Source organism: Bacteroidales bacterium (assembly GCA_014860585.1).
GTDB lineage: Bacteria > Bacteroidota > Bacteroidia > Bacteroidales > 4484-276 > RZYY01.
In genome coordinates, this window is the sequence record JACZJL010000104.1 from 1 (window position 1) to 57,671 (window position 57,671).

General features: G+C 44.4%; 37 protein-coding genes (1 of these 37 running past the window's edge). 20 read left to right on the forward strand and 17 right to left on the reverse strand.

Going from position 1 to position 57,671, the window contains the following annotated elements:
- Both IH598_10800 and IH598_10805 read left to right on the forward strand, forming a co-directional pair.
- Nucleotides 1-3,008 (forward strand): carboxypeptidase regulatory-like domain-containing protein (locus IH598_10800; GenBank protein ID MBE0638997.1); only part of this gene is annotated, 3,008 nt, incomplete at its 5' end.
- Nucleotides 3,009-3,267: 259 nt separating this feature from the next.
- Nucleotides 3,268-3,792, forward strand: a complete 525-nt coding sequence (locus IH598_10805) for a GNAT family N-acetyltransferase (GenBank protein MBE0638998.1) — start codon at nt 3,268-3,270, stop codon at nt 3,790-3,792.
- Between the two features lie 64 nt (nt 3,793-3,856).
- Here the strand turns inward: IH598_10805 and IH598_10810 are convergent, their stop codons facing one another.
- Complete coding sequence (locus tag IH598_10810; protein MBE0638999.1) at nt 3,857-4,873, reverse strand: RNA ligase (ATP); 1,017 nt, start codon at nt 4,871-4,873, stop codon at nt 3,857-3,859.
- A 65-nt stretch (nt 4,874-4,938) separates the two neighbouring features.
- Nucleotides 4,939-6,060 carry a mechanosensitive ion channel family protein gene (locus IH598_10815; GenBank protein ID MBE0639000.1) on the reverse strand — a complete coding sequence of 374 codons (1,122 nt, stop codon included), beginning with the start codon at nt 6,058-6,060 and terminating at the stop codon, nt 4,939-4,941.
- Nucleotides 6,061-6,337: 277 nt separating this feature from the next.
- Between IH598_10815 and IH598_10820 the strand changes: the two genes are divergently transcribed.
- Nucleotides 6,338-7,219, forward strand: a complete 882-nt coding sequence (locus IH598_10820; GenBank protein MBE0639001.1) for a Fic family protein — start codon at nt 6,338-6,340, stop codon at nt 7,217-7,219.
- Nucleotides 7,220-7,399: 180 nt separating this feature from the next.
- Here IH598_10820 and IH598_10825 read toward each other — a convergent pair whose 3' ends face one another.
- Nucleotides 7,400-7,855 (reverse strand): GNAT family N-acetyltransferase, encoded by a 456-nt coding sequence (locus tag IH598_10825; protein ID MBE0639002.1) that lies wholly within the window; start codon nt 7,853-7,855, stop codon nt 7,400-7,402.
- Between the two features lie 289 nt (nt 7,856-8,144).
- Nucleotides 8,145-11,105, reverse strand: coding sequence for an FAD-binding protein (locus IH598_10830; protein MBE0639003.1), 2,961 nt, complete (start codon nt 11,103-11,105; stop codon nt 8,145-8,147).
- 115 nt (nt 11,106-11,220) lie between these two features.
- Between IH598_10830 and IH598_10835 the strand changes: the two genes are divergently transcribed.
- Entirely contained in the window at nt 11,221-13,404 is a 2,184-nt protein-coding gene (locus tag IH598_10835) for an FUSC family protein (GenBank protein MBE0639004.1), read from the forward strand.
- 239 nt (nt 13,405-13,643) lie between these two features.
- Here the strand turns inward: IH598_10835 and IH598_10840 are convergent, their stop codons facing one another.
- The 4 genes from IH598_10840 to IH598_10855 all read right to left on the reverse strand — a co-directional run bounded on the left by IH598_10840 (nt 13,644) and on the right by IH598_10855 (nt 18,981).
- Nucleotides 13,644-15,842: a S9 family peptidase gene (locus IH598_10840; protein ID MBE0639005.1), complete on the reverse strand. Its 2,199-nt coding sequence runs from the start codon at nt 15,840-15,842 to the stop codon at nt 13,644-13,646.
- A 157-nt stretch (nt 15,843-15,999) separates the two neighbouring features.
- Nucleotides 16,000-16,884, reverse strand: coding sequence for an ORF6N domain-containing protein (locus IH598_10845; protein MBE0639006.1), 885 nt, complete (start codon nt 16,882-16,884; stop codon nt 16,000-16,002).
- Nucleotides 16,881-17,486: an ORF6N domain-containing protein gene (locus tag IH598_10850; protein MBE0639007.1), complete on the reverse strand. Its 606-nt coding sequence runs from the start codon at nt 17,484-17,486 to the stop codon at nt 16,881-16,883. The genes IH598_10845 and IH598_10850 overlap by 4 nt, the downstream gene beginning before the upstream one ends.
- Nucleotides 17,487-17,583: 97 nt before the next feature.
- Nucleotides 17,584-18,981 carry a Gfo/Idh/MocA family oxidoreductase gene (locus IH598_10855; protein MBE0639008.1) on the reverse strand — a complete coding sequence of 466 codons (1,398 nt, stop codon included), beginning with the start codon at nt 18,979-18,981 and terminating at the stop codon, nt 17,584-17,586.
- A 173-nt stretch (nt 18,982-19,154) separates the two neighbouring features.
- On the opposite strand from IH598_10855, the gene thiS reads away from it, so the two are divergent.
- Entirely contained in the window at nt 19,155-19,358 is a 204-nt protein-coding gene (gene thiS / locus IH598_10860) for a sulfur carrier protein ThiS (protein MBE0639009.1), read from the forward strand.
- Nucleotide 19,359: 1 nt separating this feature from the next.
- On the opposite strand, the gene IH598_10865 is transcribed toward thiS, so the two are convergent.
- From IH598_10865 to IH598_10895, 7 genes are all read right to left on the reverse strand, one after another.
- On the reverse strand, nt 19,360-20,640 hold the full coding sequence (locus tag IH598_10865) for a bifunctional folylpolyglutamate synthase/dihydrofolate synthase (protein MBE0639010.1): 1,281 nt from the start codon (nt 20,638-20,640) through the stop codon (nt 19,360-19,362).
- Between the two features lie 35 nt (nt 20,641-20,675).
- Complete coding sequence (locus IH598_10870; GenBank protein MBE0639011.1) at nt 20,676-21,140, reverse strand: hypothetical protein; 465 nt, start codon at nt 21,138-21,140, stop codon at nt 20,676-20,678.
- Nucleotides 21,137-21,622: a DUF4199 domain-containing protein gene (locus IH598_10875; GenBank protein MBE0639012.1), complete on the reverse strand. Its 486-nt coding sequence runs from the start codon at nt 21,620-21,622 to the stop codon at nt 21,137-21,139. Before IH598_10875 ends, IH598_10870 begins: the two co-directional genes overlap by 4 nt.
- A 3-nt stretch (nt 21,623-21,625) precedes the next feature.
- Nucleotides 21,626-22,171 carry an SRPBCC family protein gene (locus tag IH598_10880; GenBank protein MBE0639013.1) on the reverse strand — a complete coding sequence of 182 codons (546 nt, stop codon included), beginning with the start codon at nt 22,169-22,171 and terminating at the stop codon, nt 21,626-21,628.
- A 12-nt stretch (nt 22,172-22,183) separates the two neighbouring features.
- On the reverse strand, nt 22,184-22,615 hold the full coding sequence (locus IH598_10885; protein ID MBE0639014.1) for a VOC family protein: 432 nt from the start codon (nt 22,613-22,615) through the stop codon (nt 22,184-22,186).
- Between the two features lie 188 nt (nt 22,616-22,803).
- Entirely contained in the window at nt 22,804-23,076 is a 273-nt protein-coding gene (locus IH598_10890; protein ID MBE0639015.1) for a Txe/YoeB family addiction module toxin, read from the reverse strand.
- Nucleotides 23,052-23,258, reverse strand: a complete 207-nt coding sequence (locus IH598_10895) for a hypothetical protein (GenBank protein ID MBE0639016.1) — start codon at nt 23,256-23,258, stop codon at nt 23,052-23,054. Before IH598_10895 ends, IH598_10890 begins: the two co-directional genes overlap by 25 nt.
- Nucleotides 23,259-23,745: 487 nt before the next feature.
- On the opposite strand from IH598_10895, the gene IH598_10900 reads away from it, so the two are divergent.
- The 13 genes from IH598_10900 to IH598_10960 all read left to right on the forward strand — a co-directional run bounded on the left by IH598_10900 (nt 23,746) and on the right by IH598_10960 (nt 52,117).
- Entirely contained in the window at nt 23,746-26,592 is a 2,847-nt protein-coding gene (locus IH598_10900) for a hypothetical protein (GenBank protein ID MBE0639017.1), read from the forward strand.
- A gap of 417 nt (nt 26,593-27,009) precedes the next feature.
- Nucleotides 27,010-30,051, forward strand: a complete 3,042-nt coding sequence (locus tag IH598_10905) for a TonB-dependent receptor (GenBank protein ID MBE0639018.1) — start codon at nt 27,010-27,012, stop codon at nt 30,049-30,051.
- An 11-nt stretch (nt 30,052-30,062) separates the two neighbouring features.
- Nucleotides 30,063-31,553, forward strand: coding sequence for a RagB/SusD family nutrient uptake outer membrane protein (locus IH598_10910; protein MBE0639019.1), 1,491 nt, complete (start codon nt 30,063-30,065; stop codon nt 31,551-31,553).
- Between the two features lie 37 nt (nt 31,554-31,590).
- On the forward strand, nt 31,591-32,844 hold the full coding sequence (locus tag IH598_10915) for an Ig-like domain-containing protein (GenBank protein MBE0639020.1): 1,254 nt from the start codon (nt 31,591-31,593) through the stop codon (nt 32,842-32,844).
- A 67-nt stretch (nt 32,845-32,911) separates the two neighbouring features.
- The gene (locus tag IH598_10920; GenBank protein MBE0639021.1) at nt 32,912-34,894 is read left to right on the forward strand and encodes an Ig-like domain-containing protein; all 1,983 of its coding nucleotides are present in this window, start codon (nt 32,912-32,914) and stop codon (nt 34,892-34,894) included.
- Nucleotides 34,895-35,003: 109 nt separating this feature from the next.
- Nucleotides 35,004-36,395, forward strand: a complete 1,392-nt coding sequence (locus tag IH598_10925; protein ID MBE0639022.1) for a Tat pathway signal protein — start codon at nt 35,004-35,006, stop codon at nt 36,393-36,395.
- A 42-nt stretch (nt 36,396-36,437) separates the two neighbouring features.
- Nucleotides 36,438-39,623 carry a discoidin domain-containing protein gene (locus IH598_10930; protein ID MBE0639023.1) on the forward strand — a complete coding sequence of 1,062 codons (3,186 nt, stop codon included), beginning with the start codon at nt 36,438-36,440 and terminating at the stop codon, nt 39,621-39,623.
- A gap of 19 nt (nt 39,624-39,642) precedes the next feature.
- A complete protein-coding gene (locus IH598_10935) occupies nt 39,643-41,448 on the forward strand; it encodes an MFS transporter (GenBank protein ID MBE0639024.1) in 1,806 nt (601 codons plus the stop codon).
- Between the two features lie 18 nt (nt 41,449-41,466).
- Nucleotides 41,467-43,896, forward strand: coding sequence for a beta-galactosidase (locus IH598_10940; protein ID MBE0639025.1), 2,430 nt, complete (start codon nt 41,467-41,469; stop codon nt 43,894-43,896).
- 55 nt (nt 43,897-43,951) lie between these two features.
- Nucleotides 43,952-47,281, forward strand: a complete 3,330-nt coding sequence (locus IH598_10945) for a hypothetical protein (protein ID MBE0639026.1) — start codon at nt 43,952-43,954, stop codon at nt 47,279-47,281.
- A gap of 14 nt (nt 47,282-47,295) precedes the next feature.
- Nucleotides 47,296-49,524, forward strand: a complete 2,229-nt coding sequence (bglX, locus tag IH598_10950; GenBank protein ID MBE0639027.1) for a beta-glucosidase BglX — start codon at nt 47,296-47,298, stop codon at nt 49,522-49,524.
- Between the two features lie 55 nt (nt 49,525-49,579).
- Nucleotides 49,580-51,178, forward strand: a complete 1,599-nt coding sequence (locus tag IH598_10955) for a sodium/sugar symporter (GenBank protein MBE0639028.1) — start codon at nt 49,580-49,582, stop codon at nt 51,176-51,178.
- A gap of 138 nt (nt 51,179-51,316) precedes the next feature.
- Nucleotides 51,317-52,117 carry a dienelactone hydrolase family protein gene (locus IH598_10960; GenBank protein MBE0639029.1) on the forward strand — a complete coding sequence of 267 codons (801 nt, stop codon included), beginning with the start codon at nt 51,317-51,319 and terminating at the stop codon, nt 52,115-52,117.
- A 58-nt stretch (nt 52,118-52,175) separates the two neighbouring features.
- Here IH598_10960 and IH598_10965 read toward each other — a convergent pair whose 3' ends face one another.
- Nucleotides 52,176-54,950 carry a T9SS type A sorting domain-containing protein gene (locus IH598_10965; protein MBE0639030.1) on the reverse strand — a complete coding sequence of 925 codons (2,775 nt, stop codon included), beginning with the start codon at nt 54,948-54,950 and terminating at the stop codon, nt 52,176-52,178.
- Between the two features lie 100 nt (nt 54,951-55,050).
- On the reverse strand, nt 55,051-55,767 hold the full coding sequence (locus IH598_10970) for a hypothetical protein (protein ID MBE0639031.1): 717 nt from the start codon (nt 55,765-55,767) through the stop codon (nt 55,051-55,053).
- A gap of 157 nt (nt 55,768-55,924) precedes the next feature.
- Here IH598_10970 and IH598_10975 point away from each other — a divergent pair, with 157 nt between their 5' ends.
- Together IH598_10975 and IH598_10980 are read left to right on the forward strand one after the other, a co-directional pair.
- The gene (locus IH598_10975; protein ID MBE0639032.1) at nt 55,925-57,598 is read left to right on the forward strand and encodes a hypothetical protein; all 1,674 of its coding nucleotides are present in this window, start codon (nt 55,925-55,927) and stop codon (nt 57,596-57,598) included.
- 18 nt (nt 57,599-57,616) lie between these two features.
- A protein-coding gene (locus IH598_10980) for a hypothetical protein (protein MBE0639033.1) crosses the window boundary here: on the forward strand, nt 57,617-57,671 show its start. The gene runs 1,337 nt beyond the window's last position; the window shows 55 of its 1,392 coding nt (coding positions 1-55); it begins with the start codon at nt 57,617-57,619; the stop codon falls past the right edge of the window.

Genomic DNA, 57,671 nt, shown 5'->3' on the forward strand with positions numbered 1-57,671 from the left:
CTTTTGAGGCCAATTATCTTGGAAATGTTGATTTTCAAGGTGAATCGGGTAACGAAGTTATCATCACCAGTGCTACAAAAAGCAATTACATTTTCAATATTTCTCCCGGTGGTTTTATTGCAGCCACCCACACTATGTTCAGCAGCATGGGAATAGATGGAATTCATTTATTCAGCGGCGCTTACATTGATCCTGACAAAGCGTTCACCGGTTGTACTTTTACAAATGGAATAACCGGCGGAGTGCTGATCACCTGGGATAATGGCGCCGAGGTGATCGTTCACGATGCCATCTTCCCCGAGAACACAACTGGTTGTAGCTTCAACGTAAGGAAAACAACCAATAGCGGTCAGGTCTTTTTTGATGAAGCCACAGGCCCATTTTCGGGGGCTGCTTTTGAGGATGATCCTTACTCGCGCATTGACTGGGAATACATTCCGCCATTCCTTATTCCATTCACCGAAGACTGGTCTTCGGCATCATTGGCTACCCATTATTGGGTACCGGAAAGCACCAACTGGCAAATTTCAGGTACCATAGGAAATCCGTCACCAACAGCGTTTTTCAGATACACCCCCAGAATTTACAATTATTCAGTACCCATGAGAAGCCACCTGATTGATGGAAGTGAATTTACCGGAATCTCGGTAAAATTCGACATCAGGTATGTAAATTATAGCTCTGCCACCCTCGAACAATTGAAGGTTCAGATTGTGCATAAAAATGGGGATTTCATTACATTGGACACCTACAACAACAGCGGCGGCACATTTGGTTTTGTTACCAAAGAATTCGATGTATCCGCTTTTGCCGACGGCGAAATATTCTATCTGCGGTTTACTGCATTTGGAGAAGATTCCTGGAATATTGACGGATGGTATATTGACAATATCCAGGTTTCGGGCATTCTACCAGCTCCGGGATTGCTTAAAGGGGTGATTACCAGCTTAACAACCGGATTGCCAATAGAAAATGCTGAAGTCACGATTGATGGGACAGCCTTTTCAGCGCTGAGTGGCACAACCGGATACTACTCCATATCTAACATTCCGAAAGGAGTTTATAGTGCTACTATCACTGCTTCTGGTTACGAACCAATGACTGTCGCAGGGATTGAGATTCTTTCGGGTGTATCAACAGTGAGAGACTTTACGCTTGAGCCCATCCCACCGTCTTATTGCACCGAAAATCTTTATTCATTTGGTTGCACTGAAGGTGATGGATTTGACTATTTTGAGCTCCGTGATATTGTCAACGCCTCCTCAGGGTGCAGTGAAAACGGGTACGGCGATTTTACCCTGATAATCACCGATTTACCTCGGGGTTATGCCTACCCGGTATTTTTCTCTTCTGAATACACCGATCAGTATATCTCGCTTTGGATTGATTTTAACGACGACTTTGCGTTTAGTGCAAGCGAGAGGCTACTTACAGATTTTGTACTTGCTAATGCTTTTGAAATGTACCAGACGAACATCTTTATCCCCGGAGATGCCCCAACCGGCCAGCACCGGCTTAGGATTCGTTCGAACTGGGACGAAACCTCCACCGATCCCTGCTCCCAATATCAATACGGTGAGACAGAGGATTATACGATCTCAGTTACTACCGGTGTGCTGACAAGTTCACTTTTAGCAACCGTGACCTCAATTGCAAGTGGTGCACCGGTTGAAAGCGCAATGATAGAACTAACAGGGACCGAATGGATCGGTTTTACCGAGGAGGAAGGGATTTGCATCTTGCAGTGGATTATCCCCGGAAGCTATGATATCCAGGTATCTGCTTCTGGCTTTGAAACGATTACACTGTATGATCAATATCTTTTTGGTGGCGAAACAACAGCATTGGAATTTGAGCTGGAACCATTACCAGCGCTAACACATACCATCAGTATTCCCGCCGGCTGGAGCGGCTTGTCAAGTTACATTTACCCCGAAGTGACCAATCTCGAAACCTTATTTGCTCCTGTGGTTGAAGACCTTATCATCCTGAAATCGCTCACCGGGATGTATTGGCCTTCGCAAAATATCAATACACTGTTAAACTGGGAGCACCACGGCGCTTACATGATCAAAGTGGCTGAGGATATTGAATTCACTTTGACCGGTGATGCCGAAACCAACCACACCTGCTCCCTTATCGAGGGTTGGACAATGTTGCCTGTAGTGTGCAACCACAATCCGAACACCGAGAATCTTTTCTTTCCCGCGCTGGATAATCTTTTGCTTGTGAAAGAGATTGCCGGAACTGGCATCTACTGGCCGGCAATGGGCATCAACACCCTGCCGCAGCTCCAGATGGGCAAAGCTTATATGGTGAGGACAATGGCTGCCTGCAGCGTTACCTTCCCTGTAAATATCGAAAAAACAGAAATCGCAGTTAACCCAAAAAATCCCGTCAGTTGTGAGCTGTGGGAAAATCCTGTTCCAGGCGCCAGTTCTCACATCATCGCCATCCCGGAATCAGTTTGGACATCCAACGGTATTTCGGATGGCGATTTTATTGGCGCGTTTACTGCGGGTGGGGATTGTGCAGGATTGGCTGCACTAAACGGAACAACTGCACTGACAGTTTTTGGCGACGATCCAAAAACATTAGCCACAGAAGGATTTGCTGATGGTGAAACGATGAATTTCAAAATTTACCGACCGTCCAACATGAGTGTGTTTGATGTGGAAGTTGAATTCGAAACAGCTTACCATAACGGTCAGTTCAACCCACTGGGAATCTCAGTGGTCAATGGGATGAAAGCTATTTCAACCATAGCAGACAATGGAAAACTGACGCCACTTGTTTACCCAAATCCAACTTCAGGAAAAATTCAAATCACCGGAATTGCTTCCCCTTCAACAATACGAATTCACAATAACCGGGGGGAGGAAATTATGCAACAGATTGCTGTACAGCCTGAAACAGAATTTGACCTTGGTCACCTTCCACCAGGTATTTACCTGCTGCAAATCACAAACACATTGGGCATTTTCAAACAGAAGATAGTCGTTCATTAGCTTTGTTAGGTTTAAAGCTAAAGCCCCGCAATTTAGCAAGAGCGGGGCTTTTTGTCTTTTTATTGAATTTAATGAGCCAAATGGCATCATCTTCTAACTCGCTATCCTGAGTTTTGATGACAGTGGTTTTTAAGTACATGAACAAAAAGCAACCTGAAAACAATAAAGTTGAGATTGAGGAAACCAAAATCAGAGCGGCTGTTTTTTTAATATACTATTTTTGCTTTCAGTTAGCCAGACTACAATGAACATAGAAACCATGATCGAAACCGAACGATTGATAATACGGCCGCTCACCGGCAACCAGTTGGACAGCTATATGCGATGCGACAACTCATTGGAAATTGAGCTCAACCTCAACCTTAACCTCAATCCTTCACAACGCACCATCCCGGCTGAGTTACAGGAAGCCCTCGAACAGGTCATTCTCCCCGCTGTGGCAGATAAAGAGAAAAATTACCTATTCTCGACACTTTGGACAATGATCCTAAAAACCGAGAACCGGATGACTGGCGACTTGTGCTTTTACGGCGAACCCAATCCCGAAGGAGAAATTGAAATTGGTTACGGAACCTACGATGAATTTCAAAACCTAGGCCTGATGACCGAAGCGCTGTCCGGCATGATCCGCTGGGTGCAGACCTGTCCCAATGTCCTTGCCATAACGGCCTCCACCGAAAAAACCAACCCAGCCTCCTTTAGAGTGCTGGAAAAGAATAATTTTATCAAAGTTGGCGAAACCGAAACAATGTGGAAGTGGAGGAGGGTGGTGAGGAACTCATAAAACAAATAGTATCATAGGGAACATAAAAAAACACATCGCAATTCGTGAATGTGCATTTCTAATCTTACTCCCCGTACTTCAGAAGAAACTCGGGGTTGATGGCTTTGAAGCTGACGCGGTTGTTGTGGAGGTTGTTGTCGGTCAGGCCAACGTCGGTGATCTCCCGCAGCGGCCTGATGACGATACCTTCGGCCCACACGTCGGGACAGAGGAGGCTTTTGATGGTGGCGCGCCGGATGATGGCTTCGATGTCGTTTTCGAGGATGTAATCGGTAGCGACCACGGGAACCATCGGCAATTGCAGCGTTTCGATAAGTTGTTTCAGTTCGTAATAGTTCAGGTACTTTGCTGTGTCAATCTCGAAAGCATTGAAAACGACGATTGTTTGTCCTCTCAGCCTCAGTTTGTTGCTTTGTATCCCTTCGCCGATCAGTTCCCCCTGCAAGGCCATGTTTTTGCCGAGTGAGCGCAGTTTGTTTTCGATGTCAAGTTCCCGGGCTACCTTCCAGAGGCTGTTTTCGTCGTCTTCGAGCAGTTCGAGGTTGCGGCTGGCCACGCCAAATTCGTTGTTGTTCAGGTAGTAGGTCACCGAGCTGCCGTCCACCTTTTCGGTGATGTAGCATTTTTCGCCTTTGTATTTGTCGAGCACGTCCTGCAACACCTGCACCCGCGTTTCGTCGGTTTTGGGGATAAACCACGGGAATTTGCCTTTGACGGTTCCGCTCAGGTAGGCGGGGATCGGGGGTTCGTATTTAATAACCCCGAGCGCCGCGGTGCAATCGGCGTCCTCTTTTATCTCAAAATCTTCCGGCAGTATGGAAAGCGGAAAGCAAATGCCCTGAGATATCTGGCCGCGCAGCCTGATGGTTTTTATCCTCATTCCCCGCGGTTTCAAAAACTCAAATTCGGGACGGTCGGGCATGATGCTGTCAATTTCGCAATACACGGCGAGGTCGCCCACATGGTAATCGCCTTTTTTCACCACCAGTTGCCAGCCCAGCACGGTCGCCCGTTCGATGGCGTCGGCGCCTTCGATCGGGTCTAACGCTTTGATTTTTTGGATACTTGCTAATTTTCTCATGGTTGATTGTTGTTAAGCCATTGATCTCTTTTTAGGTAAAAGAGAAATCAATGGATACCTGGTGCTCAGGATTTAAGTTTTTCATTCAACCCGACATTCAGCGGGCGTTTGGGGTCGCCGGCCAGGTGCAAGGTCTGGGTGGGGAATGCAAAATCAATTCCTGCGGCGTTGAAGCGCCGGATGATTTCGAAGTTCACTTTTTCGGTAAAGGCCATATAACCCCAGTAATCCGGCGGGTGATACCAGTAAGTTACCTCTAAATTAAGCGAGGTGGAGTTGAACTCGTTGAAATAGACGCGCGGTGGCAGTTCCGGATTCATTCCCTCATGGTTATCAAGGATTTCCTTGAGGATATCAATGGCTTTCTGGATTTTTTCGGGTGGTGTGTCGTAGGTGATCGTGATGTTGGCGAGCCTTCGGATAAAAGGGCGCTGGCCGATATTACGGATTGTCCGGTTGGCCAATTCTCCATTGGGGATGGTTACCACATGGCCATCGAGAGTTCGGATGTTGGTGCTTCGCAGCCCGATGGACTCGATGGTTCCTTCGTGCCCGTCAACAGCTACCCGCTGACCAATTTCGAAGGGCTTATCTCCTGCGATTACAAAAGAGCCGATAAAATGCTTCAGGGTGTCCTGTGCCGCCAGTGCAATGGCCAAACTACCAATTCCAAGACCGGCAATGACAGTGGTGATGGGTTTATCGTACAACACCTGGAAAATCTGCAGGATTACCATAATGATTACCGAAAGCCTCAAGGTTTTGCGGATCACCGGGATAAACATCCGGTTTACGGAGGCTTTTTCCTGCTTGTCAACCATTGTGGCGAACCACACACCCGGCACATCAATCAATTGGTATATAATATATCCTATCGAAATAACAATCAGAATCTTTTTAACAGCAACCAGTGTTTCATGGTATTGCTCGGGAATGAGCAGGATGTTGCTTCCAATTACAAGCCCGATGACGACGAGGAAAAAGGTAACGGAATTGGCAATGGCGCCGAGAAAGCTTGCATAAACCGGGTTTTCGGCAAGTAACTGCCTGTTCGATGCTTTTTTGGTGAGATACCGGACCAGTTTGCCAACAAGAAAAAGAACCAATATCAGCGTAAACAAAGTCAGATAACGCTGCCAGGCAAGATCGCTGGTGGCTATTTGAAAACCAGAGAGAAAGTTATCCATTGCAAACATGTTTTATCATTTTGTTTGGGAGGTAAACGATTTAAAGCTGGGGTTATTTTTAATTGAGATAGTATCCCCTTGCGCAGTACTTAAGCTTGTCATCTCGTGTTGCAATAATGGGCAAGTTCAAGACAACCAAATCACAAATGACATACAAGTTCAAAAACTTTAATTTCTGACTTTTACAACATTGTCCTTTGGTATTTAATTATAAATTTGCCGGTAGATTATTAGAAAAAACATATCAATCTTAGAGGCTAATTCTGAAAATGAAAATATGAGTACGGCAAAAATATCCATACGATTTTTTGACGACCGCGAAGTTCGTGCAGTTTGGGACGAAGATAACGCCAGGTGGTGGTTTTCGGTGTTGGATATTGTTGCCGTACTCACCGACCAAAACGACTATTCTAAAACACGCAACTACTGGAAATACCTTAAAGCGAAGTTAAAGAAAGAAAATAGCCAAGTGGTTAGTGTTACTACCCAGTTGAAATTCCTTGCACCGGACGGAAAAAAGCGTTTAGCCGATATGTTGGATTACAACGGCATTATTGCATTGGGCAAAGAGTTTCCGGGCAAAAAAGCAAACCGGTTTATTGAATGGTTTACTTACAGTGATGAAAGCATAGACGGAAAAAGTAAAACAAAAGCGTATGCCTTGTTTGATAGTTCGTTTATAAACAGTATTGAAGTTGGCACCACCAAAGGCCTTCAGCAAATTCATGCATATTTGTTTGGCGGCTTGTATGATTTTGCAGGACAAATAAGGCAAAAGAACATTTCAAAAGGGGGTTTTCAATTTGCCGTATCACGTTTTTTGGGCGAAACATTAAATCAAATAGAAGCAATGCCCGAAACTACATTTGACGAAATCGTGAATAAATATGTTGAAATGAATATTGCACACCCGTTTATGGAAGGCAACGGCAGAAGCACTCGGATATGGCTGGATCTGATGTTGAAAAAACGCCTGAAAAAATGTGTAGATTGGAGTAAAATTGGCAAAAGAGATTACATGAATGCGATGATGCATAGCCCAGCAAACAGCAGCGCGCTGAAAAAACGGTTGAAAAACGCCCTAACCAACAAAATCAACGACCGCGAAATGTTTTTGAAAGGAATCGACTATTCGTATTACTACGAAGAAAATGACTGAAATAAAAATATTTTGCATAAACAGAGCAACAGGATAGCCAACTCAAAATATTCAATATGCCAATCGTGTTGGAATTGGTTATTTAAAGTCCCAGGCATTAAATTATACTTCAACAGACAGACAAATACTACTGGCCAAATTTCCAACCGAAAGGATCGCCATTAGAGAATCTACCGGTTGTTAATCTTTCATCCACTCGAACAGCCGGTATCGGTTTCCATCCATCCCCATATTCTCGTAAACTTTTGATGCAGTGTGGTTGTGATGGATCATATAAAGGCGTATGCCGGATATCTGATTGTTATGTTCGACCAATGATTTTACATGGTTGTACATTTTTCTGAAAACGCCCTGCCGGCGGAATTCCGGGATCACATACACCGATTGCAGCCACCAGACCTGCGAGTTGCGCCAGTCGCTCCATTCGTAGGTCACCATCTGGCTGGCGATGATCCGATTGTTGCATTCAGCTACAAAGTAACGTCCCAGGTTGGGATTGCTGAAAACGGCGACTACCCCGGCGTTGATCATAGCCTCTTCCAGTTTTACATTTTCAGTTTCCGTAGCCATAGCAATCTGGAATCCCGCAATGGTTTCCCAGTCGGAAGGCTGTGCCGGGCGGACGGTTATTTCCATTTTTTTATTCTTTTCCATAAAAATAATCTTTGTCGTTTGCTCGTTTGATACCTGTTTGTTTTAGGTATAACTAATTTTATTAATTAACTTACTACTTGCATAAACTCCCCCTCGTGGGGAGTTTTTTTTTATGCCTGGTTTTGTGTTTCAACGTTTTATTTTTTAATTAGTGACTGCAAGAAAACTCTTAATGTTGACAATCATTGTTTGCCCCAACCCTAAAAGGAGCAATGATTTTCAACGATTTACTCCCTTTAGGGTGGGGTAATTAAATCGTTGAAAATCATATTCAGGGTGTTTTCTGGCTGTCACTAATCAATGCATCATACATGATCTCAATCGGGTGAAATGCTTTACGTCCGGTTCCGTCTTTGATCTGGTGACGGCAGGAGGTTCCGGGTGCAGCTATGATGACTTCTTCGGGAGTTTTGCGGATCGCTGGGAAAAGCACCAGCTCACCCACCTGCATCGAAACATCGTAATGCTCAGCCTCATAACCGAATGAGCCGGCCATCCCGCAACAACCCGATTTAATCTCTTCCACTTCAAAATTTGCAGGGAGCGACAACATTACTTTTGTAGGTGCGATGGAAGCCAGCGATTTCTGATGGCAATGCCCGTGCAGCTTTATTTTCTTCGAATCGTTAGTGAATTGTTCAGCAATGATCCGGCCGGCATTTAGCTCGCGTTCAAAAAACTCATCAAACATCAGTGCATGCTTGGCCAGCCGGCGTGCATCTTCTTTTAAAGACTGATCAACCAGGTCCGGGTATTCATCCCTGAACGACAGTATTCCGGATGGTTCGATACCGATCAGCGGGGTTTCTTGAGTGATCAGATTTTTAAAAACTTGTACGTTGAAGTTGGCCAGTTGCTGCGCTTTTCTGACCAGCCCCTTCGAGAGGAACGTCCGCCCGCTTTCCTTATGCCTGGCAGTCTTTACGGTATAGCCAAGCCGCGTCAGCAACTCCACCGCTTTGATCCCGATTTCGGTGTCGTTGTATTCGGTGAATTCATCTACGAAAAGATAAACTGACCCTTTGGTTTCAATTCCGTTTTGTAATCTGGTAAGATTTTTTTGCAGCCAGTGGTTTAGCGTAAATCTGTAAAGAAGGGGAATACTGCGTTTTGGGGCAAATCCGAGCATTCGCTTTAGCAATCCGGATGTAAATCTGTTGGTGAAGAAAAAGTTGGTGAGCCCCGGAATGATCATCCCAAGCCGGTTGAGCGATGAAATGTAGGCGATGGCGCGGGTTCGCAGCGGGATGCCGTGCTCGTCGTACCAGTGCTGGAGGAACTCGGCTTTGTACCTGGCCATGTCAACGCTCGAAGGGCACTCGGATTTGCACCCTTTGCACGACAGGCAAAGGTCCATCACATTGTAGATTTCCTTGTGGTTGAACGGGTTATTTTTCGGGGAATGGGTGAGGAACTCACGAAGAGTGTTGGCGCGGGCGCGGGTAGTATCGTTTTCGTTACGGGTAGCCATATAGCTGGGACACATCGTGCCACCGACAATCTCCGTTTTCCGGCAGTCGCCCGATCCGTTGCATTTTTCCACTGCCCGCATCATGCCCATGTCGGCGGAGAAATCGAAAATTGTATTGACTTCCCTGGTCATCTTTTCCGGCTCATAACGCAAGCTGGTTGTAATCGAAGGAGTATCGGTAATTTTTCCCGGATTGAAGATATGATGCGGGTCCCATGTGTTTTTTATTTCCTTCAGCAACCGGTAGTTATGCTCGCCAACCATGAGCGGGATGAACTCTCCGCGAAGCCTGCCGTCGCCGTGTTCTCCACTGAGCGATCCCCTGTATTTTTTGACGAGTAGGGCGGTTTCGCGGGCGATCATGTAAAATAGCTTTAAATCCGCCGTTTTCTTCAGATCGAGGACGGGTCGCAGGTGCAATTCGCCGGTGGCGATGTGGGCGTGGTAAACAGCAGTAAGGTCGTATTTTTTGAGTAGTTTTTTAAATTCAGCCAAATATTGTGGCAGCAACTTCGGATTAACCGCTGTATCTTCGACCAGCGAAACCGGCTTTGCATCGCCCGGCATGTTGGAAAGCAGGCCAAGACCAGCTTTGCGCAATGTCCACACCCTGTTAATATCAGTTCCGAAAATGACCGGAAAGTGATAACCATAACCGGCAGCTCTCATTTCGGCCTCCATGGCAGTGGCAATGGTCAGGATTTCTTCTTTCGTTTCCCTTGCAAATTCGATAATCAGGATGGCGGCTGGATCTCCTTGCACAAAGAACCGGTTTTTGGCCTGCTCCAGGTTATCTTTGGTTTGTTGTAAAATGATATTGTCCATCAGTTCCACCGCCCCTGGCTTATGGTCTAGTGCGATCAAATTGGCCTCGAAAGCTTCTTCGAGGGTTTTGAAATGCACACACACCAGCCCTTTCGTTTTTGGAGGCAGCGGCACCAGGTTGAGTTTTATTTCGGTAGTAAAAGCCAACGTTCCCTCTGAACCTGCCAATAACTTGCAGAAATTGAATTTTTCGTTGCTTTCGATAAAAGTCTCTGCCCTGAGCAGAAGATCAATGGCATAACCGGTATTTCTTCTGCTAATGAGGGGATCGGGATATTCCTGATTTATTATATTCCTGTTGGCCTTTGGCGATAAAATCCCGGCAATGTTGCGGTAAATCTTGTTTTCAAGCCGATTTCCAACCTGTTTTTTTTCAAATTCCTCTTTGGTTAATTCTCCAAAGACAGCCTCTGTTCCATCACTCAAAATCACTTCCAATTCAAGGGTATGATCACGCGTGCTGCCATAGATCAGCGAATGAGCGCCGCACGAGTTGTTTCCCACCATACCGCCAATCACGCACCGGTTTGAAGTACTTGTTTCGGGACCAAAAAAGAGCCCGTAAGGTTCAAGGGCAATATTCAGTTCGTCGAGCACCACACCGGGTTCCACGCGCACCCAGCGTTCTTCAGCATTAATTTCGATAATCCGGTTCATGTATTTGGTAATGTCTACCACTATACCGTTGCCCACCACCTGGCCTGCCAGCGAAGTGCCTGCGCCGCGGGGGATGAGCGGGATCTGGTGCTCTCCGGCAAAAAGTACCAGTTTACGGATGTCACTTTTATTTTTTGGACGTATAACAGCCACCGGCATTTCGCGATAGGCCGAAGCATCGGTGGCATAAAGGATTCGGGTGGCGTTATCGGTGAACAAGTCACCCTCAAGGGTTGGTTTGAGTTTTTTGAGTTCGATGAGTGCTGTTGATCTATCCATGAAATAATGCAAATTTTAGCTTGTAAAAGTACAAAATTAACTATTGGAGGCACTATAGGTTATTATCGATCAATGATTATGTCAGCCATTTAAAAAGTTAATTTTGCAGCAATCCATGAAACGCTTAAAAAACCTGCTAAATGTTACCGATCCAGGATTTCTGGCTGCGAAAAGAAGCCTGAAAACGCTCCTGGCGATCTTACTTTCGCTGATCATTTATTACAATCAGCCAAAAATGGCCTTGCTGGCAGTGATTGCCGCATTGCTTTTCAGCCGTTCGCAAACCGGAACTACCATCGAAGAACGTAAATTCACCATGGTGCTCACGGGTTTACTGATGACCATGCTTTCGGTGCCGGTTTCGCTGATTTCAAACGATGAACCGCTCTCTGTTGCCTTTGTCTTTCTGTTTGCCTTTTGTGTCTTTTTCTTTATCGGGCTGAAAATGATTCCCGAGTTTCCGGCCATTGTCATCTTGTCGCTGAGTGTTGTGGAAATGGCATTTTCACATACCGTTGGGTCAGGGCTGAAATATTCAGGGCTGTTTCTTTTGGTTACCGGCCTGGTCTTCATCCTTCATTTCCTGGTTTTTCCTACCCGGCCGCGCAGGCGGCTGCAGCTGCAAACCGGCTTTATGTTGCAAAACCTGGAACATCATTTTCATATCATCACCAACACTTACCCTGACCTGGACACAGCTATTGCTGCAAACCAGGAAAGCAGCGCCAAAGTTAAAAAGTCGCTGAATGAGTTCCGGAGGCTTTGGCAGTTGTTTCGCATTTCGGCCACCTCAGAGGACACGGATGAAGGGCGTTTGATGAAACTTTCGCTTTCTGCTGAAAAAGTGTTCGATTACCTCGTGATGCTTTGGCAATTCAGAGCTGGGGCATGGAAATCGGCACTTTACAGGAAATTAATCCTCGAACAGCCACTGGTCAGCGAGATTTTCAATGCCATAATCACATCGCTGCACCCTGAGACCTGCGGAAAAAACAACGAAGTGCTCAAAGGGCTGTCCAATCAGATCGAAATAGTGCGGAAAGAGTATCTGGCGAAATTTTCCACTGATTCGGACAAACCAGATCCGGAAGAGTGGGAAGCTGTCCTTAATACGTTGAAAACGCTGAATGCCATGATCTCGGAGCTCATGCTTTTTCGCCCTGATATGACCATTGCTGTTCCGCATTTTTCGATAAAAACCAAATGGAGTAGTTTCCTCGCCGGGCTAAAAGAAATCCCGTCAAAGCTCAGGTGGAAAAATGCTGCTTTCCGGTTTGGGTTGCGATCGGCGCTGATCATTGGCATTGCCCAGGCTTTTTTTAGGTATGTTGAACCGGAGTATGGCTACTGGCTTGTGCTTTTTGCCGTGCTGCTGATCAGGCCTAACCTTGGAATTTCCATTAAAAACGGCCGGGACCGTCTGTTGGCAACCGTGATCGGGGGTGCAGCAGCTTATGTCTTCTTACTATTCATTCCTGTCGAAGGTATTGTATTTTACACGGCATTGTTCATCGCCGTGTACCTGATGGTTTGGTTTGCCAATCTTGACAAGCCTTTCCTGATGGTTATTGCGCTCACATTTCTGATGATCAGCGTATTTACCATGCTTTATTCGGGCAGCGAACAATTGATTTTACTCAGGATCATCTACACTGCCGGTATTGTCCTCCTGGTTATTGTTGCATCCTCGCTGCTCTGGCCCGACCGTGCCCGCAAAAAGTTGGCAGCCACATTGGCCGGCACACTCGAAAAGGAGCGGGATTACTTTATACTGATAGTCAATTCATTGGGTTCCACTGAAAATTTGTCAAAAAAAACTGCCCTCAGATCATCCCTGGATTCCCAGTTGAAAAAACTTGATGTGGTCATGGAAGCCTCTAAAAGTGAAGTATTACAGGTGAAAACACTCTCGCACGGGATAAAAATCCGGATTTACATCAAAAGGTTGCTCAACACCCTGCATTCCCTCGACCTGAATACCTCCCCAGAAAAACCTCTGCATGATTTCGGTGAAATGGTGCAGGTAATCGAGAAATTTGCAGCCAAAGTCAGCCAGGCTTTCGACTCACTAATTTTGGCGCTGAGGACCTTATCCTATCCCGAAAATTTTCCTGAATTGGAAAATGAACTCGCCTCAATCATCCATCATTACCGGTTAATCAATAGCATCCGGCGGGAGGGAGGCAGTGAATTGCTCGACCATTGGCATCACACGGCCTTCCTCTGGAACCTCAAACCCCTGATTAACGAACTTGAAGGGATCAGGAAGGAAATCCTTCAGAAAATGAACGGGTTGTAATCACTAACCTGGATAAAACTGAAACTACTCCGTAGGAGTCCTGTGGACAAAATACAATCAACAAATCTCAAATAAAATTCAATGTCCAAAGGATCAAAAATCCAAACATTGAATAAGGATATTAATATTGAAGTGAAGAGTTTCGTATTTAAATTCTTGGAATTTAGTATTTATTTATGTTTTGGAATTTGTCATGTGAAAATTCTGCCAAAAAAAGCAAGAAATTAAAAAATAAAATATTAAAAGGGCAATCCTTTCAGGTTGAAAAGCAGAAAATCGGTCATTTTCCGGTACAGATGAAAGCGGGTATTCTGACCGGTGTAAATGCCGTGGTTGGAATTGGGATAGACCATCAGTTCGAAATCCTTATCCGCAGCTACCAACGCTGTGATCAGGTCGTAGGTGTTCTCAGGATGAACGTTATCGTCGGACATGCCATGGATGAGCAGGTATTTCCCTTTCAGTTTTTCTACATGGTTAATGGGTGAGTTGTCGTCGTAGCCATCCGGATTTTCCTGCGGTGTGCGCATGAAACGCTCGGTGTAAATGTTGTCATAAAACCGCCAGTTGGTAACAGGCGCTACAGCAATGGCCACATCGAAAATGTCGGCGCCCTTGGTGATGCAGAGCGTTGACATATATCCGCCGTAACTCCAGCCAAAAACACCGATTTTGTCAGCATCAACATACGGCAGGGAAGCCAGGTATTTGGCCGCCTCAATCTGGTCAATGGTTTCGTATTTTCCCAATTGGAGGTAGGTCATTTTCTTGAACTCCTCACCCCTGAATCCGGTGCCGCGGTTATCTACCGAAACCACCATGATCCCCTCCTGAGCAAGGTACTGTTCCCACATTTCGGAGGCAAAACTGTTGCGGACGGTTTGCGATCCCGGCCCGCCGTAAATGGTGAAAAGGACAGGATATTTTTTGTTGGGATCGAAATGATGCGGCATGATCTTCCAGGCATTCAAATCAACACCTTCAGATGTGGTAATGGTAAAAAATTCTTTTGAAGAAAGGCCATATTCCCGGCGTTTTTCGATCAATCTGCTGTTTTCGGCTAAAACCCTGATTTCACGTCCATCACGGCCACTGTTGACTGAATATACCGGGGGCGTGTTAGCATCGCTGTAGGTTTTGATGAAGTAGGTGAAATCCGTACTGAACTGCCCGGAATTCCATCCTTTGTCGGGGGTGAGCAGCTTTTTCCCTTTGCCATCAAATCCAACAACATAGATATTTCTTTCGAGGGGAGAGGCTTCGGTTGACTGGAAAAAGACCTTTTTGTTTTTCTGGTCAATGCCTAGCACATCAGTAACCTCCCACTTTCCGCTGGTGATCTGGTTGACTTTACTTCCGTCAAGGTTATACAGATACAGGTGGTTAAACCCGTCCTGCTCGCTCTTGATAATGACCTCTTTGCCATTTTCCAAAAAAACAATGTTGTCGTAATTGTTCTCGTCGAGGTAGTATTTATTCTGCTCGGTGTAGTTCACGCGTGATTTACCTGTGCTTGCGTCAGCCAGCAGGATTTCCAGTTTGTTTTGCAGCCGGTTGACCCGGAAAATAGCAAGTGATTCAGGGTCTTGTGTCCATCGGATGCGGGGAATGTACTGGTCGGTCTCGGTTCCCGTGTCTAAGGTGATTGTTTGCCCACTTTCGAGGTCATACATGTGAACTGTAACGATAGAGTTGTTTTCGCCTGCTTTAGGGTATTTGTAACGGTGGTGCTCAGGGTAAAGTTCGCCATAATTGGTCAGCCACCACTCTTTCACCTCTGTTTCATCGAAGCGCATGAAGGCGATTTTTTTACCATCCGGCGACCATTCAAAGCCTTTGGTGATGGCAAATTCTTCCTCATACACCCAATCGGTTGTCCCGTTAATAATATGTCGGTCTTTGCCGTCGAAGGTGATCTGTTTTTCCTGCCCTGAAACCAGGTCTTTGATAAATAAATTGTTTTCGCGCACAAAGGCAACCTTTGTAGCATCCGGCGAAAAGTCGGCCAACCCTTGTTTTCCGTTTTCCGAAAGTTTTGAAAGGTTGCGGATTTTACGGTCAAATACAAAATAATTCGACCTGGAGGAATAGCGGTAAATGGGATCGGTGTCGGTGGCGAACAGGATTTTTGATTCGTCGGCGCTGAACTCATAGCCCCACAATGGGATCGGAACAGTGTCGCCGGCTGGGATCAGTTCGGACGATGTAACAATGACTTCTTTCAGTTCGCCGGTCTCGTAACTGTAGGCGTTGATCGAGTCTGTTTTTAGTTGGGTGAAGAGTTTCCCGTCATTCATCGGGTTGAGTCCCTGCATTCTTGCTGCAGAGAATTCGCGTGATTTGAAGATCAGGTCGAGGGTTAACTCTTTCTTTTCAGTTTGAGCCTGGAGGTTGACCAGGATTAATGCCGCAATCAGAAGTGCCAGAAGTCTTTTCATTGCTTGTGATGTTTAGTGTTAATTTTGAATATTTAGTTGTTTGCTTAATTCATATTGTTATTTACGGCAGTTGTGGTTCATTGGGGGCTTTTGCGACTTTTAATTGTGCTTGCAAAATCAGGTATTAAACCCAATTCTGTTTCTTTCCATCCTTCCCTCATATTCCCAACTTTTCAAAAATTACAAATGAATCCTTTTCCATTTTGGAGAAGGCAAACCATTTTTTGCCCAAATCTTTAAGCGAAGCGCCAATGTGATACACTTCGGTCTTGTCAATCAGCAGAAAGCGGTCGTGCGCAGTATCAAAGGCATGCAGGGTGAGCCCGCCAAACTGGGCGTTAAACTTATTGGCATCTTCCTGCAAGGCGCGACCAAGGGCTTTGGTGTAAATGGTCACAGTTACACCCTGGTTCTTTTTGGAAAATAGCGACAGCACGGTTTCGTCCACGTAATTGTCTATCAAAATCAGGCTGGTTTGGGCGCTTTTTAACAAATCGCTGATAAATAACCATGCATCAAACACCTGCCCGTCGAAAAAAATGCCTTTATCAGGTTGGATTTGTTTACTTTCCAGTGCTTTAAATATTTCGTCAAACTTGCGGTCAGTGTCAAGTTGCCTGATTTCTATTCTGTCGAGGCGTTCGAATAAACGTGCATTTTGAATGATGAATTTTCGCATTGCTACAAATGCACGCATAATCATTATGCTTACTTCGGCCGCTTTGTTGCTTTTTAAAACAGCCGAAACCGCAGCAACGCCCTGTTCAGTGAATGCATAGGGTAAATAGCCGCCCAGCGCCTGCTTGGAAGGTATCGCATTTTGCGATACCAACGTATCCACCTCTTTATCATTGAGTTGAAATAAAAAATCCTCCGGAAAGCGGTTGGCATTGCGTTTCACCTGCTCCCTGAGCCGGATGGGTTTCACTTCATAAAAGGAAGCTAAATCCTTATCCATCACCACTTGCACCCCTCTGATGGTAAAGATTTTACTTTCGATGATTTGTTGGGAAAGCACTATTTCCGTTCCTTTTCTAATCATACGCCCAATCTTTTAAAAATAACCAACGAATCTTTTTCCATTTTTGAGAAGGCAAACCATTTTTTACCCAAATCTTTAAGCGAAGCGCCAGTTTCAATTTGTTGGGTTTCCACCTTCTGAATGCGTTTCACAAGGCAGGCATTTTCCATCAGAAAGTGCCTCATCTGAACAAAAGCATCCATGATAGTGACACTTGTTTTAATGGCAGTTTCGGAATTAAGTACTGCCGAAAACATAGCAGCACCTTGTTCTGTGTAGACAAAGGGTAGGTATTTTCTGTGCTTTCCTCTGCCGGTTTTTAAGGCGCCATTTTGGAACCTTAAAGATTTATTCGGGTCTATGGCGCCATTCGGGAACCTTAAATCAACATCCATTGAGGCGCCAATTTGGAACCTCAAACTGTCCAATTCCTCTTTGCTTAACTGAAACATAAATGCGTCAGGAAAACGCTCAGGGTTGCGTTTTACAGCCCGGTTCAGGTATTTGGTTTCTATGCCATATAAATCTGCCAGATGTTCATCCAGCATCACCTGCTTATTGCGAATTGTAAAAATACGGTTGATGATGTGCTGGTGATATTTTTGAATTGACCTTTCGTTCATATCCCTAACTTTTCAAAAATGGTTTTTGTTAAGCGCACCTCCCAGTTCACTGGTTATTATTCAAACTTCCGTTGTGTTCTTCAATTTGCCTACTTGCCTACTTCGTAAAATAAGTAACCGTCTTTACCTTCTCCCAGGCGCCACGGGTGAAATCGGGAACCTGCACCGGCATACCGTTGTTACTTACCGAAGTCCTTGAAAGTTCAATAACGGCCGACCATTCGGCGGCATCATACACATCCTGGTCGAGCGGCAATCCGTTTCTCAGGCAATAGATCAACCGGTAATCCATAATAAAATCCATACCCCCGTGCCCGCCAACCTCTTTGGCTTTCTGACCGACTTCGGTTACTATCGGGTGTTCATATTTTGCCAGCAGAGCGTTCATCTCCTCTTCCGGTAAAAATGCGTGTCCGTTGGGCTCCAGTGCGATTCCCCTTCGCGGCCATTTCTGGGCAAAGCCTTTTGTGCCGCTCACCATGTGGATTCTGCTATAAGGGCGCGGACTGGTCACGTCGTGCTGGATCATCATGGTTTTTCCCTTGTTGGTCTTGATGATCATAGTGTTCATATCCCCTTTTTTGTACTCCCTTTTGGCATAGTCTGATGTGTCGCCGAATTGCTCACGGGCGTATGCTGTCATGCCAAATTGATTGGTTGAGACCGACACGAGGAAATCCATTTTGTCGCCGCGGTGAATATTCAGAATGTGAGCCACGGGGCCGAGTCCGTGGGTTGGGTAAAGATTTCCGTCGTATTTTTCATTGTGCTTCAGCCTCCACATGTTCCAATAGCCTGTGCTATCGTCAAAATTGAGCCAACGTAAGTCGTGAATGTAGGCCCCTTCAACATGAACAATTTCTCCAAACAAGCCCTGCTGAGCCATATTGAGCGTGGCCATTTCGAAGAAATCGTAATTACAGTTTTCGAGCATCATGCAATGCCGGCGTGTTTTTTCGGCAGTATTGACCAACTGCCAGCACTCGTCAATGGTAAGTGCAGCGGGCACTTCAACAGCAACATGCTTTCCGTGTTCCATCGCATATACTGCAATGGGAGTGTGCAAATCCCAATGCGTGCAAACGTAAACCAGATCCACATCTTCCCGTTCGCAAATCAATTTCCAGTCCTCTTCCCCTGTATACCCTGCTGCTGCTGGCTTCCCCTTTTCGGTCAGCAGTTGTTGCGCGTATTCCACATTCTCCGGAACGACATCACATAAAACGGTTATGGTTGTACCTTCGATAAACGAAAGCCTGCGGACAGCATCTGATCCCCTCATTCCCAATCCGATGATGGCTACTCTGACGGTGTCCAATGGTTCGCACCGCAGTTCGATCACATCAGTCTGGCCTGGTGCGCGTTCGGGAACAGCAAACATTGCTTTTGGCTCAAATGACTTTTCTTCCGGTTTAGTCGGGCAGTCACACCCTGAAAGGACAATCCCTCCAAACAACATGACCATGAAAGAGAGGAGGACACAATTTTTTTTCATCAGTGGTATTCTTTGAAATTGAAGGCAAAGATAAACGAAAAGTAAAATTGAACAAGATGTTTGCAGGTAATCACCCGGAGGAGTAACAGCTGCTGGGAACTCATCTTAACTGGATATTTCCTTAACGTGAAAATGGTAAATAAATCGCTATTTTTGCAAAAAAACAGAACACAATGAAAATCACATTAAATAACCGCCCGGAAGAGATTGAGGAGGATTCTCTGACTTTTGAGGAGTTGATTAAAAAGAAGAATTTTACCTTCAAACTATTGGTAACGAAACTCAACGGTTCGCTGGTTAAGAAGGAAGACAGAGCCTCAACAATGATAAGAAACGGAGATGATGTTATGGTGCTGCACCTGATCAGCGGAGGTTGATTTATTCGACCACTTCTGCGACAACAAACGTACTCCCTCCAATTACAATCAGGTCATCAACATCTGCAACCAGTCTGGCAGCATCCAAAGCCTTAAGAACACTAGAGTAAACATTACCTTTCAACCCATGTTTTGAAGCCTCTGCAGCGAGTAATAACGGATCAAGCCCGCGTGGAATGTTGGGTTTGCAGAAATAGTAGATGGCATCCTTTGGCAAAAGGCTAAGCATTCCATCAACACTTTTGTCATTTACCATGCCGTAAACAAAATGGAGTCGTTTGTGCGGAGTCTGACTGATATTCAGCACAACCTGACGAATTCCATCTACGTTATGGCCACTGTCGCAAATCACAAGTGGATTTTCACTCAACGTTTGCCATCGGCCCCTGATCCCTGTGTTGGTCAGTACGTTTGAAATGCCAGACGCAATAACATCATTGATTAGACTAATCCCGGAATTTTTAGTGATAATCCTGAGGGTTTCCAAAACTGTACTAAGGTTGCGAAGCTGGTAACTCCCGCCAAGGGGAAAGCTGACATTTTCCAAAAAGGGATGTTGGTCAAAATCAATGTTCACCTGTGTTTGATTAACCCTGCTAACCCTCCAGCGTTTGTCGGCAAATGCAATTGAGGAACCCTGGGCGATAGCCTGCTGCTGAAAGACATTCTCTGTCTCAGCCTGGGTTTCTCCAATAACCACCGGTACACCCTGCTTAATGATCCCCGCTTTTTCGGCAGCAATCTTCTGAAGCGTATCCCCCAGGAATTTTGTGTGATCCAGTCCGATGTTAGTAATCACCGACACCAATGGTGTGATGACATTGGTGGAATCGAGCCGGCCACCCATTCCCACTTCAATAATGGCGATATCCACTTTTTCCCTGGCAAAATAATCGAACGCCAGGCCAACTGTCATTTCAAAAAATGACAACCCGATTGTTTCAAAGCGATCTTTCCATTGTTGAATAAACCTGACAACCTCCTCTTCAGGGATCATCTTTCCGTTGATCCTGATCCGTTCCCTGAAATCACGATAATGAGGCGATGTGTACAACCCGGTTTTGAATCCTGCCTCCTGCATCACCGAGGCAATCAGGTTTGAGGTGGAACCTTTGCCATTTGTACCAGCCACATGGATGGAACTGAATTTCCGTTCAGGATTTCCCAAAAGCGCACATAATTCGATGGTATTGTTCAGATCAGCCTTATAAGCAGCTCCGCCGATACGCTGATACATCGGCAGTTTATCGAACATGTAACCGAGGGTTTGCTGGTAATTCATTCCTTCATCAATCACCTAACTCTATTCCGGGCGTTTTAGAAATTCAACTTTGTTATTTTCTCCTGCACTTTTATGTATTCCCCAAGCGCGGCAGCCCCATACCATTTATAGACTTCGGCTTCCAGAAGTTTTTCTCTGATGGCAGGATCAGTTTCCAACAAAAGAGCAGCCTCTTCTTCAGTTTTTACATTCAGTATAAAAATACCGCGGTATGATCTGTCATTTTTCCCCAGTGGGCCGGCTACTACCAATTTTCCGTCATCTGCAAGGCGTCCGATATTTTCCAAATGCCCGGCAAACAGACTGTCGCGGAGGGCTTTATCCTCAACCACCACTGACCCGGTTTTCAGAATCACGAAGATGTAGGATTTCATCCCGTAATCGTCGGCATCAAAGGTTTTGGCCAATTCAGGATCGTAAGATGGGTTTTCGGTTTGTGCAAATGATGAACTTAACAACATGGCAAGAAACACAACAAGGATCAGTATTCTCTTTTTCATTTGGCTTTTGTTCGTGTAAAAATGGCGACGATGGCTGAAGTGACCAATCCCATGACTGGCGCTCCAATCAATCCCTGCTTGATATAGCTGGCTATGTTGAAATATTTATCAGCTTCTGTTTGCTCCATTTTGCCCGACTCGACCACAAATTTGATCACATTGGGAAAATATTCCGGGGTAATGATGTTAGTAGTAATCAGTTGTGCCAAAGGGCTGAGGATAGTAACAACCAGCGTAATGATCAACCCTGAGATAAATCCCTGCAAATAGGTCATGGAGCCGGCGTAAAAGTTTCGCTTTTTATCGAGCAAAGCAAATACATAAACTGCAATGGCAGGGATGGCAATCAGATTGGTGTAGATTTCATGTTTATCAATATGTGTGCTGTGAAGCCCCGATATTTTCTCGAGGAACATCCAAACAAGGCTCATCAGGAAAAAGATGACTCCCCATTTAATTTCAATTTTGTATTTATTTAGCATAATTTATTGGTTTTCAAGTATTATTTTCAAGTTGTTTAGCCCACTTTGCAAATCGTTACCGATCATCCCTTCAAAATCCATGACGACCAGCATCAGGTTCATCGGGTATTTCATTTCTCCGCTAAATCCCCATTTTACCAAAGTTGAAGTTTCAGACAGCGACTCGGTGGTCATAAAAGCCAGCGATGTGGACTCGAATGGCTCAAGAAAACGCAATTCATAATCAATCCTCGCTCCAGGCTCAATGCGCGTGATTTCCTGTTCACCTTTTCCAACGTCCGGGTTATCCGATTCCCAGGCTGAAACAAATCCGACAGTGCCATCAGTTCCTCTGTATTCGGATTTCATCTTTGGATCTATCTTGCTCCAAACGCTGAACTCATCCTGGTTTTTCAGCATCAGTATATAATCAAATACTTCCTCTATGGGCTGATTGATCGTTACTTCCTTTACTACTCTGTATTCTTTTTTTGTAAACAATGCCACAATCAATGGGATAAGGATTACAGCTGCAATAATGATCCCGATAATTATCAGTACTTTTTTCATCGTTTCAGTGGATTAATGGTTTTGTGCAAAATCATAATTTACCATCCAGTTGATGCCGAACTGATCGGTACACATGCCAAACAAGGCATTCCAGAAAGTTTTTTCCAGGGGCATGGTTATCCTGCCGCCTTCGGAAAGTGCGGCAAAAAGACTTGTTGCTTCTTCTTCAGAATCAGTATTTACTGAAAGGGAAATATTATCACCAAAATTGGCTGTCTGACCAAACGTTTCGCTTGCATCGCTGCCCATCAGGGTAGTTTCTTTGCTGATCGGTAGTGAAACATGCATGATTTTCTCTTTCATGTCGTCGGGAACAGGCGAACCGGCGGGCATGTCTTTGAATCGTCCGATGTACGGAAACTCGCCGCCAAACACTGATTTGTAAAAATTGAAGGCTTCTTCGCAGTTTCCATTGAAGGTAAGATAAGGATTAATTGTAGTCATAAGAATTTGAGTTTGATGGTTAATAAACTAGTTGTATTGTAATCGTCAGGATTATGAATACCACAAACCTGAAAATGCCGGCCAAAAGTAGCTATATTGTTGATAATAGGGAAGAAAATTGAATTTTTTTGGCACAAACGAAATTCTATCATTTTGTTTTTAGGAAATGATAACTCGCCAAACAGTTATTAATAATGCCCCAGAACAGATAAAACCGTCACCACAGCCTCATTTTCGTCAATTTCATAAATGATCCGGTCTTTGCGGTTGAGCCGCCGCGACCAGAAACCTGACAATTCGTAACGCAATAGTTCAGGCTTTCCGGTTCCTGTTTTTGGGTATTCTTCAAGCTCATGAAAAATCGTTTCAACTTTTTGAATGGTTGATAGATCCCCGCTTGTGGAAATTTCAAGCAAATCCTTTTGAGCTGTTTCCTTTATTTTGATTTGATATCTTCCCATAAAGTTTCTGCTGTAACTGGAATGGAATTTTCAAATTTTGCCTTTTTGATTTTTGCAACAAATTCCGGGTCATAGGGACTAACGTCGGCCTTTTCGGTTTCAAAGGCAATCCCGAGTTCTTTGAGCAGTTGCTTGATCAGTTTCAATTTGCTACCTTCCGTCTGAATGATGATTGTTTCCATGGTGGTTGAAATTTTTTGCAAAAATAGATAACGATCAGGATCTTCAAATCTTATTATTATCGACTTCAGGTTTCTTAAGCTTTGATTAACCTTGACCTTTTTTAATCAACCGCATATAGTCGATGATGTGGCTTATTTTTCATTTGCTTGCCATAATGAAAAATTATACCCTTGCTCTACAATTTAATAATTTACATCATGAGCCTGTAAATTGCTCATTCACAGCAGAAACTAATCGAAAGAAAAAAAATCAAAAAAAAAGCACTCAAAATTAGTTTTTCCTATAAAGAAGTATCATCAACAAGTTCATTTTTAACAGGATCATAATCTGCAAAGGATCAGAAATTTGATGACAGGCCTAGGATGCAGAAGAAATTTTATTGAAGGCCATCCGGTTGAAGGGAATAAACTATTTTTACCCCTTGAATCATTTTCCGTGAACGTGATGCAGTTGTTTCGTCTGAAAATAAGTCAATTGTTGCCTGGCATGAATACGATGACATCAGCACTTTTTGTTCTGGCATCCCTGAACTTTACCTTTGTGAGCATGTTGCAGTCACAAAACCCTTATCAGGTGGTGTCGTTTGGCAAAGATGTACATGCAGGTGGAAATCAAAACTGGGGGATCAGTCTCAATGAGCGGGGAGAGGTTTTTATAGCCAACAATGCCGGGCTTGTTGTCATGGATGGCTCACGAGTTATGCTTTTTAAGCTCCCTTCTGAAACCATTATCCGTTCAGTGGCTTGTGTGGGTGAAAAGGTCTTTGCCGGTTCGTTTGAGGAATTTGGCTATTGGCAATCCGGAGAAGATGGTCGTTGGCAGTACAGGTCGTTGCTCCCCTTGCTAAAAGACATCAAACTCAACAATGATGAGTTTTGGAAAATAATCAGTCATAATAACCTCGTTTATTTTCAAAGTTTTGGAAATATTTTATGCTTTGATGGAAATTCAATTGAGTCGATCAAATTGCCTGATGCCGTTCTTTTTCTCCTGAAAGCCGGGGATCACCTTTTTACACAAGTCATCAACGGGTCACTTTACGAATTGATTGGCAAAGAATTGAAAAGGATTGAAAATAGTGAGATTTTCAGTGATACCGAAATAAAATCCATCCTGCCCCTTTCTGATGGAAAACTATTAATTGGCACAAGTTCGAAGGGACTTTTCAAATACAGTGACGGACTGTTTTCGGAATGGTACACAGAGGCTTCCGTTGAACTCAAAACCAACCAGTTAAACAATGGCGCTTTACTCGGTGATCTTCTCGTTTTTGGCACTTTACTTAAAGGGGTTTACATCATTGACCAATCAGGAAAATTAAAACATCACCTGCATAGCGGCAATTCGATTCAGAACAACACTATACTTTCATTACATGCCGGAGTAGATGGCAACTTATGGGTGGGCATGGACAAAGGTGTTGATTACGTTTGGTTTAACGCGCCTATTGAAGTATACAATGATGCTGAAGAAGGACTTGGTGCTGTTTATTCGGCCTGTCTTTTTCAAAACCGGCTCTTCCTTGGAACCAACCAGGGTGTTTATTATTATGAACTTCAACCTGACGGGGGATTATCGGCAAAAAGATTCATCGCTGATTCACAGGGACAGGTTTGGTTTTTAAAGGAGATTGATAACAATCTCTATTGTGGCTCCAATAATGGAACTTTCGTTTTAGCGGGCGATTTCATGCTGGAAGTTAGTGCTGTTAGTGGAGGATACAATTTGAGTGAGATTAGCATAAACGACACAGATTATTTGCTGCAAAGCACTTACAACAGCCTGGTACTTTTTAGTAAGCAGGACCACCTATGGAAACAATCAGCCACTATTGAAGGGTTTACCGCACCGGCAAGATTTCTCGAAGTGGATTATCTTGGCAATGTGCTACTGGGTCATTCCATTAATGGGCTTTATCTACTTCAGCCATCTCCGGGTTACCAATCCATTGAACAATTCCGAAAGCTTGATTCAAATGACGGCCTTCAGGTAAACACCAACAGGTTGTTCAGGGTAGATAACCGGATTTTAATTCCCGGTAAAAATAAGTTGCTTCAATGGAATGCTATCGAAGGAAGGGTTTCACCTTTCGAAGAGTTAAATGAACAGTTGGCTGAATTTTGTGCTGTTAAAACTATTGTTCCTGTTTTTGGCGACAAGTATTGGTTTGTAAGGGAAAGTGCAATTGGGATGTTTGAAATCCGGTTTCGCTCGGCCAAATTGCTATACCGGATTATTCCTGAAATGTTCGGGCTTGATCTTGTCGAAAATTACGAAAATATTGTCGCCCTGAACGACAGCCTGCATCTGATTTGTCTTGAAGAAGGGTTTGCGTTGTTAAACATTTACAAACTCAATCAACAGGAAGAGATCAATAAACCCCCAACTATCAGGCTGGCAGGTTTCAGTAACGAGTTATCAGAACAACAATTCATTGGTGTAGGTGAGTCAAACAAAGTAAGTAACCGTTTCAATAACTTTTTCATTTCCTTTTCATCACAAGAGCCGGTTGGCAGGAAAAAATATTATCAATATAAATTGGATGGAATAGATGATGGATGGAGCGACTGGTCAGGAAATACCGAAGTAAAATACTCGAGGCTTCCTCCCGGGCAGTACTTATTTAACGTTCGTACACTCACCGCAAAAGGTCTGGTAACCCCATCTGCAACTGTCAGTTTTACCATAAATCGTCCCTGGTTTCTGTCTTTTTTTGCAATTATCATCGACGCTTTACTGATCATTGGATTTGTTTCACTGATTATCATTTTTTACAAAAAGCGCAAATGGAAGCAAAAGGAGCTGGATTTAAAAAGGGAGAATGAGAAGATACGTCAGCAGAAAGATCAGGCATTGGCTGAAAACATCAAATTATCAAATGAGAAACTTCAGGCGGAGGTTTCACTGAAAAACCTTCAATTGGCCAAAAACACCATGGCAATTATCCGCAAGAATGAAGCACTCATCGAGATTAAAGATGAACTCGAGAAGCAAAAAGATGAATTGGGTTACCGACTTCCGGCAAAGTACTATGAAAACATGCATCACCTGATCGAGCGCAATATATCACAAGACCACGATTGGCAAATATTTGAACAACTTTTCGACCAGGCACATGAGAACTTCTTTCAGCGGTTGAAAGCAGTTTACCCTGACCTAACCACCAGTGACCTCCGGCTATGTGCCTACCTGCGGATTAACCTCTCATCAAAAGAGATTGCTCCTTTGCTCAACATTACCACGAGGGGAGTAGAGGAGAAGCGATATCGCCTTCGTAAACGGTTAAACCTGGCTGCCGAGCAAAGCCTTGCCGAATTTATTATGGGTTTCTAGTATTCTCAAAATCACTATTTTTTAGAAAACTATTATCCGTAAGAATGGCTTCCTCCCTAAAAATTACCAGATTTAGTTTAATAATTTAATGGTACTAAACTATTGATATTATGGTGTATATGAGCCTATTCTCCGTTTGTGATGTAGTGATGTTGTGGTTAGACTAATGATCCCATTCCCGAACCGAATTAATTATGTGGTGTAAAAATGTCGACTTGTCAACGTTTTAACTTATCTTTGTGAAAATTGATGATTTGAAAATTTCATTGACCCTTAAAGCCATTGACAATAATTGAAATTTTTATGAAAAGATCATTTATTGATGCACCGGGAGTTCAAAAATGAGAAAGTTTACTATTTCAGCATTCATTTGATAGCTTAATGACATGGATAAATATTCACCAAAACCTAAAACTTATGGTCAAATCATTACGAAGTTACAAACTAAAAAATGCACTGGCAATCTTTGCTGGGTTGTTTTTTTTAATTTCTCCGGCGTTTGCACAGCGTGTCATCCAGGGTGTTGTCACAGCAGGCAAGACAGGTGAAACCCTTCCGGGAGTCAATGTTGTCTCTCAGGGCACTTTAAGGGGTACATCCACTGACATTGATGGTAAGTTTTCTTTTGAAGTCCTGCCGGAAGACAAAGTGCTCGAGTTTACATTCACCGGTTACGATAAGCAAATCGTGGAATTGACCGCTGAGAACTTTTATAATGTTGTGATGCTTGAGGCACAATACATGCTGGATGAGTTGGTAGTTATCGGATATGGAACCGTTAAGAAGAGTGATCTTACGGGTTCGGTCAGCTCGTTGAAGCAGGAAGATATCCTTAAGACGACCGCTATCAACCCGGTGCAGGCTTTACAGGGACGCGCCACCGGTGTGCAGGTGACCACTACTAGTGGAACCCCAGGCGCCGGAGTGTCGGTTAGAATTCGGGGTGTGGGTACATTCAATGATTCGGAACCGATTTATGTTGTCGACGGAATGATCCTCAGTGACATTACGTTTTTGAACTCCTCTGATATTGCATCAATGGAGGTACTTAAAGACGCTTCTGCTACTGCGATCTATGGTTCGCGTGGAGCAAACGGCGTTGTGATCATTCAAACAAACCGCGGAAATGCTGACCAACTGAAGCCGGTTGTAAGTTTCTCCACTGAATTTGGAGTTCAGCGGATAGCCAATGAAATTGATCTTCTGAGCGGAAGAGAATTTGCCATCATTTCCAATGAAATCAAGCCAGGTTCATATAACAATGTGGATGCAGTGCCAAATACCGATTGGCAGGATTTGATCTTCCGCGATGCGCTGAAGCAAAACCACCAACTTTCGATTTCAGGTGCTACTAAAATGTCGGATTATTACGTTGGGATTGGCTTTTACAAGCAGGAAGGGATAATCCCTAAATCTGATTATCAGCGAATTTCCATTAAATTGAACAATACTTATCACATTAACGAAAAGCTGAGATTTGGCAACAATATTACTATTGCCCCCTACGAGTACCAGATTGCCCCAAACGTAACCTACTCGGTTTATCGCGCTCAACCTTTGCTTGAGCCTTACTATCCTGACGGAAGTTTTGGCGTGGTTTTCAATGTTGGAAATCCACTGGCTGAACTTGAGTATTCGAACAACTACAGGCGTGGTCTCCGCGGTGTTGGAAACCTTTTTATGGAAGCTGACATCAGTGATTTTGTGTTCAAATCAAGTTTTGGTATTGATGCTGCTTACATTAAAAATGAGCAATTTACCCCTGCTTATGCAGTGCTGAATCCTGATGGATCGCAGTCGCAGCAATACAACGAATATAGCGACATCTTCAAGGGTTCCAGCGATAACCTGACCTGGCTTTGGGAAAACACGGTAAATTATTCAAAAGAAATTGATAAACACCGTATTGATGCTGTTGGCGGTTTTACGATGCAAAAACTCCGTTCTGAAGAGTTCCGCCTGGTTGGACAGAATGTAATCCGCAATGAGAGTGACTTCTGGTATGTTCTCCCGTCCTATGTTCTTGATGAGGGAAACAACATCGACATGGTTCAGAGCATATACAACGGAGTAGATCCGGGGTATTACTATTCGATGATTTCCTATCTGTTCAGGGTAAATTATACTTACAATAACCGGTACATTCTGACCGCAACTTTCCGACGTGATGGTTCATCAAAGTTCAGTGAAGACAACCGTTACGCAAACTTTCCTTCATTTGCGGCAGGTTGGAACATCGGCAATGAAGATTTTATGCAACCGGTTGATTTTATTTCAACCTTGAAAGTGAGAGCAAGCTGGGGGCAGATCGGGAACGAAAAAATCAGCTATTTCGATCGTTTTGCCAGGGTGCAGTCAAATCTTTTGGCTATTTTTTCCAATCCGGATGCTGCCTATCCAGCCGCAAGCTATGGCAAAAGCGGCAACCCTGACCTGAAGTGGGAAACCACAACCCAGCTCGACATTGGGTTGGAAGTGGGTGTATTAAACGACCGGCTGATCGGTGAGTTTGACTTTTTCAACAAAACTACCGACGATATTCTTGTCGAACTCTCCACACCAGGTCATCTTGGCAACGGGCAAGGTCAAAAAGTGCGTTACAATGCTGCATCAGTGCTCAATCGCGGTTTTGAAATGAACATCAAATGGCGCGATAAAGTGGGGGAATTCAGCTATGGGTTAGGCTTTCTGGGAACACTTCTGCATAACGAAGTGTTGAGTATCGGAGGCAACAGTGGTGTTGACTCTGTTCTGATTGGTGGCGGACTTGCCAACGGGCAGCAGGTAACACTGAGTAAAGTCGGACTGCCAATAGGCGCCTTTTACGGATATGTTACTGATGGAATTTTTCAAACCCAGGAAGAACTCAATGCTTATCCCCATTCATCCCAGGCAGAAGTTGGAGACCTGCGGTTTGTGGATGTAAATAAAGACGGCAAAATTGACGGACAGGACAGAACCAACATTGGTTCACCGATCCCGAAGTTCATTTTTGGATTCAATGTTAACATGGCTTACAAAAATTTCGATTTTTCTCTTGATCTGCAGGGTCAAACCGGGAACAAAATCTTTAATGGTAAGGATGTAGTCCGACCTGACCCTTATAATTTTGAACAGCATGTCTGGGATCGTTGGACGGGACCTGGAACAAGCAATACTGAACCAAAACCTTCGTTTGGAGGTTACAACTTTTTACCTTCGGACAGGTTTATCTATGATGGTTCTTACGTAAGGGTGCGGAACGTGATTCTTGGTTACACCTTGCCAAAATCGGTAAGTGAAAAAATATCCCTTCAAACTGTAAGGGTTTACGTGAAAGGCTCAGATATTCTGACATTTACAAAATGGACCGGATACACTCCAGAAATCGGTAGTTATGATGTGTTATCAAATGGCATCGACACCGGTGTTTATCCCATTTCAGCAGTTTATTCAATTGGCTTAAATGTAACTTTTTAATCCTGAAGATCATGAAAAAAATAATTATTCCAATAGCATTACTATTTGTTATTAGTTTTTACGGCTGTGAAGATTTTCTCGATGTAAAACCACAGGGAGAACTGACTCAGGAAGCTTTTCCAACGTCAGCATCCGATGCCCAGCTAGCCACCAATGCAGTCTATTCAACCATCCGCGCATGGTATTATCACTCCGGCGGATATCCCATTCTCGATATCATGTCCGATGATGCGCTAAAGGGCAGCAACCCGAATGACCAGTTGAGTACTTTAGGACCGTACGATAATTTTTCCATCACCCCTTCTCAGGACGGACTTGATCGTTGGTGGGCAACGCTGTACGAAGGAATTAAGCGCGCCAATGTGGTAATCGAGAAGGTTCCGGAAATTACAATGGATGAAACACTTAAGAACAGATATATTGCTGAAGCCCGCTTTCTGCGTGGGTTATATTATTTTGACCTCGTGCGTGCATGGGGTGGCGTTCCGCTTGTAACCACGATCACACCACCATTGAAATTAGAGCGGTCGGGAGCAGATGAAATTTATACATTGATTTTATCCGATCTTGAGTTTGCTAAAAGCAACCTTCCCGAAAAGAGCCAGTATTCAGTATCCGACCTTGGACGAGCCACAAGAGGTGCAGCTAAATCGCTTATGGCTAAAGTTTATCTATTCCGCCGTGATGTTGGAAAAGGCGACTTTACCAATGCTGAAGCCCTCCTTCTCGAAGTGATTAATTCGCTGGAATACGACCTCGAATCCAACTTTGCCGATGCTAACGGTAAAGACGGCGAGCATGGTGTGGAGTCAGTTTTCGAAATCGGCGCCATGGAAACTGAAGGCGCGGTTGGGAATCAATATGCCAACACGCAGGGTGTGAGAGGGACTCCAAACCGTGGATGGGGCTTCAACCGCCCCTCTGAAAACCTTAGGTTCGCATTTGATGAAAACGACCCAAGGCTTGGTTTAACCATCATTGACCTGGGCGATGTGCTGGACGATATCGAAATCCTCGGCGACGGCACAACGCCTGATTTTGTTTATGACGATCAGGGGAACATCATCGAAAGAGAATGCTACAACCAAAAAGTATGGATCCCCGGCACATCCACCAACACGCAGTTTGGTCATAACCGCCGGCTGATCAGGTTTGCTGATGTATTACTTATGGCAGCTGAAGCTTTAAACGAAAACGGGAAATCATCCCAGGCACTCGTTCACCTGAACAGGGTGAGAGAACGGGCAAGAGGAGGAAATTCTTCCATTTTACCTGATATAACAGTTACTTCCCAGGATGAACTTCGTGACCTGATCATCAATGAACGTCGTTTTGAACTGGCATTGGAAGGACATCGATACTGGGATCTGGTGCGCACGGGCAAAGCTCCTGAAGTACTCGGGCCATTGGGGTTTGTTGCCGGCAAACACGAGCTGATGCCAATCCCACAGAATGAAATTGATATCTCACAAGGAACTTTAACACAAAATCCAAATTGGTAATTTATTTTTTTATTGTTTAACTAAATCTTTTAATTTTATGAAAAGTAGAAAAGTGTTTTTAGGTTTTATGGCTGCGTTAACTCTATTCGCAGTAGTTGCTCTTAACAGCTGTAAAGACGATGATCCGGTAGAATTGGTGTTGAACACACTGGTTTCAGGTACCATTGATCTTAACGGCGCCACCTCCCCGACAACAGTGCCGGTAAATCCGACCATTGTTGCTACATTTAGTACCAGCGTTGATCCTGCTTCGGCTACAGCCAGCACAATCAAAATGACTCAGGATTACGACAATGCTGACATCGCACTAACCATCACCGTATCAGGCAATACAATTACTATTGTTCCTGCTCCACCGCTTAGCAACGGAGCATTGTACAAACTGATGTTTTCAGCTGATATCAAATCCACTGAAGGTAAATTCCTGACTGCAACAGATCGTAATTTCACCACCATCGGAACTTTTGTTCCTGCCGGAGCTATTGCTCACTGGAATTTCGAAGACAATGCCGATGACCAGATTGGTCCATGGGATCCGGCTGCCAATGCTATCGTTGACATCACCTACACTGATTCACGTAATGCTACTGCCGGTAAGGCAGCTACTTTCAATGGTACCACCAGTATCATCGAAATCCCTAACGGCGATCTGCTCATCAATACGGACAATTTCACCATCTCCTTCTGGGTAAAAACCAAATCGGAAGGTATCACACATGGCCATTTTGTGATGGGACTTGGTGCATTCTGGGGCCTTCAGTTTGAAATCTTTGGAGGATATGACGGAGCTAAATTTGCCATTCAATATGAATTTGAAGATGGTACAACTGGCGCTGAAGATATGTGGTTCCCCTCAGATGCTACCGATAATACAAATGGTGGATGGCAAGGATGGGATTTTGCAAAAAGCATACCTGCCGTTGACATGATCGGGTTACTGAAAGACAATTGGCTGCATGTTACCTATACCTACAATGGGCCTGAGCGTAAAGGCACCTTGTATTACAATAGCGAAAAGATGAAGAGTTTCGACTTTGACCTTTGGCCCGACGGCGATGCCAAGAGAACAGTTAAAGGGATGAAATATGCTGGTTTAGAACCAGATGTGGTCAATGAATTTGCATTGGGTTTTATCCATTCAAGGGCTGGTATCCTATGGGATAACGAACCATGGGGCGGCTATGATTTCCCGGATGCCAACCACTTCAAAGGACAACTTGATGACATCAGGTTCTTCCACAAAGTGTTGACTCCTACCGAAATCTCTTTGATGTACAACTCAGAAAAATAGTTTTGGTAATTAATAGTTGAAGGGGGAGAGCAATCTTTCCCTTCATTTTTTTCTATTCAAAAACATCATGAAAAACGCACTCAAAATTCTCAGCGCCTTATTAATGCTCTCCATAACAATTTCCTGCAAACAGGAGGACGATATGGTGGATGCTGGGGTTATTCAGCTTACAGCAGCAGAGTTTGGAGGCGTTGTGTTGTCCGTCGATAATCCTGCGACGAACCTCCCGGTCAACGGAAATAGTGTGATGAAATTCAGTACCGCCATTGATACCATTACAGCCAAAACCTCAATTTCAATTTTCAATCAGACCGGACAGACAGCCGTTCCGGTTAAATTTGCTTTTACAAATGACCTTACCCAAATAGAATTAGACCCCTTATCCGATCTTGATTTTACAACAACCTACAGCCTGGTCATTACTAACGACTTAAGAGGAGTTCAAAAAGAAACTTTTACTGGTGTTACCTATACCTTCAACACCGAAAATGGCCAATTGAAAATCATCCAGATCACCTTGAATGGCCAGCCCTTTAATACCAACCAGACCCTTCAAAACGTCAATTATGAAAATATTTCGATCGCAGTCACATTCTCTGAAGCGATCCCAGGAGAAAACCTCAACCAGTTTTTCAGCCTGATCCCTTACATTCAAACCAATATAAATCTCTCGGCAGATCAAAAAACAGTAACTGTCAGCAATCAGAATAAGCTTGATTATTACACTAAATACACTTTTTACATTTCAAACCAACTGGTGTCGCTGGATGAGTTGACCTTCGCCGGGTTTAGTAACCAGTTTATGACAGGCCTTGATCCATCCTATAAATTCCCACTGATCAGCGACGAAGAGTTGCTGGACAAGGTTCAGTTGCACACCTTCAGGTATTTTTACGATTATGGACATCCGGTGAGTGGTCTGACCCGTGAGCGGAAAGGCTCCGGTGAAACAGTAACCATTGGCGGCAGTGGATTTGGCCTGATGGCACTTTTAGTTGGAATAAAACGAAATTTCATTACCCGAACTGAAGGCATCGAAAGATTGAACGCAATTGTAGATTTCCTCACCACAGCTGACCGGTTTCACGGCGCCTGGCCACATTGGATGAATGGCTCAACCGGAAAAACAATTCCGTTTGGGACTAAAGATGATGGCGCCGATCTTGTAGAAACTTCCTTCATGGCAGCAGGGCTGCTTACCGTTCGGCAATACCTGGACGAAAATGTAGCCTTTGAAGCGGATTTGAAATTAAAAATCAACGCTTTGTTAAACACAATCGAGTGGAGTTGGTTTACACGCGGCGGGCAAAATGTACTTTACTGGCACTGGTCGCCCAATTATGACTGGCAAATGAACATGCAGGTAAGAGGTTACAACGAAGCATTGATTACTTACTTCATGGCAGCTACTTCCGTTGATTTCCCCATTGAGGCTTCGGTTTACACAAATGGCTGGGCCAATAACGGCTCGATCATCAACGGTAAAAGTTTTTACGGGATTCCACTGCCGGTGGGTTACGATTACGGCGGTCCGTTGTTTTTCGCTCATTATTCCTTCCTCGGCTTAAACCCGACAAATCTGAGCGATAACTACGGTAATTACTGGATGCAAAACATGAATCATTCGCTGATCAACCGTCAGCACTGCATCGTCAATCCTTTCAACCATGTTGGTTATAGCGAAGATTGCTGGGGACTTACAGCCAGCGACGATCCGGCGGGTTACAAGGTCCATGAGCCGGTGAGCGGCCGCGACAATGGCACGATAACTCCAACAGCCGCTTTGTCTTCGATGCCCTTTACCCCGGAAGAATCTATGACTGCAATGCGTCATTTTTATTTTGTTCTGGGCGACAAACTTTGGGGAGAATACGGTTTCTACGATGCTTTTAACCCGGGACAGGGCTGGTGGGCAAATTCCTATTTAGCCATTGACCAGGGACCGATTATCGTCATGATCGAAAATTATCGCTCCGGGCTTTGCTGGGACTTATTCATGTCGGCGCCCGAAACTCAGGCGGCAATGATGAAACTGGGATTCGCAAATTAACTGCGCCAGAATTTACTCCGATCTGCGGGTATCATTTTGCCTTTTTTTGAGATCATTATTTCTGATCAATTGAATGAATTAAATTTTTAGCATAAAAATATTTATCCAAATGAACATCAAAATAATCGCATTCATAATCGCTGTTACCCTGAACGCTTGCCAGCAACCACAAACACAACAGCAGCTTACGTTCACATCTCACGGAAAAGTTGATTACCCCATTACTCCAGAAGATGAACTGATGCTCGATTCCATTCAGCAGAAAACCTTTTTATTCTTTTTACACGAACACCACCCTGAGTGGGGAATCGTAAAAGACCGCGCAGCAGCATGGGCGCCTTCGAGCATTGCTTCGACAGGTTTTGGCATTCCGTGCTTTGCAATTGGCACGGAAAGAAACTGGATTACCCGTGAACAGGCTGCGCAGATCACACTCAACATGCTGAATTTTTTCATGAATTCTGAACAAAGCACTGACACAGCTGCAGCAGGTTACAAAGGTTTTTACTACCATTTCCTGAGGATGGACACCGGTAAACGTGAATGGACATGCGAACTTTCGTCAATTGACACCGGACTGCTGATGATGGGAATAATATTTGCCCGGAATTATTACAATATTGATAACGAAACAGAGCGCGAAATACGCCGGCTGGCTGGCGAACTATTGGAAAGAATAGACTGGAATTTTATGGACATGCCGGCCGGAAGTCAGCATCCACACACGATTTCCATGGGCTGGTCGCCCGAAGAAGGGTTGCACAACTGGGGTTGGACCGGTTACAATGAAGCCTTGTTCCTCTATGTTCTTGCAGCCGGGAGCGGGATGGAAAATGTCGAACGAAGCTACAATTCATGGTTGAGCACCTACAAATGGCAAACTCCCTACGAAGGGCTTTCACATGTGGCTTTTCCCCCATTGTTCGGACATCAGTTTTCGCAGGCATTCATTGATTATCGCGGCCTTATTGACCCGTATATGAAAGAAAAAGGGATTGATTACTTCGAAAACTCACGCCGTGCAACCTACGTTCAGCAACAATATGCCATTCAAAACCCCCATGGCTGGGTTGGTTATGATTCGCTCTGCTGGGGCGTTACAGCAAGTGATGGCCCTACGGAGATTTATAATTTTGATGATAAAAAGTTCCTCGGTTATGCCGGAAGAGGAGCTGCCGGCCCCGATTACAATTATTTCGATGACGGAACCATCGCACCCTACGGGCCGCTTTCGTCGCTGCCGTTTGCTCCTGAAATTGTGCTGCCGACAATCAGGGCAATGATCGAAAAACAGGGGGACAGCATCTGGGGAAAATATGGTTTCTATGATTCATTCAATCTTACCGCCAACTGGGTAAATGATGATTTCATCGGCATTGACCAGGGGCCAATGCTCATTATGATCGAAAACTTCAGGACTGGACTGGTGTGGGATTATGTGATGAAAGACCCGATCATTCAGGATGGATTGGCAAAGCTGGGGTATTCTTACCTGCAATAATCACTTCAGTAGCAAATGGTGAAATAAACTAAAAGTAAAATGATGAAAAATCAGGTCAACTTGAAAATTACTTTTACAGCATTGTTGTTTCTCACAGCAACAATCATTTCGGCTCAGGGTAGAATGCTGGATGAATTTGAAAGCAAAGCCGGTTGGGATTATATCAAATCTGACGGAGTGAATCTCAATCTATCCAACGAAAAAGGATTGACCGGCAACGCAGTCCGGTTTGATTACGACTTCACCAAAGGAACCGGCTATGGAGGAATCCAGAAACTCTTCCCCATTGATCTGCCCGAAAATTATGAATTTACCTTTTTTATCAGAGCCGAATCACCAGCCAATAATTTTGAGATCAAATTCATTGATAGTACCGGGGAAAATGTCTGGTGGGTGAGCAACCGCAATTATGATTTTCCCGGAGAATGGAAAAAAATCCGCATCAAAAAGCGGCACATCAGCTTTGCATGGGGACCTACTGAAGATCAGCATTTAAAACGAATTGACCGGATCGAATTTACTATAGCATCATTTGTGGGCGGCAAAGGCACGCTCTGGATTGACAACCTGAAATTTGAGCCGCTTCCCCCTGAAGTTCAATCCTATCCTCAGCCCATTCTAACAGCTACATCTTTTGTAAAGAAGCTAAGCCCTGTGATGATGACCGATGGCGACTTGGAAACTCATTGGCTAAGCAAAGGAGTTACCAACCAGCAGGTGATCGTTGATTTCACCACCCGGCGGGAGTTTGGCGGATTGCACATCATTTGGGCAAAAGGTCTATCTGCAAAAGGTTTTGAGATAATGGCCTCAGATGATGGGATAAAGTGGGAAAACATGTATTCCGTGAAATCCAACCAGGGTGAGGTCAGTTTTATCCGGCTGCCGGAAGCTGAAGCAAAGTATTTGAAAATAAACCTTTTGCAGGCCAATTCCGACATGGGTTTTGGCATAGCTGAATTGAAATTTTTAGATGTAAAAAGTTCATTAACCATGAACGACTTTTTGATTTATGTTGCTAAAAACTCCCCTGAAGGAGATTACCCGCGGTATTTTCTGGAACAGGCCTCCTACTGGACTGTTTCAGGTGTTAACAATGACGTGAAAGAAGCCATGATCAACGAAGATGGGATGGTGGAGGTGGACAAGGCATTGTTTTCGATTGAACCAGTGATTAAAACAGCGAACGCTCTTTATAATTGGAGCAATGTCGAATCTTCTCAATCATTTGGTCTGAATGGAAAAGCCGGTGAACTTCCATTTGTTCCGACGGTTGCGTGGCAATGTGATGACATTAAATTTGTTACGGGAATAATTTCAACTGGTGAAGCCAACAAAAATTCAAGGCTGAATATCCGCTATTCATTCGGGAATCTCTCCGATCAACAAAAGGATTTTGAGTTTTATTTATTGATTCGCCCTTATCAGGTGAATCCATATTACCAGTTTTTAAATTTGGCAGGCGGGGCAGGAAAAATCAGGTCAATCATCGAAGAAGAGGATGGTGTAATTACAGTGGACGACAAAGTAGTGCTTTTACAACGGAGATTTGATCAATTTGCCGCGGGATCTTCCGATGATGGCAACCTTGTAGAATTGATCCGCAATGATTTACTGCCCGCTCGAACATCGGCAATTGACCAAAATGGTTTAGCAAATGGCGTCATGAAATATTCCATCACCCTGAAGCCTGGCGAAAAAACTGAGTTTTATGTGGTTGTTCCTTTTTATGGCAAAATGCCTTCTGATGTTAAACTGAGCAATGCGTTTGTTGCTGAAGAATTTGCCACGATGTCGGATTATTGGAAATCAAGAGTGGATCACATCCAATTCAACCTGCCGGAGTCGGCTGACCGGATGATCAATGCTTACAAGGCCAATTTGATCTATATCCTGATAAATCGGGATAAAGTTGGGATCCAGCCCGGTTCAAGGTCGTACGAAAGAAGCTGGATTCGTGACGGCGCGCTAACTTCCTCTGCGTTGTTAAAATCGGGTATTGTGGAAGAAGTGAAAGATTTCATTGACTGGTATGCCGTACATCAATACGAAAGCGGCAAAGTTCCATGCGTGGTTGACTTCCGCGGCCCCGACCCGGTTCCCGAACACGACAGCCACGGGCAACTGATTTACCTGATTCGTGAATACTTTAACTTTACCCGGGATACGGCATTTCTTCAGTCAAAAAATCAATATGTCCTGAAGGCAGTCGAATACATCGAATCCCTCGTAGCCGAGCGGTCAACAGATCATTTTAAAAATGGCAACGACAGCATCCGGGCTTATTACGGACTGGTTCCGGAATCTATCAGCCATGAAGGTTATTCGGCCAAGCCCATGCACTCTTACTGGGACAATTTCTTCATCATGAAAGGGCTGAAGGATGCGGTGGAAATGCAAAAGATTTTAGGGGAAAAAGATAATTATCAGCACATCAGCAAAGTGAGAGACACTTTCAGGGAGAACCTTTACAACTCCATTGACCTTGCCATGGAAGTCAGAGGAATTGACTACATCCCCGGCTGTGTTGAGCTGGGCGATTTTGATGCAACGTCCACCACCATTGCTTTAACTCCGTGCAACGAATATAAAAACCTGCCCAAACCAGAGGTTTACAACACATTTAACCGTTATTACGAATTTTTCAAAAACCGGAGAGATGATAAAATTGAATGGGTGAATTACACGCCTTACGAAAACCGTTTGATCGGGTCATTTATCTTCCTTGATCAACCCGACCGGGCGCACGAACTGATTGATTTTCTCCTAAACGACCAGCGCCCTCAAGGCTGGCATCACTGGGCCGAAGTGGTCTGGAACGATTTCCGCATCCCGCGCTTTATCGGCGACATGCCGCATACCTGGGTAGGCAGTGATTTCGTCAACTCCATCCGCTCGATGTTTGTTTATGAAAATGAATATGACAATTCGCTTGTATTGGCTTCAGCGCTTTACCAGGACTGGATTGATGCGCCCGGGGGGATGTCGGTTGAAAATTTGCCAACCTATTACGGTGACATCTCCTATTCAATAAAAAAGGGAACAGATCATTACCTGTTTACAATTAATGGAGATGTAAGACCCCCCGCTAACGGAATCAAAATAAGGAACTTCAACGGGTCCAAATTGCCGGCGAGAGTTACTGTGAATGGTGTGGAAACCAGTCATTTCAGTGAAAAGGAAATTTCGGTACATGAATTTCCTGCTTATGTGTTGATTTACTATTAACCAATCAAAAAATTCCTTTATGGAAGAACAGGTAGCAGTGGATGCCAAAGGCACGGGGAGTGGGGATAAAATACGTTTTTCGCAGTTGGCCGCTTATGGCGCCGGAGGTATTATTCCCATCGCACTCTTCAATATTGCGGGGATACTCGTAGGGTTGATGGGGAACATCAGCCTGGGTTTGAGCGCTTTCTGGCTTGGAGTTATCCTGATCATCCCCCGCTTATGGGATGCCGTTTCCGATCCATTGATCGGCCATTTGTCGGACAATACACGGACACGCTGGGGACGCCGTCGGCCTTTTCTTTTAATCGGTGGGATTTTGGTTGCTGTCTTTTTCGTCCTGATGTGGTGGATACCCAAAGGCGAGATGGTGCGTGAATTTTTCCCAAGTGAGTCAGGTTTCCAGGCCTTTCAGCTCGTTTACATTTTAGTCTCACTGCTGTTGTTTTATACTGCATGCACCATTTTCGAAATCCCGCACGGCGCCCTCGGCATGGAAATGACTACCGATTATCATGAGCGAACCAGGCTTTTTAGTGCAAAGAGTTTCATAGGAAACTTGTTTGCCATGAGTACACCCTGGCTGTTTGCCCTTGCCAGCATGCCAATTTTCAAAGGCCCCGGAGGCAACGAGGCCGATGGGATGCGCTATGTTTCGATCATGATAGCAGCCATCCTGATTCCGCTTTCCTTCTGGTGGACCTACAAATTACGCGAACCCGGGTTTGTCAGGATTAAAAAGCAGGAAAAGACCCCTTTCTGGAAAGACATGAAACATACCGCCGGAAACAGGAATTTCATCATGCTCACATTGACTATTTTCACGCTGGCGATGGGTTTCAATTTCGTCAACCTGCTCGGTTCGTACATTCCGATTTTCTACATTTTTGGTGGAGATAAAGTTGCCGGCGCTTACCTGCTTGGCATCAATGGCACCATCTGGGCAGTCACCGGTGTGCTGGCCGTTTTTCCTCTCAACTGGATCAGCCCTAAAATCGGGAAACGCAGCACCCTCTCGATTGCTATTTTACTGATGTGCCTGGCGCAACTTTCAAAGATTGTTTGTTACAATCCTGAATACCCTTACCTGATCATCATTCCCACCATTTTGCTTTCGACCGGAATGTTATTTTTCTTTACCCTGGGGTCTTCGATGGTAGGGGATATTTGTGATGAAGATGACCTGAAAACCGGCCATCGCACCGAAGGAAGTTTTTACTCGGTGTTCTGGTGGTTTATCAAAATGGGGACCGCTTTGGCCAGTTTTGTTGCCGGTGCCTTGATCGTTTTCACCATGTTCGACCAAACCCAGGTGACTAAGGTGGATGCGCTGCAGGGCAGCATAAGGGTATTGCAAACCGAGGTGAAATCTTTGAACGATGGTAAGGCCGGCACAGCAGATTTTGAGGAGATGATTGATAATGCACGGAAACGATCCACCGAATTGATGATTCACCTCGAAGATAAAACCCTGAAAACCAAAAAGAGTACCGACCATTACAGGGAATTGATGGAACACATGTCGGGCGTCAACAGCAGGATTGACAATCTGAATCAGGATTTACCTCCTGAGATGTTGGAAAACGAACTAACTAAAATCGAAAAGGAAACCGTGCTACTTACACAACAATCCCCTTACACATTGTTGATGATGAGGGTCGTAGAGATCGGTCTGCCACTGCTGCTGAGCATCTTCTCAATATTCTTCATCCTGCGCTACTCCCTGACCGAAAAACGATCGCATGAAATCAAAGCGCTGTTAAGCCAAAGAAACAGGGAAAGAGAACATGAGGAGAATAAGAAACCAGAGCCGGGGATCATTTAATTTGAAAATTTTAAGACCATGAAATTCAGCATTAAAGAAAGCAACTTTTTACTTGACGATAAGAAAGTATTTTTACTCTCAGGGGAAATTCATTATTTCAGGATCAAACGAGAGCTTTGGGACAAACACCTCGAAGCCGCCAAAGAGGCTGGCCTGACGACGGTCAGCACTTATGTACCCTGGGCATGGCATGAGGAAGAAGAAGGCATTTTTGATTTTAATGGAAAAACTTGTCCTGAAAAGGATCTGCTGGGTTGGCTTCAGCGCTGTCAGGCTCATGGCCTGCATTGCATTGTAAAGCCCGGCCCTTTCATTTTGGCCGAATTTCGTGGGGCAGGGCTGCCAGACTGGTTTGTAGAGAAATTTGCCGACCAGGTAAAAATGCGCAAACGCAATGGCGATATCGTCCAAAGCGATGGTGTAAACCTTTTTCACCCTGTTTTTTTGGAAAAAGTGGCGCTTTGGTACGATCAGATCATGCCGCTGATCAGCGAAATGGAAATTTCAAAAGGAGGCCCTGTGATCATGATGCAGATTTGCAATGAGATTGGCGTCTTCTCATGGCTGACACACCAGGCTGATTATGGCGACGGAGTAAAGGAGCGTTTTGTCAAATTTTTAAAAAACAAGTTTTCAACTATCGCTGAATTGAATAGCCTGTGGGGGACAGATTATGCTGACTTTTCCCAGGTCGAACTTCCTCCCGACGGCAAACTGCCTTACAGTTCAAAAGGTGATCGTGGTCGTGATTATGAGTGGCATCTTTTCTGGCGAACTTATTATGGCGATTATCTCAGAATGTTGGCGAAGATGGCAAGAGACCGCGGGGTTACAATTCCATTTTACCACAACCTCCCGGGCTGGATTTATGGTAGCGGTTACGAATTTCCGGTCAACATCACCATGTATGAGGATTTGTTTGAGGAAAAGAGTGAAATCATTTTCGGAGTGGATCACATCCCGGAATTCTTGTCGTACCGCAACATGCACGACGACCGGATTATCAACGATATCACCCGTGCGATGCAGGGTAACAAACCGCTTTTCGCTGCCGAATTTCAGTGTGGCTCCCGCGAATACCACGTGGTAACCAACCCGCGTGAAATGGAACTTTTTTACAAAGCAAGCGTGGCCAATGGCCTTGTGGGTTGGAACTATTACATGTTTTCGCAGGGAAGAAATCCTAAGCGAAAAGGCTATTCCGGAGAGACTTTTTATTGGTTTAATCCCCTGACGCCGGAGGCTGAGCGGACAAGCGCTTTCCCTTTGGTTAAGCGGATGAATAGCATCATCAAAACATCCGAAAGCTTCATTGTTAGTGCTAAGCGAAAAGCTGAGATTTGTGTACTTTTCTATCCTCCCTACTACGCCACCGAACTGGAAAGACCTGAAACTGGCGCCAGCAGTCTGCAATTTAACGCGTCATCCATCCGTCGGCCTGCTTATTTTGACGGCCTGCTTAAAGTGCTCCAGGTGCTGAACATTGATTATGATATGGTTGACCTCACAAAAGCAACCGCCGACAACCTGTCCAATTACAAACAGGTCTGGGCTTTCAGCACCGATGAAATGAATGCGAAAGATCAGGAAACATTGGTTAAATACACAAAACGCGGCAGCAACCTGATCATTTTCCCTTACCTGCCCGATCGCGAAATGTCTCAAAAACCTTGCACCATCCTTCGTGATGCACTTCAAATTCACCCGTCAGGAAGCGAAATCATTGACTCGCCTTTGGTTGATATTTTTGATCTGAAAGATATCAAATGCGCCAATCCACAAATCATTTATGATGAAAAACAAATTGGCGATGCAGAGGTGATTGCAAGGACGATCAATGGTACGGTTTGCGGATTTGTAAAAAAACTTGGAACCGGAACCGTGATGCACCTGGGAACCTGGATCGGATTTGATACCGAAGGCCACAAACCGGTGTATGAAGCTATACTGAAAAAATCAAATGCCAGACTGAGGCAGGCATCAACAAATAACGAAAATGTTGCTGTCAGGGAGCGCTTTACAGCAGAAAATACTGCCCTGCTTTTTGTCGGAAATTATTACAACGAAGAGCAATCCGGAACGGTGAATTATTCTCATCCCGAAAGCGGCGAAAGCATCTCCATCCCTTATTTTCAGAAGGCGGGTCTATGGCCCGCGCTCTACGGCGTATTATCACCGGTTTGTCTCGAAATTGCATCTGGACTGAAAATCCTTCATTGTACATCTGATATGTTGAAAATTCAAAAAAATGGTGATCAGGTGGAAATTGAACTTTATGGAGATCGCGATTTGGTCGGGGAAATTGTTTTTGAAGGAGAAAAAGCTTTACTGATTAAGTCGGCAACCATTGATGGCGAGCCGGTTAAAAAGAATTTTGACAAGAATCGGGTAGTTTTCAATTACCCGCACAAACATAAAAAGGAATTTACCCTGGTTATTGATTTGTAGCCGTTGGAGCCAACATACAATCAGTTTAATTTTTGAGTAAAAAACGTTGATGAACATGAACATTAAGAACACCTTAGGACTAAATATTGAATTTCTTGAAAATGGCTCTATTAAAAGCATACAAGCCGACCCTATCCGGATTGGTCTGAAAACCACGACAGCTTATTCAAAACCTGGAGCCACCATTTATCTCAGAAAGAAAGCACAGCCTTTTGAGTTTGTTTCTCTTTTTGGTGCTGAAAATAGCCGCTTTTCGAAAGTTTCAGAAGATGCCATTGTTTCAGTTGGTAGCTGGAAGGAGATTGATTTCAGGTGCACACTCAGGCTTTCACAGAAAAGTAACAGTTGGCAGATTACTGTAGATATCGTCAACTCCTCTGAAAGTCAAGCTGAACTTGACCTGATTTATGTGCAGGACGTTGGTCTGAAGCCGGTTAACTCCGGGTTGATCAACGAATATTATGTAAGCCAGTACCTCGAAAGACGGGTTTTAGAAGACAAGAAATTTGGCGCTGTGGTCTGTTGCCGGCAAAATATGAAAGAAGCCGGCGGGCATCCCTGGTTGATGCTGGCCTGTAAAAATGGTGCAATCACCGGAAGTACCGATGGAATGCAGTTTTATGGCAAAACCTGCCGTGAAACAGGAATTCCGGAAGGCTTGCTAACGGACAGGCTTCAGGGAGAATATGCAGGAGAATCGCCGGTTGTGGCCTTACAGGAGCAACCTTTTAGACTGATTGCCGGAGAAATGCATCAAAGTGTTTTTGTGGCACATTTTTTACCAGATCACCCTTTGGCCACTTCAGAAAAGGATTTGATGCACCTGCCCGAAATTATTGCTGAATTTGAAAATGAAGTCACCTTTCCTGATCCTGTTGAATGGCTTGTTCCTACAAGAAATCTTTTCAATAAAACTACCTTTCTGCCGGCGGAGAATTTGAATGAGGAGGAGCTGACCACTTTTTTTGGAAAAGAGCGCCGGCATCAGGAGCAGGAAAATGGACAATTACTTTCATTTTTCAGCAACAAAAACAATCATGTCGTGCTGAAAGCAAAGGAGACCCTGGCCGACCGACCACATGGCCACATCATGCAGGCCAAAGCCGGTTTAGTGCCTGATGAAAATATTGTTTCCACAACTGCCTTTATGTTTGGCGTTTTCAATTCACATCTCACACAGGGAAATACCAATTTCAACACATTGCTTTCGGTGTGTACCAGCCAGTTTAATCTTTCACCTGAATCGGGTCAGCGGATTTTTGTCCAAATCAATGGTATTTACTATTTGTTAGGCATTCCGTCAGCTTTTGAAATGGGGTTGAATCATTGCCGTTGGATTTACAAGCATGGCCTTCATTGCTTTCAGGTACGCACCTGGACATCCAAAACTACGCCTCAGGTCAACCTGGATTTCAAAGTGATCAGTGGCTGTGATTTGGAACTGTTGATCACCCATGATTTTGATGAACTCAACGGATGGAAAGTAACACATGGAAAAACAGCTGATGAATTTGTAATTCTGCCAAAGCAAGGAAGCATGATCACCGGCAGATTTCCTGATGCACAATTCAGGATTATCGTTCAGAGTAATCGTACTGATTATGAGGTCATCAATGATGAAAAGTCATTCTCCGGTCAAAAATCCTACCCTGGTAATTTGTTTACACTTAAAGTAAAGCAAACCTCAGAATTTTGCCTGAGTTTTCTTGGTGAGGTCAACTCAACCTCTAATTTGATCAACATTGAAAATGCCGATAAACAATGGCTTTCAGATTGTCAGGAGGCAAGGACTGCCTGGCAGGAAATGAGTTCAAACCTGAGTTTGGAAAGTCAGCATGAAGACATTAGGGCCATCAGCGAAATATTGCCCTGGTATGGTATGAACGCCATCACCCATTTCCTGACTCCTTACGGGCTGGAGCAATTTAGCGGGGCAGCCTGGGGAACACGCGATGTTTCTCAGGGTCCGCTGGAACTTTTACTCACGCTGGGAAAATATGCTGAGGCTAAAGAAGTGCTGCGTATCATTTTTTCAAACCAAAACACCGATGGAGGCTGGCCGCAATGGTGGATGTTCGACAGTTACGCTGAAATCCGTGCCCACGATTCCCACGGTGATGTAGTTTACTGGTGCATCATTGCTTTGAGCAATTATATCAAAGTCACTGGCGACGTAAGCATCCTCAGTGAGCAGCTTCCGTATTTCAACAGCCAAGAAGTTACACCGCTCAGCGAACACATGGAGAGGTTGCTCGGGATGATCACCGGGTCTTTCATCCCAAATACTGCATTTGTCCCTTTCGGCGGCGGCGACTGGAACGATTCGCTGCAACCGGTTAATAAGGAACTTGCTGAGCGACTGATATCAAGCTGGACGGTAGAAATGAATTACCAGGCTTTTACTGAGTACCGGCAAGTTTACGCAAAAACAGGCCAACACAAAAAGGAGAAAGAGCTGGCAGCCACTTGCGACATAATCAAATCCGATTTCAACAAATACCTTGTAAAAGATGGCGTGGTGGCTGGCTATGGTCTGGTTGAAAATGACGGTACTATCAGCGTGTTGCTGCACCCGCGTGATAAAACAACCGGCATCAGCTACAGTATTTTACCCATAGAACGCGGCATCCTGAGCGGAATTTTTTCGAAAGAACAGGCAGTAAAACATCAGGAACTGATTGAGCAACACCTTACAGGGCCGGATGGCGCCCGCCTGATGGACCGTCCGTTGACATACAAAGGGGGAATCCAGACCATTTTCCAACGGGCAGAAAGCAGCACTTTCTTTGGTCGTGAAATTGGTCTGATGTATATTCATGAACATATCCGCTATGCTGAATCCCTGGCCCTGACAGGCAACGCCGATGCTTTTGTGAAAGCGCTCCGTCAGGCCATTCCGGTCGGCTACAGAGATATTGTCCCATGCGGGGATATTCGTCAGGCCAATTGCTATTACAGCAGTTCCGATGTGGCTTTCAGCAACCGTTATGAAGCTGATGAACGTTACAACGAGATCAAAACCGGCAATTTCACACTTCGTGGCGGCTGGCGCGTCTATTCCAGCGGCCCGGGGATTTACATCGGAATAGTGATCACCAGGTTGCTTGGACTGCGTATTGAAGCTGACCAAGTTATCCTTGATCCGGTTATACCCAAATCATTTGATGGATTTTCTGCCTCAATGAACTTCCTTGGCTATCCCATCACCTTTATTTACCGGATTAAAGAACATTGCTTTAATCCAAAGGTCATCATGATTAATGGAAAGACAGCCGCTTTTGAGTTAGAAGAAAATAAATACCGCAAGGGTGGAGCAGTTTTGCAGTTGGAGCAGTTCAAAACCATGCTTGATCAGAAGGAGAACATCGTTGAGATCGTTTTATAAAAATTTGCTCTGTTATGAGATCTAAATTGCATTTGCTGATCGTTATCTGTTTTTCACTGCTGGTGGTTGGATGTTCCTCAGGGAAAAAGCAACCTGTAAATGAGGAGATGGAAGATTTTGTTGAGGGGCTGCTTGCACAAATGACCCTCGAAGAAAAGATCGGACAAATGACCCTGTTTGCCGGCGACATGGATCAAACCGGTCAACTGAAACGCAAAGACATTGAGGAAGACATCAAACTGGGCAGAGTAGGAGCAATCTTTAACAATTACGGAGCAATTAACACCCGCAGGCTTCAGGAATTTGCGATAAAGAACACCCGCTTGAGAATCCCTCTGCTCTTTGGACTTGATGTGATTCATGGTTTCAAAACAATTTTTCCGGTTCCACTCGCTGAAGCTGCAAGTTGGGATTTACAAGCCATTGAAAAATCAGCCCGCATTGCAGCCATCGAAGCCAGCGCTGTGGGGTTAAACTGGACATTTGCGCCTGTTTGTGATATTTCCCGTGATCCTCGTTGGGGTAGAATTGTGGAAGGCGCCGGCGAAGACCCTTATCTCGCTTCCCTGATCGCACGTGCAAGGGTTAGAGGATTTCAGGGTGAAAATTTGAAAGCAAACAATACCCTGGCAGCATGCGTAAAGCATTTTGCTGCCTATGGCGCTGTTCAGGCCGGAAGAGAGTACAACAGTGTGGATATGTCGGAACGTATGTTGCGCGAGGTTTACCTGCCTCCGTATCAGGCAGCAGTTGATGAAGGTGCTTTAACGCTGATGACCGCTTTCAATGATCTGAATGGCGTTCCGGCATCAGCCAGCAAGTTTTTGTTGACCGATATTTTGCGCAATGAATGGAATTTTGACGGTTTTGTGGTGACCGATTATACTTCCATCATGGAGTTGATACAGCATGGCGTGGCAACAGATGAAGCGCAAGCCTCTGAAATTTCGTTGAAAGCCGGAGTGGATATGGATATGCAGTCAGGTTTTTTTCAGAAGGAACTTGCTAAACTGGTTGAGCAAAATATCATTGAAGAAGAACAGATTAACACCGCTGTTCGGCGAATTTTAAAAGTTAAATATCAGCTGGGTTTATTTGAAGATCCTTTCCGCTATTGCTCCGATGAGCGGGAACAAAACGAAATCATGGCGCCTGAGTTTCTTGAAGCGGCCAGGGATATAGCCAGGAAATCCATCGTTTTGCTAAAAAACAAGAACAATTTGCTGCCTTTATCAAAAGAACTCAAAACCATTGCCGTGATTGGCCCTCTGGCTGATGCCAAAATTGAGATGAATGGCAGTTGGGCTGCAGCCGGTGATAGATCAAAGTCGGTTACTTTACTGGAAGGGTTGAGAGCGAAACTACCCGAAATGAATCTGATTTTTGCCAAAGGTTGTGAGATTGACGGAACTGTAACCGATGGATTTGCGGAAGCCATCGCAGCGGCCATGCAGTCCGAGGTGGTCATTCTTGCAATTGGTGAAGCCGCCTCGATGTCCGGAGAGGCTGCCAGCAGGTCTGACATTGGGTTGCCGGGCGTTCAGCAGGAACTGGTCGAAGCATTACACAAAACCGGAAAACCCATCGTAGTTGTGCTGATCAATGGCCGGCCTCTGACGATCAACTGGATTGATGAGAAAATTCCCGCCATTATTGAAGCCTGGTTTCCCGGAACTCAAGGCGGCCATGCCATTTCCGATGTGTTGTTTGGCGATTACAATCCATCGGGAAAGTTGCCGGTGACCTTTCCAAAAAATGTAGGTCAGATTCCCATTTACTACAGCTCGAAAAATACCGGGCGTCCATTTGATCCCAAAAACAAATACACATCCCATTACCTCGATGTCTCCAATGATCCGCTGTACGTTTTTGGTTATGGACTGAACTACACTACTTTTGAGTATGGAGAAATCATGTTGGATAAAAATTCCATGACTGACTATGAGACCCTCGAAGTGTCGGTTGAAGTAACCAACACAGGAAAAATCGCCGGAGAAGAGGTGGTGCAGCTTTACATTCAGGATGCAGTTGCTTCTCTGACAAGACCTGTTAGGGAACTCAAAGGCTTTAAAAAAATAATGATTGAGCCAGGTCAGTCTGTAACAGCGACATTTACCATCAAACCGTCTGACCTGGCTTTTTATGATCAGGACATGCATTTTACTGCTGAAAAGGGAGAATTTCGTATTTATATTGGGGGTAATTCACGTGACACAAAGTCAGCAGTTTTTGAACTTAAATAATTTTTTGTGGCTTTTTGTACTGAATAATTAGCTTTGCACAAAAAAATTCTGCCCTATGACATTCTCTACCATTGACTACATCGTTTTTGGAGTTTACTGCTTCATCATCATCGGACTGGGTTTGTTTATTTCGACCCGGAAAAAAAGAAGCGAAACCGATTCAAGTGATTATTTTCTTGCCGGCCGCGCACTGCCGTGGTGGGCTATCGGCGCTTCGCTGATCGCCTCCAATATTTCAGCCGAACAATTCATCGGCATGTCAGGTTCGGGCTTTGCCATCGGTCTTGCCATAGCCTCCTATGAGTGGATGGCAGCATTAACCTTGCTGATTGTTGCTGTTTTCTTTCTTCCCATTTTCCTGAAAAAGAAAATTTTTACCATGCCACAGTTCCTTGAAACCCGTTTTGACAAAAGGGTGAAAACGGTGATGGCTATCTTTTGGCTGATCGTTTTTGTATTTGTCAACCTTACTTCCATTCTTTACCTCGGTGCACTTGCCATGGAACGCATCATGGGTGTGCCGATGTTTTACGGAATCATCGGGTTGGCGGCTTTTGCAGCGCTTTATTCCATTTACGGCGGATTGAAAGCCGTTGCATGGACGGATGTAGTGCAGGTAGTTTTCCTTGTCGGGGGCGGATTGCTTACCACTTATTTCGCATTGAATTATCTGGGTGGCGACCGTGGATTCCTTGAAGGATTCAGGCAATTGCTCGTGATGGTGCCCGAAAAATTTGACATGATTCTCGAAAAAGGCTCAATGATGGTTCCCGATGGGAAAGGTGGTCTGAAGGATGCTTATCTTGATCTTCCCGGTATCAGCGTGCTGATTGGCGGGATGTGGGTGGCCAACCTCTACTATTGGGGTTGCAACCAGTATATCATCCAGCGCGCACTGGCAGCCAAAAGCATCCGCGAAGCACAGAAAGGGCTGGCCTTTGCAGCTTACCTGAAAATATTGCTCCCATTGATTGTGGTCATTCCCGGAATTGTTGCTTACGCCCTGCAGGCTGACATTGCCAAATCGGATGAAGCTTACCCCTGGCTGCTCCATAGTTTTGTCCCTTCAGGAGTAAAAGGGCTTGCTTTTGCTGCACTGGTGGCCGCCATCGTCAGTTCGCTCGCATCCATGATGAACAGCGTAAGTACGATCTTTACGATGGACGTTTACAGGGAGTATTTTAATAAACATGCATCAGAACAGAAGCTGGTTAGAACCGGTCGGATGGTGAGCACAGGTGCGCTGCTGATCGCCATTTTTATCGCCCCCTTGTTATCCAATCTTGACCAGGCATTCCAATACATACAAGAATTCACCGGGTTTGTAAGCCCTGGTGCGCTGGCTATTTTCCTTGCCGGATTTTTCTATCGGAAAGCCACATCCAACGGCGCTCTGGCGGCAGCTATCGGAACTTTCGCCTTTTCATTGCTGTTCAAGATTTTCCTGCCAGAAATGCCCTTTATGGACCGGATGGGTATTGTTTTCCTGCTCTGCGTCGGGCTAATTTGGCTGTTTGCCATCCTCCAGGGGAGCAAGGTGCATACCAAAGCGATCACTATTCATAAATCGCAATTCCACACCGACAAGGCTTTCAAGGTGGCTTCTGTTGGTATCATCATTATTCTGATTGTCCTTTATGCTGTTTGGTGGTAAACGATATTTTTGATAGAGAAGAGTTTAAAGGTCACACTTTATGATCGTAGATATAGGTCGCAAATATACCTCTTCGTTAAATGAAAATTCGCAGTCAGCAAATATTGTATTGCAATAGAAAATTCAAACATCACTTTTATGAAAAATCCTTTATTTAAAAAAATCCTACAGCTCCTGGCGCTCATCGGCCTGCCACTTTTATCCTGCGCCCAGAAATCTCTTTTCGAGAAAGCAGTATTTGTCAGCGATTCAGACACGCTTCCTTACAGAATTTTGTACCCGGATGATTTCGATAAATCAAAAAAATATCCACTTCTTCTTTTTCTGCATGGGTCTGGTGAACGGGGAAATGATAATGAAGCACAACTCAGGAATGGCGTTGATTTTTTTGCCACTTCCGATAACCTGAAAAACTTTCCCGCAATTGTGCTTGTCCCGCAATGTCCTGTTGAAGATTATTGGTCATCGGTAGAAAGGACTTTGGATGAAAAGGGAAACCGGAAGTTCAATTTTTCTGAAGAATTGGAGCCAACCCCCATCATGCATTTGCTTACCGATTTCCTGGAGGAATACCGCCTAAAACCATGGATTGACCTTGACCGTTTGTATGTTGGCGGCCTTTCGATGGGAGGCATGGGTACGTTTGAATTGTTAGCCCTCAGGCCCGATTGGTTTGCAGCTGCCTTTCCGATCTGTGGTGGCGGAGATCCGGAAAGCGCTGTAAAATATGCCGGAAAGACTTCCCTCTGGATTTTCCATGGCGAGGTTGATGATGTAGTCCCTGTTGTCCGCTCCGTCGAAATGGCGGATGTAATCAATGAAGCCGGAGGTGACGCCCGGCTGACCATTTACCCCGGGGTTGGACATGCCAGTTGGATAAATGCGTTTAAGGAGCCGGAGTTACTGCAGTGGGTTTTTTCGAAAAGGAAAAAACATTAAGACAAAAGGGTGGATCTGCCTGGTCAGCTTACTCAGAAAACCCTAATATTGAGACTTCTTATTGTAAAATCAACTTTATCACTTCCTGCTGATGGCCGGCACTGATCCTTGCCAGATAAAGTCCTGGCTTTAATTGACCCGATTTCCATTCGAGAATCTGATTTCCAGGTGACATAAACTGACTTTGTTGATTGATTATCTGGCCTTTGGAATTATAAATATCGATCGAAACTTCCAGATTATCAATCAAATTAAAGGTAAATAAAAAATTTTCTTTCGAAGGATTTGGGGAAACCCTAAACCAACCACTTGATTGATAAATTCCTGGTTCCTCAATCGAAGTGTTGAGCCATTCCGGTTTTTCAATTTTCACGCTCGAAAAGAGTTTGTATTCTCCAGGTTCCAAACTAACAGTAATGGTGTTGTTTGGGACACTTAACTCCGACTGGGTATAAAATTCATACCAGGTTCCCTGGCTTGGCCAGTTGGGGGTTACAGTTGTGGCGGTCGTTCCGAAATTTCCCAGGACTACGACATTCATTGAACCATGTTTTAGGATGATGGACTTACTTGAGCTTGTCACGTTCAGGGTAAAATCGGTTGTGCTGAACACATCATGAGTGTTTTTAAGATCAATCAGCGCAGCGTAAACATTGAACAGATAAGCACGCCGCCAGTCATCCAGGTAGAACCAGCGAATAGGTTTTGGACCTGTCCGGCCATTAAAATCAATGTCCACATCATAACCATATTCGCCAAACTGCCAGATCATTTTTGGTCCCGGAATAGTAAAGAAAAAGTTAGCAGCCAGTGCCATACGCTGCAATGCAATGGTGGTGTCTTTTGTGCTGTAACCTGCTGCACTGGCGCCATAAAGGTAATTTTTATAGAGCAGACGCTGCTCATCATGGCTTTCCATATAGCCCATGACGTGTGGATCGTTCCAACCGCGCTTTTTATAAGAAATCCATGAAAAATCGGAGTTGGCGTTATAGCCCATCGTGGCTTCATTGTAATTGTAGTTGAGGTTACCCCACAACATCATCCCGTTGTTGGAAAGTACGGTTTCTTCAGAGTTATCGGCGAAATGCTCAAGGATGACGTAAGCATCAGGGTTAGTCTCCCAAATGGCTGCAGAATAGTCATTCCAGATATCAATCCTTGTCTGATCATAATTCCCCCATGCCCCTGTATTTCCTAGCGTATTTTTCTGGGTAAATCCTTTTGAAAGATCGAACCGGAAACCGTCAACGTTGTATTCGGTAAGCCAAAAGTCGTTGACCCGCTTGGTGAATTCTCTTGTAGCCGGGCTTTCGTGATTAAAATCGAAACCAACGTTAAAGTCATGTTTTGCGATTGTGTTGTAATATGGGCTGTTACCGGCAGGGCGATTGTTGGCTTGATCCCACCAAAGCATCACATTGGGAGAAGTACCGAAAGAGTGATTAAGCACCATATCCAACACCACAGCAATTCCATTGGCATGACATTCGTCAATAAAGGCTTTCAGCGTGTTTTTCGGACCGTAATATTTATCAACGGCAAAGTAGTAATTCGGATTGTAACCCCAGGAAATGTTTCCTTCAAATTCGTTAACTGGCATCAATTCAATCACATTCACGCCAAGTCTTTTGAAATACCCAATGGTATCAATCAGGCTCTGGAAAGTATGCAGCGCGGTGAAATCGCGCACTAAAAGTTCATAAACTACCATGTCCTCAACTGCTGGTGGGGTAAAATTTGTAACCTGCCATTCGTAAGGCTCTTGCGCTGTCTGCAACACAGTAGCTATGCCTGACGTCACTCCGCTGGGATAGCTGATCAGGTTGGGATAGGTGGCATTGTTGATATACTGGTCATTCCAGGGGTCGCTCACCTTCTCGGCGTAAGGATCGCCAATCCTGATTTCACCATCAACCTCGTATTGGAAAATGTATTCCTGACCTGCAACCAGGTTGTTAATTTGAACCCAGTAACGGTTGCTTTCAGTAGTTTTTTTCATGTAGAAATCCTCGTTGTGCTCCCAATTATTAAAATCACCGAGTACGAACACAAAACTTTTGAAAGGAGCATAAAGAGAAAGTAAAACGGTGTTGTCGTCGATATAGTTAATCCCGTCAACCATCCCAGCCGGCAAGTCGGCAATTTCGGGTGCGGGAATAACGAAATAAATGAAAGAAGCAGAAATTGAATTTTCCTCATTTTTTGCAACCACTTCTACAGGAATATCCTGCCAATAACCTGCAGTGCTTGTTGCAATGATTTCATAGTTAATCTGAATTCCTTCAATGGCCAAATGAAGTTCATTGTTAACATAGAGAAACATTGAATCGGCCTGTGGGCTGGCAGCTACAACGGGCAAAATCTCATTTTCGACCATCATTACCCTGTCGCTTGCCGGCTGGCTGATGATGATGCTCAATCCGGCTTCGAAAACATCTACAAACAGATCAGCAGATTGGGTTTGGCTATCAGCGCTTCTGAAAACGAAAGCCATCTTCCGGATGATCTCACTGGCCGGCACTCCATAAAATGCCCTGATATTTGGTGCAATGGTCAGGGTGTATTTTTTGTTTCCAATACTCGTAAGTTTTGGTTGGGTATCATTGTTATTCCAACTCCCGATCACATGCTGCCAATTAGTGTTTCCTTCAATGATTACGCCCGTGTGTGTGTAAACATCCCCGCTATAATTTTCGAGTGGTGTACCGGTTGCATCAAATGTTAGGAGCACCTGATCCATGTCTGTCGGGTATTCAGGAACAGTAGTGATCTGACTGTATGAGAAAAGATAACATAACAGCACTGTAAGGGTTAGAAATAGCTTTTTCATTGTGTAAAAGATTAAAATTCGTGATTTATTAAGTGACAAAAGTACAAAGATTTATAAGATGGTGAAGGCTAAGTTTGCCTCGTCTGCACTTACGCAGAAATCACTCCCTGCTTTTCAGACTGGCAATCGAAAGCAAAACACCCAGCACCACCCCCAGCAAGGCGGCAAATAAGATACGGAACTCTGCAGGAAGGAGGAAAGTTATGGTGTGAGCAGGATACCAAAACAGCGGAATGGTTTTTTTAAACACAAAGTTCCACTGCACATCCCAGTTCATATTTTTCATGATTTTACCAAATGCAATTGGACTGAAAAACCCGCGTAAGGTTCCACCATTAGCCAGAATGTGGGTATCGGTGATCTTGTGAATGGTCATAAAAACCGGGGCGAAAAAAGTGTTCATGGTCACACTCACAGTAAAAGCAGTGAGCAGTTGAAGGCCTGAAAATGTTTGGAAGAAGTTCTGGTTTAATACTTCTGCCGGCTTCATCTCTCCAAAATTCACGCCCATTACAGCCAGCATCCGGGGCGCCCCTTCGCCGAAAATGATAAAAGCCATCTTGATTCCAATTCCAAGGATTCCCCAAACCAGCGCCCGCGGAACAATACCAAAACCATGCTGATGGTAACTCCCGGTCCTGACTCGCAAACCAATCACCTCACCGGTTGTCGAAAGGATGGCAAATTTGATGAAACTGATCCAGAAGGGATGGTTTACATTAAATTGATGGTAAGAATCTAACACCGGTTTAATCAATACGAAGGGTAAAAAGAAGGCGACTGCGCCCAGCAAAAAGAAATAATCCTGCCTTTTCATCTCAATTTTATTTCAAAATATACCTACAAACATATTCTTTAAATTCTGATTCGAAAGAAAATTTTTCAATGAAAACATCAGTAGATGATAACGATTAAAAAAAATATACTTTTGTTAGAGATACAAAAACTAGAAAATAAACCATTAAACTTTAATTATGAGTGCATTACAACAGTTTCTAAGGTTAAAAAAGGTTCCGGTTTTGTTCGGAGTTCTTTTAGCTGCGACGGTGGTTTACATGAGTTCATGCAGTAAGCTTCAGGATAATTTCGATTTTGATAAACTGGTAATTCCTGATTGGAACCCGGAGTATGCCATTCCTTTAGCCAATTCAAGTTATGCTGTGAATGATTTTTTTTCGGAGGCCAGCCAGGAATTTATTCATGTGGATGAAGCAGGATTGATCAGCCTGGTATATACCAGCGACCAGTTGTTTTCGTCACCGGCTGAGGAATTTTTCTTTCTCGAGAACAGGTATTTTGATCATGAGTTCGCATTATACCTGCTTTCATCTGGTGATACGGACACCCTTAGCGGGCAGTTTTCGTACTCTTTTTACTCAACAGCAAATAAAAAGCGCATTGATTCTGTATTTTTCAAAGCAGGAACCTACTCCTTCAAAGGCAAAACGAACCTGAACAAAGATAATGCTCAACTCACCCTCAGCATTCCGGAACTCATCCATGTTCAGTCGGGGGAAACGCTTAAACTCGAATTTTCGCTGGACAACCCGGGAGGGCAGCAGGAATGGGTGGATTTTGAGGTGGTTACGAACCTGGATGGTTACAAATTGATCATCAACCCGGAAACATCCGGCGGAACAAATAAGATCAATGTATTCAGCGAGCTGATTGTGGAAAGTGACCAAAATCCAAATCTGTCTCCCTACGATATGGAAATCAGTGGCGACATGCTAAACATGAAGTACAGCGATTTTTATGGCTACATGGGGATGGATAGTTTTAAATTCATTGACACCATCAACATCGATATTTTTAATAGTTCAATTGGTGGAAGTGTGGAAGTTGGCCCGGATGCGTTGATGTTCGTAGTCGAAACCCACAACGCAATTGGTGTCCCCATCAGATTTAAGGCTGAAACGCTGCAGGCCTATTCTCCTTATACTTCTCCGTTTTATGCAGATGTTTTCCTCTTTGGCGAAGGAACGGAAAATGAATTTGACATACTTTCGCCAACACCGGCTCAAATTGGCCAGAGTGTTTATACAAAAATCGATTTCGGCCAGACCAACTTTCCCGAGGTCTTTCTAAACCTGGCTCCCCGTGAATTTTATTACGATTTTGACGCCATTCTTAACGCAGACGACGACAGTACTGCGCAAAATGTGCTGCAGGATACGAGCAGAATTTCGTTTGCAACTGCACTTGAGTTTAAATTATTCACAGCCATCGATTTACTAACCCTTCAGGATACGCTCGATTTCAGGATGGAGGGCACAACCATTGATGAAATCGATTACCTCCTCGTAAGAATCAATACCGAAAACGGATTTCCGCTCAACGCAGGCATACAGCTTTATTTCGCCGATGCAGAATTCCAAATCATTGATTCCCTCATTTACGATGCTGATAAAAGGATAATTGCCGGAGGAGAGGTAGGACTTCCGCCTCAACTTAAGGTGATTAAGTCAACCAAAAAAACGACAGATATCAGAATTGAAAAACCCCGGTTGGAAAAAATTCTGGAAGCAAAAAAAATGCTGCTCAATGCCAGCTTGTCAACAACCAATGGAGAGTTGGCCAAAATATATGACGACTACAGCCTGACGCTGAAAGTTGGTGCAATCACCGGATTAAACATCAAAAACTAAACTTTAAACTGAAGAGCAATGAAAAATCAAGATCTATTTAAAGTCGCCGCTTTTCTTGTGATGGTTGTGTTTT

Coding starts and splice junctions, on each gene's coding strand:
- IH598_10885 (MBE0639014.1), bottom strand. CDS start 22,615: ATGACTACAATTAATCCTTATCTTACCTTCAATGGAAACTGCGAAGAA.
- IH598_10900 (MBE0639017.1), top strand. CDS start 23,746: ATGAATACGATGACATCAGCACTTTTTGTTCTGGCATCCCTGAACTTT.
- IH598_10835 (MBE0639004.1), top strand. CDS start 11,221: ATGAAACGCTTAAAAAACCTGCTAAATGTTACCGATCCAGGATTTCTG.
- IH598_10810 (MBE0638999.1), bottom strand. CDS start 4,873: ATGAGAAAATTAGCAAGTATCCAAAAAATCAAAGCGTTAGACCCGATC.
- IH598_10825 (MBE0639002.1), bottom strand. CDS start 7,855: ATGGAAATAACCGTCCGCCCGGCACAGCCTTCCGACTGGGAAACCATT.
- IH598_10910 (MBE0639019.1), top strand. CDS start 30,063: ATGAAAAAAATAATTATTCCAATAGCATTACTATTTGTTATTAGTTTT.
- IH598_10905 (MBE0639018.1), top strand. CDS start 27,010: ATGGTCAAATCATTACGAAGTTACAAACTAAAAAATGCACTGGCAATC.
- IH598_10925 (MBE0639022.1), top strand. CDS start 35,004: ATGAACATCAAAATAATCGCATTCATAATCGCTGTTACCCTGAACGCT.
- IH598_10960 (MBE0639029.1), top strand. CDS start 51,317: ATGAAAAATCCTTTATTTAAAAAAATCCTACAGCTCCTGGCGCTCATC.
- IH598_10920 (MBE0639021.1), top strand. CDS start 32,912: ATGAAAAACGCACTCAAAATTCTCAGCGCCTTATTAATGCTCTCCATA.
- IH598_10840 (MBE0639005.1), bottom strand. CDS start 15,842: ATGAAAAGACTTCTGGCACTTCTGATTGCGGCATTAATCCTGGTCAAC.
- IH598_10935 (MBE0639024.1), top strand. CDS start 39,643: ATGGAAGAACAGGTAGCAGTGGATGCCAAAGGCACGGGGAGTGGGGAT.
- IH598_10970 (MBE0639031.1), bottom strand. CDS start 55,767: ATGAAAAGGCAGGATTATTTCTTTTTGCTGGGCGCAGTCGCCTTCTTT.
- IH598_10805 (MBE0638998.1), top strand. CDS start 3,268: ATGATCGAAACCGAACGATTGATAATACGGCCGCTCACCGGCAACCAG.
- bglX (MBE0639027.1), top strand. CDS start 47,296: ATGAGATCTAAATTGCATTTGCTGATCGTTATCTGTTTTTCACTGCTG.
- IH598_10865 (MBE0639010.1), bottom strand. CDS start 20,640: ATGAATTACCAGCAAACCCTCGGTTACATGTTCGATAAACTGCCGATG.
- IH598_10915 (MBE0639020.1), top strand. CDS start 31,591: ATGAAAAGTAGAAAAGTGTTTTTAGGTTTTATGGCTGCGTTAACTCTA.
- IH598_10815 (MBE0639000.1), bottom strand. CDS start 6,060: ATGGATAACTTTCTCTCTGGTTTTCAAATAGCCACCAGCGATCTTGCC.
- IH598_10875 (MBE0639012.1), bottom strand. CDS start 21,622: ATGCTAAATAAATACAAAATTGAAATTAAATGGGGAGTCATCTTTTTC.
- IH598_10975 (MBE0639032.1), top strand. CDS start 55,925: ATGAGTGCATTACAACAGTTTCTAAGGTTAAAAAAGGTTCCGGTTTTG.
- IH598_10955 (MBE0639028.1), top strand. CDS start 49,580: ATGACATTCTCTACCATTGACTACATCGTTTTTGGAGTTTACTGCTTC.
- IH598_10820 (MBE0639001.1), top strand. CDS start 6,338: ATGAGTACGGCAAAAATATCCATACGATTTTTTGACGACCGCGAAGTT.
- IH598_10930 (MBE0639023.1), top strand. CDS start 36,438: ATGAAAAATCAGGTCAACTTGAAAATTACTTTTACAGCATTGTTGTTT.
- IH598_10850 (MBE0639007.1), bottom strand. CDS start 17,486: ATGAACGAAAGGTCAATTCAAAAATATCACCAGCACATCATCAACCGT.
- IH598_10830 (MBE0639003.1), bottom strand. CDS start 11,105: ATGGATAGATCAACAGCACTCATCGAACTCAAAAAACTCAAACCAACC.
- IH598_10890 (MBE0639015.1), bottom strand. CDS start 23,076: ATGGGAAGATATCAAATCAAAATAAAGGAAACAGCTCAAAAGGATTTG.
- IH598_10965 (MBE0639030.1), bottom strand. CDS start 54,950: ATGAAAAAGCTATTTCTAACCCTTACAGTGCTGTTATGTTATCTTTTC.
- IH598_10880 (MBE0639013.1), bottom strand. CDS start 22,171: ATGAAAAAAGTACTGATAATTATCGGGATCATTATTGCAGCTGTAATC.
- IH598_10855 (MBE0639008.1), bottom strand. CDS start 18,981: ATGAAAAAAAATTGTGTCCTCCTCTCTTTCATGGTCATGTTGTTTGGA.
- thiS (MBE0639009.1), top strand. CDS start 19,155: ATGAAAATCACATTAAATAACCGCCCGGAAGAGATTGAGGAGGATTCT.
- IH598_10940 (MBE0639025.1), top strand. CDS start 41,467: ATGAAATTCAGCATTAAAGAAAGCAACTTTTTACTTGACGATAAGAAA.
- IH598_10945 (MBE0639026.1), top strand. CDS start 43,952: ATGAACATTAAGAACACCTTAGGACTAAATATTGAATTTCTTGAAAAT.
- IH598_10895 (MBE0639016.1), bottom strand. CDS start 23,258: ATGGAAACAATCATCATTCAGACGGAAGGTAGCAAATTGAAACTGATC.
- IH598_10845 (MBE0639006.1), bottom strand. CDS start 16,884: ATGATTAGAAAAGGAACGGAAATAGTGCTTTCCCAACAAATCATCGAA.
- IH598_10870 (MBE0639011.1), bottom strand. CDS start 21,140: ATGAAAAAGAGAATACTGATCCTTGTTGTGTTTCTTGCCATGTTGTTA.